Genomic DNA, 55864 nt, shown 5'->3' on the forward strand with positions numbered 1-55864 from the left:
GAGAACGGCCTCAACTCCACCTACATGAGCCAGGCCCTCAAGTCGCTCGCGTCGAAGTCGGGCGGCCACCCGGTCATCACCATGGCGCCGCAGACGGTGGACATGCAGTCGCCGCAGAACGAGTACTTCAAGACGGCGCTCGCCGTCAAGGACATCCTGACCGTCGTCAATATGCAGTACTACAACAGCGGTTCGATGAACGGCTGCGACGGCAAGGTCTACGCCGCGGGCACGGTGGACTTCCTCACCTCGCTCGCCTGCGTCCAGCTCGAAGGCGGCCTCGCCCCCTCCCAGGTGGGCATCGGCGTCCCGTCCACCGCCAAGGCCGCGGGCTCCGGCTATGTGGCCCCGAGCGTGGTCAACGCCGCCCTCGACTGCCTGACCAAGGGCGCGAGCTGTGGTTCGTTCAAGCCGTCGAAGACGTACCCGGGGCTGCGCGGCGCGATGGCGTGGTCGACCAACTGGGACGCGGCGGCCGGTGACGAGTTCGCGGGCCAGGTCGGCAAGCACGTGCACGAGCTGCCGTAACCCGGCGCCACCGGCAGACCAAGGGCGTCCCCGGACCGTACGCGCACACGGTCCGGGGACGCCCCTATGCCGTCACATCAGTGCTGACGCGCCCGCTCGGCGGCGGGCTTGGGGAGGGAGCAGCCGGGCAGACCGAGGTCCACCTTGTTGCCGGTGCCGACGCACTTGGCGAGGATGTACGTCTCCTGGGCGTAGCCGATGCCCTTGCGGACCGTGACCTTGCCGTTCTCATCGACCTCGCACGGGTTGTTCAGCGTGCAGCGCTGACCGTCCTCGTTGGTCGTGTTGTTGACGGCCACGACGTTGCCGGTGGCGGTGTCCACGACGGGCGAGCCCGACGTGCCGCCTATGACCTGGCAGGCGGACGTGTAGCGGAGCGAGTCCTTCCAGGTCCAGTCGCCCTCGCGCAGCCGGTAGGCGAAGCCGTCCGTGTTGCAGGAGTAGGTCTTCTTCCAGTATCCGGAGACGACCGCTATGGAGGCGCCCTTGACAGGGTGGTCGGCGTTCAGCTTGAGGGCGTCGATCCGGTACTTCTGCTTGATCTGGGCGTAGGTGGTGTTCAGTTCGTAGAGCGTGACGTCGGTGTCGGTCATCGTCGCGTACGAGACCTTGGTGGCCTTGAGCGTGGCGACCTTGCCGGCGGAGGCGTTGAGCAGGCTGAAGGTGCGGCTGGACGGCCGGTCCACGATCACCTCGCCCGCGCCGGGCATTCCGGTTTCCAGGCAGTGGCCGTTGGTCAGGATGAGGCCGGGGTCGTTGTCCTTCGAGTTGGGCAGCCGCACCAGCGATCCGGAGCAGTTGCTGAGCGCGACGGTGCCGGCGAAGTTGACGGCCTTGGTCTTGGCCTTCGCGGCGACCTGGGCGGCGGCCGTGGCCTGAGTTCTGGCCTGAGCCTTCGCCTCGGCGGTAGCGGGCTGGGCCGAGGCCGCGCCGGTGGAGGCGAGCGTCGCTCCGGTCAGGAGGAGCGTCGCGAGCGCACCGACGAGAGGCTTCTTCATGGGGGGTCCCCTCCGTACATGAGTTCTTCCGCTTTTGACGTGTGCATTGTTGGGGCAGGGGATGCCGCCCGGCAATCGAGTCGACGGAAGTGCCGGGGAAGTTGGCCTGTTTTCTCCCTACGCACACCCTTGACCGGTCCATGACACCGCTCGAATCTGGCGGCACCCGCACGCCCAGGAGACCTCCCAGGAGACCCCTCATGAGACTCCGATCACGCGGACGTTGGGCCGGCGCCCTCGCCGCCCTGCTCACCGTCGCCCTCGCCACCCCCGCCGCGAGCGGCGCGACGCAGCACTCCCCGACCGACCCTGCGCCCGACCCCGCCTCCGCGGCCTCGGAGGCGACGCACAGCTACGAGGTCACCGGACCGGCGACCCCCGCGCAGCGCACCGCCGTCGCCGCGACCGGCGCCGCCGTCGACGCGGTGCGCGAGCACGCCGTCACCATCACCGCCACCGCCGCCCAGGCCGAGCGCGTACGCGGACTCGGCTACCGGGTACGGGAATCCGCCGCGCCCCCGGACCGTACGGACGGCAAGCGCCCGCAGCCCTTCGACTTCCCGCCGCGCGACTCGAACTACCACAACTACGCCGAGGCGACGACGGAGATCAACGCGGACCTCGCCAAGTACCCCGGCATCATGTCGAAGCGGGTCATCGGCAAGTCCTACGAGGGCCGCGACATCGTCGCCGTCAAGATCAGCGACAACGTCGGCACGGACGAGGCCGAGCCCGAGGTGCTCTTCACCCACCACCAGCACGCCCGCGAACACCTCACCGTGGAGATGGCGCTCTACCTGATCAAGGAGTTCGGCGCCAAGTACGGCAGCGACCCGCGCGTCACCAAGCTCGTCGACAGCCGCGAGATCTGGATCGTGCCCGACGTGAACCCGGACGGCGGCGAGTACGACATCGCCACCGGCTCGTACCGCAGCTGGCGCAAGAACCGCCAGCCCAACGCCGGCACCTCGCGCGGCACCGACCTCAACCGCAACTGGAACTTCAAGTGGGGCTGCTGCGGCGGCTCCTCCGGCAGTACGGGCTCCGAGACCTACCGCGGCTCCGCCCCCGAGTCGGGGCCCGAGGTCAAGGTCGTGGCGGACTTCGTACGCGGCCGCGTCGTCGGCGGCAAGCAGCAGATCAAGGCCGCGATCGACTTCCACACCTACAGCGAACTGGTGCTCTGGCCCTACGGCTACACCTACAACGACACCGCCCCCGGCATGACCCAGGACGACCGGGACGCCTTCGCGACCCTCGGCAAGTCCATGGCCGCGAGCAACGGCTACAAGCCGGAGCAGTCCAGCGACCTCTACATCACCGACGGGACCATCGACGACTGGCTGTGGGGCAGCCAGAAGATCTTCGGCTACACCTTCGAGATGTATCCGAACGAGAGCGGCGCGGGCGGCGGCTTCTACCCGCCGGACGAGGTGATCGGCCGGGAGACCAGCCGCAACCGCGACGCGGTGCTGCAACTCCTGGAGAACGCCGACTGCGTGTACCGGGTGATCGGCAAGCAGCAGCAGTACTGCCCGGGCGCCCCCTGACCCGGTGCGACGCCGGTGAACGGCCGCCCGGCGGCACGTACGCGGTGACGTCGTACGCGCCGCCGGGCCGGCTGACGGACGCTCGAAAAGTCAGACGAAGACGCTGAGCACCGCCGCGACGGCGAAGCCCGCCACCGACAGCACCGACTCCAGGACCGTCCAGGACTTGAGGGTGTCGCGCTCGGAGATGCCGAAGTACTTCGCCACCATCCAGAACCCGCCGTCGTTCACGTGCGAGGCGAAGATCGAACCCGCCGAGATCGCCATGATCACGAGGGCCAGGTGGGCCTGGGAGAAGTCGCCCGCGGAGAGCATCGGGGCGACGATGCCCGCCGTGGTGACGATCGCGACGGTGGCCGAGCCCTGGGCCACGCGCAGGACCACCGAGATCAGCCAGGCCAGCACGATGACCGGCAGGCCCGCGCTGTCGAAGGTGTCGGCGAGCGCCTGGGCCACGCCGCTGCCCTTGAGGACCGCGCCGAAGACCCCGCCCGCGCCGACCACCAGCAGGATGTTGCCGACCGGCTTGAGGGAGGCGGTGGAGACGGTCTCCAGCGACTTGCGGGACCAGCCGCGGCGGATGCCCAGCAGGTAGTAGGCGAGGAAGAGGGCGATGGTCAGGGCGACGAAGGGGTTGCCGAAGAACTCCAGGACCGAGCGGCCGGTGCTGGGGTCGAAGGCGATGGAGGAGAACGTCGCCAGCAGGATGAGGACCAGCGGAGTGCCGATGATCGCGGCGAGCGCGCCCATGGAGACGGGCTTCTCACCGCGGCCCTCGCCCCCGGCCGCGCCCTGTTCCGCCCGGACGGCGGCCTTGGCCTCCTCGGCCGCCTCGACCATGTCGGCGGGCACGGGCACGTAGACGCGCTTGCCGATCCAGGCGGCGAACGCCCAGCCGGCCAGCACCGCCGGAATTCCGGTGGCGATGCCCATCAGGATGACCCAGCCCAGGTCCACGTGGAGCAGCCCGGCCGCGGCCACCGGCCCCGGGTGCGGCGGCAGGAACGCGTGGGTCATGGACAGGCCCGCCAGGAGCGGCATGGCGAAGAGGACGATCGACTTGCCGCTGCGCTTGGTCGCCGCGTACACGATCGGCGCGAGGACGAAGATGCCGACGTCGAAGAAGACCGGGATGCCGAAGATGAGTCCGGTCAGGCCCATCGCGAGGGGGGCGCGCTTCTCGCCGAAGAGGCCCAGCAGGCGGGAGCTGAGCGCCTCGGCGCCGCCGGAGACCTCCAGGATGGAGCCGAGCATGGTGCCCAGGCCGATGATGATCGCGATATGGCCGAGGGTGCCGCCCATGCCGGATTCGATGAGCGATTTGGCGTCGGACTTCTGGACCGTGCCGAAGAGTTCGGTGACGGAGAGGCCGGCGGCGAGGCCGACGGCTATGGAGACGGCGAGCAGCGCGACGAACGGCTGCAACCGGACCTTGATGATCAGTACGAGCAGGAGCACGATGCCGAGGGCCGCGACGGTCAGCAGCCCGCCGGTCCCTCCGATGAGGGCGAGCAGTCCGCCGGTGTGCGGCGGCGGCGGTGGATCGGCGGCGGTCGCGGCGAGCAGCATGTGACGACTCCGTTGTCAGTCAGGGGTTTTCCAGGCAGGGGGGATCGCGGCACGGCGCCCCGCGGGTACGGGGCGCCGTGCCGTGACACGGTCGGTGAGGCTTGTGACGCGGCGATGGCCGGGCCGTTCGGGGACGGGGTCAGCCGAGGACGGCGAGCGCGTCGATCTCGATGAGGAGGCCGGCGGGCAGGCCCACGTACACCGTCGTACGGGCGGCCGGCGCCTCCCCCAGGCCCTCGGCCTCGAAGTAGGCGTTGTAGATCTCGTTCATCTCGGCGAAGTGGTCGACGTCGGTGAGGTAGACGCGCATCATCATGACGTCGTCCCAGCTCGCGCCGCCCTCTTCGAGGATCGCCTTGACGTTGGCGAAGGTCTGGAGCGTCTGCTCGCGCAGGGTGGGGCCGGCCGGGGTGGGGGCCTGGCCCTCGACGGCGGGCTTGAACCCGACCTGGCCGGCGACCTGGAGGATGTTCCCCTTGCGCACGCCGTGCGAGAACTTGGCGGGCGGGGTGGTGTGGGTGGCCGGGGTGATGGCGGTCTTGTCACTCATGGTCGGGCTTCCTTCTCGCGGTTTCTTTCGGGGGCGTGGGTCTTGTCGGGGAGCTGACTCTTGACGGGGGCGGGGCTCTTGACGGGGGCGGGGCTCTTGTCGGGGGTGCGGGTCGTTCCCGAGTACTCGGCGCTGATGGCGTCGGCGGTGCGGCGCAGCAGCGGGAGCAGTGCGAGGAGTTCGTCGGCGGTGACGACGACGTTCGGGGCGGAGACCGAGCACGCGGCGACGGCCCGCCCGTCCGCGCCGCGGATGGGCGCCCCGATGCAGTTGATGGACTCCTCGTGGCCGCCGAGGTCGGTGGCCCAGCCCTGTTCGCGCACGGTCGCCAGCTCCTTGAGGAAGGCGGCGGCGTTGGGGATCGAACGGGACGTGTACATGGGGTAGTCGAGCCGCTCGGCGACGGCGCGCCGCTCGGGCTCGGGCAGGTCGGCGAGGAGCAGCTTGGCGACGGCGGCCACGGTGATCGCGACGGGCTTGCCGATGCGCGAGTACATCCGCACCGGGTAGCGGCTCTCGACCTTGTCGATGTAGAGCACCTCGTTCTCCTCGTACACGGCGAGGTGGACGGTGTGCCCGCACTTCTCGTTGAGCTCGGCGAGGTGGGGGTGGGCGATCTCGCGTACGTCGAGGTTCTCGACGGCTTCCTGGGCGAGGGCGAAGAGCCGGGCGCCGAGGCGGTAGCGCTGGTCCTGCTGGCGGTAGACGATGCCGTGCTCGTGCAGGGTGCGCAGCAGGCGCAGCGCGGTGGACTTGTGGACGCCGAGGCGGCTCGCGACCTGTTCGAGGTTGGCGGGGCCCTCCGCCAGCAGCGGCAGGATGGACAGGGCGCGGTCGACGGTCTGGCTCATGTCGCCCCCAGGGCGCTGCGCCGGGCCCAGGGGGCGCGGTCGCGGAGGACAGGGCTCCGGTCCGCGCGCCGCCTTGAGGCCGTGTGCCCGGTCCGGTGCGTGGTCCTGTGCGTTCTCGTGCGTTGGTTCATGCGGTGCGCTCCTCCACCCGTACGGTCTCGGCCTCGGCCGCCGCTGGCTGACTCGCCCAGCCGGGGCCGAGTCGCAGTCTCCCCCAGGCGTCGGGGTCGAGCGCGGCCAGCCGGTCGGCGAGGCGGCGGGCGGGCGGTGCGGCGAGGTCGCCGGGGACGGTGAGGGCGGCGGCAGCCATCAGATGCCCGTGCCGCAGCCGCTCGGCGACGGTCAGTCCGCGCAGCGTCCCGGAGAGGAAGCCGGCGGCGAAGGCGTCGCCGGCGCCGACGGAGGCGACGACGTCGACGGAGAGGGCGGGGACGGAGACCACGGCGTCATCGGCAGCGGAGGGGGCGCTGGAGGAGACGCCGGGAGCGGTACGGGCGTACGCCGTCGCGCCCGTGGCGCCCTGCTTGACGATCAGGATCTCCGGTTCGGGCAGCGCGGCCCGGATGGCGTCTGCGCCGCGCAGTCCCCAGGCCGCCTCCGCCTCGTCCTCGCCGACGAAGACGAGGTCGCAGCCGCGCGCGAGGTCCAGCAGGACGGCGGGGCCTTCGGCGGCGCCGTGCCACAGGCCGACGCGGTAGTTGACGTCGAAGGAGACGAGGGGGCGGCCGGGCGTGCGGGCCGTGAGCGTACGGAGCAGGGCGCGGCAGTCGTCGGAGAGGGCGGCGGTGATGCCGGTGAGGTGCAGGACGCGCCCGGACCACGCCTGTTCGCGCGCGATGAGCTCCGGGGACATGGCCGACGCGGCAGAGCCGGCGCGGTAGTAGACGACTTCGGAGACGGGTTCGGCGGCGGGGGCCGGGGCGGCCGGGTCCGCCGATACGGCCCGCTCCCCCGCCGTGCGGAAGTAGATTCCGGTGGGCCGGTGCGGGTCGTGCTGAACAGAGGCGGTGTCGACGCCCGTGGCGGCGATGGCGGTGACGAGGTGTTCGCCGAAGCCGTCGGTGCCGACGCGGCTGATCCAGCGGGCGGTGTGGCCGGTGCGGGCGAGGGAGCAGGCGACGTTGGACTCGGCGCCGCCGATGCCGCGGTCGAAGGAGGGTACGTCGGCGAGCGGGCCGGGGATCGCGGGGCGGAAGGTGACCATGGATTCGCCGAGGCATACGACGTCGGCGTCCGGACTGCTCGGGGCTGCGGTCACGATCTGTCTCGCTCCTCGGGTCCTGTGGCGTCGGATGCCGGCGGGCCGGCGGGCCGAAGTCGTCCGCGCGTGCGCACCGTTGGTGTGACGCGCACCGTTGACCTCGTGCTTGCCGGGATGTTAGACAGCAGTAAGCGTTATACGCAATGGCTGTTGCACATCATGCAACACAACTTTCCACGGGAGGCTCCATGGCCGCCGACAACGCCGTCGCTCGTCTGGCCCAGGACCGCGTCGACCACCGCTTCAAGGCCCTGCCCCCGGACGCCGAGGGCACGACCGTCGAAGCCCTCGCCGCCGAGCGCCGGTCGCTGTTCGACGGCGGGTTCACCACCCCGGTGCTGGCCCTGTCCGCCGAGGCCGTGGAGCACAACCTCGCCCTGATGGAGCGCTACTCCGAGCGGCACGGCCTGGTCTTCGCCCCGCACGGCAAGACCTCCATGGCCCCCCAGCTCTTCGAGCGCCAGCTCGCGCACGGCGCGTGGGGCATCACCGTCGCCGTGCCCGCCCAGGTCCGCGTCTGCCGCGCCTTCGGCATGCGGCGGATCTTCCTCGCCAACGAGCTGGTGGACGCCGCCGCGCTGCGCTGGATCGCGGGCGAACTCGACGCCGACCCGGACTTCCGCCTCATCTGCTACGTCGACTCGCCGCGCGGCGTCGAGCTGATGGACCAGGCACTGACCGAGGCCGGGGCCGCCCGCCGCCTCGACGTCGTGATCGAGCTCGGCGCGGGCGACGGCGCGCGCACCGGGGTCCGCACGGAGGCCGAGTGCGCCGCCCTCGCCGACGCCGTCGCCGCCACCGCGACCCTGCGCCTGGTCGGCGTCGCCGGTTACGAGGGCGAGGTCCCCGCGGCGGACGGCGAGACCGTACGGGCGTGGCTGCGCCGCCTCACCGCGCTGGCCGTCGAGTTCGACAAGGCGGGCCGCTTCGCCGGCCTGGACGAGATCGTCGTGAGCGCGGGCGGCAGCGCCTGGTTCGACGCGGTCGCCGACGTCTTCGCCGAGCTGCCGGAGCTGTCCGCGCCCGCGCTCAAGGTGCTGCGCTCGGGCGCGTACGTCTCCCACGACGACGGCCGCTACCGCACTGTCACGCCCTTCAACCGGGTGCCCGAGGAGGGCGCGCTGCACGCCGCGTTCCGGCTGTGGGCACAGGTCGTCTCGCGCCCCGAGCCCGGCCAGGCGTTCGCCAACGCGGGCAAGCGGGACGCGGCGTACGACCTCGACCTGCCCGAGCCGCAGGTCGTACGGTCCGCGCGGGACGGCTCGCGGCGGCCCGCGACCGGCATCGAGGTCACCGCCCTGTCCGACCAGCACGGCTGGCTGCGCGTGGCGGACGGCGTGGAGCTGGAGGTGGGCGACTGGATCGGCATGGGCCTGTCCCACCCCTGCACCTCCTTCGACAAATGGCAGATGATCCCGCTGGTCGAGGCGGACGGCACGGTCGTCGACTACGTCCGCACCTTCTTCTGAGAGGCACGGCCATGGACCTGGTCATCCGCGACGTACGCGTCGTCGACGGCTCCGGCGGCGCCTCCTACCGGGCCGATGTGGCGGTGGACGGCGGCCGGATCGCCGCCGTCGTGCGCGAGGGCGGGGGCGACCGCCCCACCGCCCGCCGCGCCCTGGACGCCGGGGGCCTGGCGCTGTCCCCCGGTTTCATCGACATGCACGCGCACAGCGACCTGGCGCTGCTGCGCGACCCGGGGCACGAGGCGAAGGCCGCGCAGGGCGTCACCCTCGAAGTCATCGGGCAGGACGGGCTGTCGTACGCGCCCGTGGACGACCGCACCCTCGGCGAGGTGCGCGCGCAGATCACCGGCTGGAACGGCGACGGCTCCGACATCGACTTCTCCTGGCGGAGCGTCGGCGAGTACCTGGACCGCCTCGACCACGGCTTCGGCGGGGAGGGCATCGCCGTCAACGCCGCGTACCTGATTCCGCAGGGCACGGTGCGGATGCTCGCGGTCGGCTGGGACGCCCGGCCCGCCACCCGCGCCGAGACGGAGCGGATGAAGGAGCTGGTCGCCCAGGGCCTGGCCGAGGGCGCGGTCGGGATGTCGTCCGGCCTGACGTACACGCCGGGCATGTACGCCTCCGACGCCGAGCTGACCGAGCTGTGCCGGGTGGTGGGCGAGTACGGCGGCTACTACTGCCCGCACCACCGCTCGTACGGGGCCGCGGCGCTCCAGGCGTACGAGGAGATGGTGGCCCTCACCCGCGAGGCCCGCTGCCCCCTGCACCTGGCCCACGCCACCATGAACTTCGGCGTGAACGAGGGCCGCGCCCCCGAGCTGCTGGCGCTGCTGGACGCGGCGCTGGAGGGCGGCGCCGACATCTCGCTCGACACCTACCCGTACACCCCCGGCTGCACGACGCTGGTCGCGATGCTGCCGAGCTGGGCGAGCGAGGGCGGCCCGGAGGCGATCCTGGCCCGGCTGCGGGACGAGTCGGCGGCCGAGCGCATCCGGCACGCCATGGAGGTCGAGGGCGCGGACGGCTGCCACGGCGTGCCGATCGAGTGGGACACCATCGAGATCTCCGGGGTCTCCGATCCGGGGCTCGCGCACTTCGTGGGCAAGACCGTGGCGCGCGCCGCCGCCGAGCGCGGCGAGGAGCCGTGGGAGACCGCGCGCCGGCTGCTGACCGAGGACCGGCTCGGGTCGACGATCCTCCAGCACGTGGGCCATGAGGAGAACGTCCGGCAGATCATGCGGCACCGGGTGCACACCGGCGGCAGCGACGGAATCCTCCAGGGCCACAAGCCGCATCCGCGCGCGTACGGCACCTTCCCGCAGTACCTGGGCCGGTACGTGCGGGAGCTGGGTGTGCTCTCACTGGAGGAGTGCGTGGCGCATCTCACGTCGCGCCCCGCGGCCCGGCTGAAACTCGCCGACCGGGGGCTGGTACGGACCGGATACCGCGCCGATCTTGTCCTCTTCGATCCGGCGACGGTCGCCGCCGGCTCCACTTTCGAAGCCCCGAAGACCCTTCCGACCGGTATTCCGTATGTGTTGGTCGATGGGCGCTTTGTGATGGAAGACGGGCGGCGTACGGACGTTCTGGCGGGCCGCACGGTCCGGCGGGCGCCCGCCGCCTGAGGACGCCACGGGGGCCCCGGCCCCCGTGGTCCTGCTCACCGGCAAAACGAGAAGCGGCCCCCGTTACCCGGCCGTATGGTGGCCGACATGCAGGTGATCCAGTCAACGAAACTCGCCAATGTCTGCTACGAGATCCGCGGTCCGGTCCTTGAGGAGGCAATGCGGCTGGAGGCGGCAGGACACCGCATCCTCAAGCTCAACACCGGCAACCCCGCGGTCTTCGGCTTCGAGTGCCCGCCCGAGATCCTTGAGGACATGCTGCGCTCGCTCGGCGACGCGCACGGCTACGGCGACGCGAAGGGGCTGCTGTCCGCGCGCCGCGCCGTGATGCAGCACTACCAGACCAAGGGCATCGAGCTGTCCGTCGACGACGTCTACCTCGGCAACGGCGCCTCCGAGCTGATCCAGATGTCGATGCAGGCGCTGCTGGACGACGGCGACGAGGTGCTGGTGCCCGCGCCCGACTACCCGCTGTGGACCGCGTCGGTCTCGCTGGCGGGCGGCACGGCCGTGCACTACCGCTGCGACGAGCAGGCGGACTGGATGCCGGACCTCGCGGACATCGAGCGTAAGGTCACCGACCGCACCAAGGCCATCGTCGTCATCAACCCGAACAACCCGACGGGCGCGGTCTACGACGACGAGCTGCTGCGCGGCATCACCGAGATCGCCCGCCGCCACAACCTGATCGTCTGCTCGGACGAGATCTACGACCGGATCGTCTACGACGGCGTCACGCACACCCCGACCGCCGCCATCGCCCCGGACCTGCTGACCCTGACGTTCAACGGGCTGTCGAAGAACTACCGGGTCGCCGGGTACCGCGCGGGCTGGATGGCCGTCTGCGGCCCGAAGGCGCACGCGTCCAGCTATATCGAGGGCCTGACGATCCTCGCCAATATGCGGCTGTGCGCCAATATGCCCGTACAGCACGCGGTGGCGACCGCGCTCAACGGACGGCAGTCGATCAACGAGCTGGTACAGCCGGGCGGCCGGCTGCTGGAGCAGCGCGACACGGCATACGAGCTGCTGACCCAGATCCCCGGCGTGACCTGCGTGAAGCCGAAGGGCGCGCTCTACGCGTTCCCCCGGCTCGACCCCAAGGTCTACAAGATCAAGGACGACCGGCAGATGGTCCTCGACCTGCTCCGGGCCGAGAAGATCATGATCGTGCACGGCACGGGGTTCAACTGGTCGGAGCCGGACCACTTCCGGCTGGTGACGCTGCCCGCCAAGGAGGAGCTGACGGACGCGGTGACGCGGATCGGCGAGTTCCTGGACGGCTACGGGCAGTACTGAGCCGCACTGACGGCAGCCGTCTGTGTAAGCGGGTCAACTTTAGACTGCGTCTAAGTTAGGATGGTCTCCTGAAACATCGCCAGGAGGCCATCCCATGTACGAACCGATCCGCACCAAGTCGGTCCACTCCATGGCCGAGCCCGCCGACACACCCGGCCGCGGCCCCCACCGCTCCCGCGAGCAGGAACTGGACATCCGGCTCGCCGGACACCTCACCGCCCTGCTGACCGTGACGGACGAGCTGCGCGCCGAGTCCGACGGGCCCGCGGCCGCGGAGCTGGACGACGCGGCCCGCCGCATCGCCGGCACGGCCGCCCGGCTGCGCGACGGCCGCGCCCCGCTGCGGGCCGCCCCGACGGCGGGCGGAAAGCCCGGCCCCGGAGCCCGTACGGCCGCGCTGCACCAGCGGGCGCACATGCTCGCCGGACAGGCGCTGGTCGTCGCGACCTCCCGCGCCGACGACGCGGGCACGGCGCTGGCCGCCGAGCGGCTGGCCGTACACGCCGAAGCGCTCGGCCTCGCCGAAGCGGTCTGAGTCCGAAGCCGTCTGAGTCCGAAGCGGTCTGAATCCGAAGCAGTCTGAATCCGAAGCCGTCGCCTGAAGACGGCGGCTGAGGACGTCGCCTGAGGGCGTTGCCCGAAGACGTCATCCGAGGCATTGTCCGCAGACATCTCCCGAAGACGTTTGAATTCCGGAGGCGTCTTAATAGATCGCCCCATCGAACCACTGCCGCACCACCCGGCCGGGGCGGGACCGCGTCCCCCGCGTGGTCCCGGCCCGGCCCCTCTTTACGACGGCCCGCTCAGCCCAGGCGGCGCACCAGCGCGCGGTACTCGTCCCACAGCTCCCTGGGCGTGTGGTCGCCGAAAGTGTTGAGGTGCTCGGGGATGAGCGCGGCCTCCTCGCGCCAGACGTCCTTGTCGACGCTGAGCAGGAAGTCGAGGTCGCCCGCGCTGAGGCCGAGGCCCTCGGTGTCGAGCGCGGCCGGGGTCGGCAGCACGCCGATCGGGGTCTCGACGCCCTCGGCCTTGCCCTCCAGGCGCTCCACGATCCACTTCAGGACGCGGCCGTTCTCACCGAAGCCGGGCCAGACGAACTTGCCCGCCTCGTTCTTGCGGAACCAGTTCACGTAGTAGATCTTCGGGAGCTTCGACGCGTCCGGCTTGTCGGCGCCGACCTTGAGCCAGTGGCCCATGTAGTCGCCCATGTTGTAGCCGCAGAACGGCAGCATCGCGAACGGGTCCCGGCGCAGCTCGCCGACCTTGCCCTCGGCCGCGGCGGTCTTCTCGCTCGCCACGTTGGCGCCGAGGAAGACGCCGTGCTGCCAGTCGAAGGACTCGGTGACCAGCGGCACGGCCGAGGCGCGGCGGCCGCCGAAGAGGATCGCCGAGATCGGCACGCCCTTGGGGTCCTCCCACTCGGGCGCGATGATCGGACACTGGCCGGCCGGGACGGTGAACCGGGCGTTGGGGTGCGCCGCCGGGGTCCCCGACTCGGGGGTCCAGTCGTTGCCCTTCCAGTCGGTGAGGTGGGCGGGCCGCTCCTCGGTCATGCCCTCCCACCACACGTCGCCGTCGTCGGTGAGCGCGACGTTGGTGAAGACGGAGTTGCCCCACATGGTCTTCATGGCGTTGGCGTTGGTGTGCTCGCCGGTGCCGGGCGCGACGCCGAAGAACCCGGCCTCGGGGTTGATCGCGTAGAGCCGGCCGTCCTCGCCGAACCGCATCCAGGCGATGTCGTCGCCGATGGTCTCCACGGTCCAGCCGGAGATCGTCGGCTCCAGCATGGCGAGGTTGGTCTTGCCGCAGGCGCTCGGGAACGCCGCCGCGACGTACTTCGGCTCGCCCTGCGGCGGGGTGAGCTTGAGGATCAGCATGTGCTCGGCGAGCCAGCCCTCGTCGCGCGCCATGACGGAGGCGATGCGCAGCGCGTAGCACTTCTTGCCGAGCAGGGCGTTGCCGCCGTAGCCGGAGCCGTACGACCAGATCTCGCGGGCCTCGGGGAAGTGCGAGATGTACTTGGTGGAGTTGCACGGCCACGGGACGTCGGCCTCGCCCTCGGCGAGCGGGGCGCCGAGGGTGTGGACGGCCTTCACGAAGAAGCCGTCGTCGCCCAGTTCGTCCAGGACCGCCTGGCCCATCCGGGTCATGGTGCGCATGGAGACGGCCACGTACGCGGAGTCGGTGATCTCCACGCCGAGCGCCGAGAGCGGCGAGCCGAGCGGGCCCATGCAGAACGGGACGACGTACATGGTCCGGCCGCGCATCGAGCCGCGGAAGACACCCCGCTCCCCCGTGAAGATGTCGCGCATCTCCGCCGGGGCCTTCCAGTGGTTGGTCGGCCCCGCGTCTTCCTCCTTCTCGGAGCAGATGAACGTGCGGTCCTCGACGCGGGCGACGTCCGAGGGGTCGGAGGCGGCGTAGTACGAGTTCGGGCGCTTGATCGGGTCGAGCTTCTTGAACGTGCCCCTCGCGACGAGCTCCTCGCACAGGCGCTCGTACTCGGCCTCGGAGCCGTCGCACCAGACGATCCGGTCCGGCTCGGTGAGGTCGGCGATCTCATGGACCCAGGAGAGGAGCTCCTGGTGGTTGGTGGGGGTGCTGGGAGCCGCATTGCTGCGCGCCACGATCGCTCCGTCCCGCCGGAAACCGCGCTGCTCCGGCGTCAGAAGTTGAGGGTTGAGCGGACCCTTGCCGCACATGTCTGCAAGATGTCCGCATTTGGCGTTAGTTGCCCCGTGGGGGCCGCGACCCGGACGCTTCGTGACCGCTCATCCGGTGCCGACCGCACTCATTTGATCATCCGACCAGGATTGCCGTCTGTCCAGGGGGCGCACTCGTGACCATCGCCACGCGGAACTGACCCGTAACCTACGGTGCCGTAGCTAGCATTGGCCGCATGACCTCCGCTGCTCCCGACGCCGCCGCCGTCCCCTTTCCGGGAGAACCCGCGGCCCCGCTGTCCCCCGTCAAGCCGAGGCTGCGAGGCTGGCTGCACGCTGGCATGTTCCCGGCGGTGCTCTTCGCCGGGGTCGCGCTGACCGCCCTGGCCGACAGCACGCGCGGCCGCGTCGCGTGCGCGATCTTCACGCTCACCGCCTGCCTGCTGTTCGGCGTGAGCGCCCTCTACCACCGCGGGAACTGGAGCCCGCGAACCGACGCGATGCTCCGCCGGCTGGATCACGCCAACATCTTCCTGATCATCGCGGGCACCTATACGCCGCTGACCATGCTGCTGGTCCCCGGCACCCGCGGCCAGGCGCTGCTCTGGGCCGTCTGGGGGGCAGCGCTGGCGGGCATCGCCTTCCGCGTCTTCTGGATCGGCGCCCCGCGCTGGCTCTACACCCCCTGCTACATCGCGATGGGCTGGGCCGCCGTCTTCTTCCTGCCGGACTTCCTACAGGCGGGCGGAATCGCGGTGCTCGTCTGCGTGATCGTCGGCGGGCTGCTCTACAGCGCGGGCGGCGTGATCTACGGGATCAAGCGCCCCAACCCGTCGCCGCGCTGGTTCGGCTTCCACGAGGTCTTCCACTCGCTGACGCTGGCCGCGTTCGTCGTGCACTACGTCGGCATCTCGCTGGTGGCCTATACGCACGCGTAGCACCTGTCCCCCCTTCAGTGGCCGCGACCCGATCCGGGTCGCGGCCACTCGGCTGTTCGGGCGCGGACGCAGGCACACCCGACGACGAACAGGGGACAGAAATTGACAGGGAGCACCTTTTGGGAGTTACTGTCATTTGACATAGAAACTCAAAACTTCGGAGGCTTCCCATGGGCGCGCCAACGCAGCACCGCCCCGACCCCCGGCGCTGGTGGGCGCTGGGCGCCATCGTCGCCTGCATGCTCGTCCTCGGCTTCGACGGCACGATCCTCAACGTCGCGCTGCCGACCATGGCCTCCCAGCTCGGCGCCGGCACCGGCGAGCAGCAGTGGATCGCCGACTCCTACCTCGTCGTCCTCGCCGCCCTGATGCTCCCGGCCGGGCTCCTCGGCGACCGCTTCGGCCGCCGCCGGATGCTCATCACCGGCCTCGCGATCTTCCTCGTCGGCTCGCTGCTGGGCACCGTCGTCGACGCGCCGGGCCTGGTCATCGCCGCCCGTACGGTCATGGGGGCCGGCGCCGCGCTGATCATGCCGCTGGCCATGTCCGTACTGCCGTCGCTCTTCGGCCCCGACGAGCGCGCCAAGGCCGTCGGCGCGATCTCCGCCGCCTCCGCGCTCGGCCTGCCGCTCGGCCCGATCATCGGCGGCTGGCTGCTCGACCACTTCTGGTGGGGCTCGGTCTTCCTGATCAACGTGCCGCTGGTCGCCATCGGCATCGCCGCCTGCGTCTTCCTGCTCCCCGAGACCAAGGACCCCGCCTCCCCCAGGGTCGACACGGTCTCCAGCGCCCTCACCGCCCTCGGCCTCGGCCTCCTCGTCTTCGGCGTCATCGAGGGCCCGCAGCGCGGCTGGGGCTCCGCGGTCGTCCTGGGCTCGTTCGCCGGGGCCGTGGTGCTGCTCCTCGCGCTCGTCCTGCGCGAACGGCGCATGGTCCGGCCCATGCTCGACCTGACGCTGCTGGGCGACCGCGGCTTCCGGTGGAACGCCATCGCCGCGACCCTGGTGACCTTCACCCTGATGGGCCTGCTCTTCGTGCTGCCGCAGTACCTCCAGGTGATCCAGGGGCACGACGCCTTCGGCACCGGGCTGCGGATGCTGCCGATGATGGCCGGGCTGCTCGTCGCCTCGCGCGGCGCCCCGCCACTGGTGGCGCGCTTCGGGCCGCGGAGCGTCATCTCCGCCGGGCTGTTCGCCCTCGCCTTCGCCGCGCTGCTGGCCAGCGACACCCATCTGGGCGACGGCTACGGCACGGTGGTGGTGTGGCTGGTGATCGCCGGGTTCGGGTTCGGCTTCGCGCTCATCCCCGCCATGAGCAACGCCCTCGGCGCGCTCCCCCGCGACCGCGCGGGCAGCGGCTCCGGGCTCCTGATGACGCTGCGTCAGGTCGGCGGGGCCATCGGCGTCGCGATCCTCGGCAGCCTGGTCGCCGGCGCGTACCGCGCCCACCTCGACACCGGCGGGCTGCCGCACGACGCCGCGCACGCCGCGGGCGAATCGGTCGTCGGCGGGCACCTCGTCGCGGCCAGGCTCGGCGACGCGGCGCTGCGGCACTCGGCGGACGCCGCGTTCGTCGACGGCATGAACCTGGCGCTGCTCGTCACCGGCATCGCCGCGCTGGCCGCCGCCCTGCTCACCGCGGTCTTCCTGCCCAACCCGCGACGAGCCGGCCGCACCGCCGTCACGTCCGCGCCGGCCGGGCCGACCACTCCGTCCGTCTCGGCCACGACCGCCACACCGACCACCCCGCCCGTCTCGACCACAACCGCCGCACCCACCACCCCGTCCCTCTCGACCACGACCGCCACCAGCGACGATGTGGCCCCCGCCGCTGCGGATGCCGGACAATGAGCGCCATGGCCGCCGTACGCACGACACCCGAGGCACACCCCGAGCCCAGGCTCGGGCTGCGCGAGCGGAAGAAGATCCAGACCCGCCAGGCGATCCGCCGGGCCGCCTACCGGCTCTTCAAGGAGCAGGGCTACGACGCGACGCCCGTCGACCAGATCGCCGCCGCCGCCGACGTCTCCCCCAGCACCGTCTTCCGCTACTTCCCCACCAAGGAAGACATCGTCCTCACCGACGAGTACGACGCCTTGATGGAGACGGCGCTGCGGGCCCGGCCGCCGGGCGAAGCCCCGCTGGAGTCCATCCGGCAGAGCATCCTGACCCCGCTGCGCCAGGCCTTCGAGGGCGAGTGGGAGGAGATGATCGAGCGCACCAGGCTCCTCCAGGAGGTGCCCGCCATCCGGTCCCGCTCCAACGAGAGCATGGCCGAGTCCGGGCGGGTCCTGGCCGACGTGCTCTGCGAGCGCACCGGTCGGCCCGCCGGCGATATGGAGGTGGAGGTCCTGGTGGGCGCGGTGTTCGGCGCCTTCGAGGCGGCGCTGATGCACTGGGCCCGCAACGGCCACCAGGAGGATCTGATCGCGCTCATGGATCAGACCCTCGACGTACTCGGGCGCGGGCTCACTCTCTGAGCGCCCCCGCGTGGGGGGCCACCCGCCCCGGCTCCCAGGGCCCCTCCCCCACCTGGTCCGCGAGCCGCCGGCGCAGCTCCATCAGCCGCTCGATACGGGCGTCCAGGTCGGCCAGTCGGCGCCTGATCACCACCTCCACGGCGGAACAGGCGCCGGCCTCGCTCGTGGCGAAGAGCCGCGGGCCGGGGTCGGTGGGCGCCCTGTCCAGCCCCTCGGCGGGCACCCCGTCCAGGCCCTCGGCGAAGGACCGTACGTCCCCCACGGTCAGCCCCGCCTCCAGCAGCCCCCGTACGATCCGCAGCCGCCGCACGTCGGCGGGCCCGTACACCCGGTGGCCCGACGGTGTCCGCCGGGCCACCAGCAGCCCCTGCTGCTCGTAGTAGCGCACGGCTCGCGGCGTGAGCCCCGCGGCGGCCGCCGCCTCGCCGATCCGCATCCAGTCCCCCTCCGCCGCGGACTACAACTCCACCAGCACCGCGCCGATGTGGCGTCCCTCGGTCAACTCCCGCAACGCGCGAGGGGCCGACTCAATGCCCGAAAGCCGCGCGTGCGGGAAGGTCAGTGTGCCGTCCCGCAGGCCCTGGCCGAACACCCGGTGCCACTCGGGGATCACGTCCAGGTTGTCGTAGAGCGCCGCCCCGCGCAGCGTGATGCCCTTCGTGACCAGCGCGAGCGTGTCGAACGTGGCGAGCGCGCCCTCCCCCAACTGGCCGGAGAGCGCGCCGACCAGGGCGATCCGGGCGCCCCGGTTGGCGAGGGCCGCGGCCGCCTGCACCTGCTCGCCGCCGACGTTGTCGAAGACCGCGTCGATGCCGTCCGGGGCCGCCGCGCGCAGCTGCTTCTCGAACGGCCCGGCGCCGCGGAGGACGACCGCGTCGTAACCCAGCTCCTTGGTCAATACGTCCGCCTTGGCCTGCGAACTCGTCGAGCCGATGACCCGCGCGGCGCCGCGCAGCCGGGCGATCTGCCCGGCGAGCGTGCCGACCCCGCCGGCCGCGCCGGACACGAACACCGTGTCGCCGGGCCGGACTTCGGCGGTGCGCACGATGCCCATGTAGGCGGTGGGGCCCTGGGAGAGGTACGCGCCCGGGTCGGGCAGCAGGTCCGGACCGACGCGCTGCGCCTCGCCTCCGGGGACGATCGCGTACTCGCGCCAGCCCGCGGACTGCGTCGTGACGAGGTCGCCGACCGCGAACCCGGTGCCGGACTCGGCGACCACCTCGGCGACGGACGGCCCCGTCAGCGCCTCCCCCAGCTTGAAGGGCGGCATCGGGAGAGGGCTGTCCACAGCCATCAGGGTCCGCATCACAGCGGCCACGGCCATGGTCTTGTTGCGTACGAGCAGTTCTCCGGGCCCCGGCTCGGGGACCGGTACCTCGGCTATCTCGAAGTGTTCGTCGGTCAGCTCCCCTTCGGGGTGCGCGGCGAGGCGGACCTCGCGGTGGGCAGCGGGAATGGACGCGGTGGCCATGTACGGACTCCTCGCGAAACGACGACGTACGGATCGCCATGACGCTAAAACTTGACGCGCACGTCAAGTTCAAGTGGATTCGGGGCCCGATCCCCCAACAACCGGCAGCCGGCGCTCAGTCACCCACCGGCTGCTCGTCCCCGACGGTCCGCAGCAGACCGGCCAGCGCCCGCGGATCGGCGGTGGGCGCGTCGCAGGCGAAGCGCCGGCAGACGTACGCGGCCGGTCGACCGTCCAGCAGCGGCCGGTCGGCGAGCAGCGGCACTTCGGGGGCGCCCGGCTCACCGAGGGCGACGACCGCGCCGGGGGCGGTGGACAGCAGCGCGGTGCGGTGCAGTTCCCGGGTGGCCGCGTCGTCGTACGGGCCGACGACGGCGATCTCGCGGGGCCCGTCCAGGAGCGCCTCGGCGGCCGCGAGACCCCACCCGATGAACCGGGGGGCGCGGGGACCGAGCGCCTTGACGACGCCCAGCGCCCGTTCCGCCGCCTCCCGGTGCGGGGCGCTGCCGGTCACGGCGGCGTACGACAGAAGCGCCCCGGCGGCGGCGCTCCACCCGGAGGGCGCCGCGTTGTCGGTGGGGTCCTGGGGCCGCCGGATCAGCGCCTCGGCGTCGGCGGCGGTGTCGTAGAGGGCGCCGTTCTCGGCCGTGAACTGGATGAGGACGGTGTCCAGGAGAAGCCCCGCGAAGTCGACCCACACGCCTTCGCCGGTGACGGAGGAGAGCGCGAGGAAGCCCTCCGCGACATCTGCGTAGTCCTCCAGGACACCGGCATGGGAGCCCGCGACACCGTCCAGGGAGGTGCGGAAGAGCCGCGCGTGCCAGTCCATGTGGGTGCGTACGAGCAGGTCGGCGGCGTCGGTGGCGGCCTGGACGAGATCCGGGCGGTCGAAGTACGCGCCGGTCTCGGCGAGAGCCGCGATGGCCAGCCCGTTCCAGGCGGCGACGATCTTGTCATCGCGCCCGGGCCGCAACCGCTCCTCCCGCGCCGCCAGCAGCCGCTCCCGTACGGACGCCAGCCACCCTGCGTCGACCAGCCGCTCGGTGTCGGGAAGCTGCAGAACGGACGCCCCCTCCTCGAACGTGCCCTCCTCCGTCACCCCGAAGTGCTCCGCCGCGAGCCGCCCGTCATCCTCCCCGAGCACCTCGCTCAACTGCTCCGGCGTCCACACGTAGTACGCGCCCTCGACGTGCCGGCCGCTCCCGTCATCACTGTCGGCGTCCAGCGCGGAGGCGAACCCGCCCTGCTCGGTACGCAGCTCCCGGACGAGAAAATCAGCGGTCTCCAGAGCGACCCGCCGAGCAAGATCCGACCCGGTAGCCCGCCACAGATGCGCGTACACCCGACACAGCAGCGCATTGTCGTAAAGCATCTTCTCGAAGTGCGGAACCACCCACTCCGCATCCACCGAATACCGCGCGAACCCGCCCCCCAACTGGTCATAAATGCCCCCGCGAGCCATCGCCTCACAGGTCGCCCCGGCCATCTGCAAAGCGGCCACGGACCCCGTCCGCGCATGATGCCGCAGCAGAAACTCAAGAACCATGGACGGCGGAAACTTAGGCGCCCCGGCAAACCCGCCCCGCACGGAATCGAACTCCCGCGTCAGCCCCATAAGCGCGGCATGCATATCCTCGGCACCGGGCGCCGACGCCCCACCAACAGCCAGCGTCCGCTCCGCCAGATCCCGCACAATCCGCCCGGCGACCTGCCCAACCTCATCCCGCCGCTCCGCCCACGCGACCCGCACCCCTTCCAGCACCTGCCGGAAGGACGGCATACCGTGCCGGGCCTCCGGCGGGAAGTACGTACCGAAGTAGAACGGCTCCGCATCCCCCGTCAGAAACACGGTCATGGGCCACCCGCCCTGCCCGGTGGCGGCCTGAACGGCCTCCATATAGACCGCGTCGATATCGGGCCGCTCCTCGCGATCGACCTTGATGGAGACGAAGTGCTCGTTGAGGAACGCGGCGGTGGTCTCGTCCTCGAAGGATTCATGGGCCATTACGTGGCACCAGTGGCACGAGCTGTACCCGACACTGAGCAGCACAGGCACCCCCCGCTCCCGCGCCTCGACGAAGGCCGCTTCGGACCACGGCCGCCAGTCGACCGGATTGTCGGCGTGCTGGAGGAGGTAGGGGGACGTCTCATGGGCCAGGCGGTTCGGCATGCCCCCATCCTGCCGGACGCCGTACTGAGGAGGTGGCAGGGCGGCACGGACCATTAGCCTGAGACCGACGGCGCCGCAACCGTCGAGGCTCCTCGAAGGAGGTACACCATGACCGCCGAGATGGTGGCGCCCGCGTAAATGCGTCAGCAGGTCAGCGCGGAGCAGTACGACTCCTGGCCCGAAGAGCGGTGCGCCGGCGTCGAGATCGTGGACGGGATGGCCGTCGTGAGCCCGGGCGCGCCCAAGCGGCACAGCCGACTGGCCCGAATCCTGGCCAATGCCCTGGACGCCGCCGCAGGCCCGGACTGGAACGCCGACACGGACTTCGACATCCGCCTACAGGACGTTCCCCTGACCAACCGCCGTCCTGATGTCACCGTCTACCGGGCAGAGACCATTGACCTCACACCCACGCGCCCCGAACACGTACTCCTGGTCGTCGAGGTCGTCTCGCCCGGCTCGGAGACCACCGATCGGATCGTGAAGGTCGACCAGTACGCCAAGTCCGGCATCCCCTTCTACTGGCGGGTCGAGCAGGCCGCCACCGGCGTCCCGATCGTCTACACCTACGTCCTCGATCCCGCCACCAAGGCTTACCGGGACGGCGAGATGTACACCGGCACGGTGAAGGCCACCGCACCCTTCTCTTTCATGGTCGATCTTGGGGCCCTGTAGGGGGCACCGAGAGGCCGTCCTGCTATCGGCGCTTGACCGTTAGCACACGCATCATGATTCTTCGCAGCCCGATCGAGGCATCCTCGGCCCCCGGCCCAGGCACACCTCCTACCACGCCAACTCGTCAGGTAGGTGATGGAGCCCTCGTCGGCGGCGCCAGCAGTGCGGCCGCTGCTCAGCGTCACGGGCACGTTGCGCCGCCGCGCCTCCTCGAAAGCCTCCGGCGTCCAAGGCCGCCCGACTTCCGGCGAAGAGGTACCGAGAGAACGCTCGGGCCTGGCCAGTCAGTGAGGCGCGTCTCCAACGATTCCGCCCTACCCTGTGGAAACAGCTAGCTGGAACCGGTCAGGCGGGGGGCGATCCGCGTGGCCGTACCGTACTTCGGTCGCACCAAGGGCCCCGCTGACACGGGGAGAAGGGAGCCGGAAATCTCGGTATGTCCGGCCCATCCCTGCGGTGGGTGGGAGCAGGGACGGGCAGCGTACCGCTCAGGTCTTGCGAACAACGTGCAGGCCTCGTGCGGAGTCGTAGGCGATGGGCCGCTGTCTCGGCCCGCCTACGCATCTGCCCCCATCGTCGAAGACGATCACATGCCTGTTCCGCAGCGCCCGGCCCTCGGAGAACGGGGACCATTCGGATACCGGCGAGATGTGCCTGAACCAACTGGCCGGAATACCGACGGTGTTGAGAAGCAAATCGCGCTGCTGGGCCCTGTGAGCCTCGATGCCTTCTTGATCGCTTTGAGCGCTGTGGTCATCGAGGCCGGCGGGGATATCGCCATCGATGTCATAGCTGTGGGACGAGCTCCCGTCGTCGGCGTAGCGGCGAAAGAGGACGATCACGCTCGTGGTGGGCTCCCCCATGCGCGACCGCGCCGCCAGTTCACGGGTGCCGTCGTTGCCCCGGCCGTGTGATTCGCCGCTCTTGAGGGCCTCGACGCCGGTCGGCTCTCCGTCGAGGCCGTAGGGGTGCAGGGCGCGAACGTAGGCGGTGTTGTCCTGGTCGCCGAGATCGTCCGTCCACCGCTCGTGGGTCGCGCGGAGCAATGAGCCGATGGGCGTCGACGGAAAGGGCGCCGGGTTGTAAGCACGTTCGATCAGAGAGGCGCCGTCACGCGTGGCGTCGAAGCAGGCGGTTCCGAGCTTCCGTTCCGGGTTCGGTTCGTCCGCGTGGAGTGGGCATGACGACGGGGCGGTGACGAGACCGTGGAGGAGGTACCAGGACATCGCCAGCGCGTAGGGCGCATACACATGGGCGTCCTTGTTGCCCGGAGCCGCCGGGGTGCCCAGGGCGCTATCGGCGGGGACCCGCACGAGGGGGAGACCGTCCGGACCGGGCAGATGGAGGACGGTCATCCGGGCATCGCGCATTGAGGCCGGGCGACCTGCCTGGTTGGGGGCGTGACGGTGAAGACGCCCTCGGCGCTGGATGAGCAGATCGACGGGGGCCAGGTCGGTATAGAGGCGGTCGAAGTCCAGGTCCAGGGACTGTTCCAGCAACTGAGTGGCGATGACGAGAAGGCGCTGTGGTCGGGCGGGGTTGCGCTCGCTGCGGTCCTTGCCCGGCCCCAGCGTTTCCCGCAGCGATACCTCCCGGTCGAGGCGGTTGCGGGGCAGCATCTGCCCGTGCAGGAGAACGATCTCCTCGCGCCGCCAGCCGTACTTCCTGGCCAGCGCGAGTGCCTCGGTCCAGAGGTCGTGGGCGGAGTCGACCCGATTGCGGATCACCGCGGTGATCCCTCCGCCTGTGGCTTCGCGGAGAATGAGGTCGGCAAGTTCGGCGGGGCCTGGGTCGGGGACGAGTTCCACACGGGTGTGCTGCGCTGCGGGCTCCTCGTCCGGTCGCACGCAGGTGACCCGCCCGTCCTCGTCGACCAGGGTGACGGGCCCGTCCGTCCGGAGTGCACGTGGCTGGGCGCGGTGGCCGCGGCACCAGGCATCGACAAGAGCCTGCCGGGTGACGGTGGGCAGCGTGGCGGAGAGCACCACCACCGAGGCTCCGGCGTCGGCGAGCCAGGAGATCGCCGCCTCCAGCAGCCGCTCCTGGAACAGTTCGTACGCGTGGGCCTCGTCGATGATCACCGTCTTGTTGGCCAGGCCGAAGAGCCGCAGGAACCAATGCTGTGACGCCTGGGCGGCCAAGGTGACCTGGTCCACGGTCCCGATGCCGAACGGGGAGAGCAAGCCGCGGCATCTGCGGAGGTACCACGGGTCGAGGACCGGCCGTCCGCGCGTCTCCGAATCCTGCGCGCAGAACAGGGTGTCCTCGATGAACGGCAGGGTGTCGGCGACGTGTTCGTGTCCGCCCCAGCCCCTCCGTTCTCCGGCATCGAGCAATTGGTGAACGGTCGGGGACGCTTCCGCCGTGCCGTGGACGATCGCCAGGTTGGCGTCCGTAGGAGTTCCGAAGGCGTGGGTGAGAAAGGAGATGTAGTCGGCAGCGGCCTGATCGGTCGCTGAGCGGGTGGGCATCGCGACGTACAACCCGTGATAGCCGTTGACGCGGGCGAGATGGTGGGCGTACCAGAGGGCGAGGCTGGTCTTTCCCGACCCGGTGGCCCCTTCCACGATGACCAGCGCAGGACCGTCGACGGGCGCGGCCTTCATGGCGGTCGCCTGGAAAGGACGCGGTCGAGGGGTATCGGGGAAAAGCCCTGCCCACTGCGGAGGCCCGGGGTCCCAGGAGTGCAGCCGCAGTTTCCGCACAGCGGCGTCCGCCTCCTTCCGCGACGCGTTCCACCACTGCTCGACGGGCTGGACGGGAAGCCGGTAATGGAAAAGCGTCTCGTCGGAGGCGATCCAGTCGGCCATGACGACCAGCCCGGCGAACAGGGGAAGACTCACGGGACGTTCGAGGCAGGTTTGCTCCGGCAAGCGCTCCAGATCGACACCGAACAGGCGCGCGAGGGTGTCGATCATGTGCCGGTAGTAAGGGTCCCAGTCGTCAGCCCGGGCCGCACGCGCCGCCCGGTGGACGGTGTCGAGGTGGGGGATATGGCCGTGATGGCCGCCCAGCAGCAACGCCACGGTGTGGAGCCCGGGAAACGTGGGCCGTCCCGCACCTCCGCAGTGCCCGCACCGGCAGCCGAGCAGGCGCGGCAGATGATGGGCTGTGACGTGCTGATGTCCAGCCCAGGGGGCCGACCCCGACTCCGCCGGAAGCGGCAGCCCCGCCCGGCGCGCCATCGCACGCCAGGCCCTTCCCTCCTGTCGCAGTTGCCCGCGATCCCACCTGCTCGCGCCGAACCGGACGAGGAAGCAGGCGGACGCCTTGCCCAGGTCGTGCAGGGCGGCGTAGAACATCGCGTTCCGCCGGGCCGCCGCCTCCTCCCCGGCCCCCAGGGCCATGGCCAGCCGGTCGCGTACCGGCCGCGCGAGATGGTTGTCCCACAACTCACCTGCGATGGCACCGACGTCGAGCATGTGCGCGAGCAGCGGGTTCCAACTGGCCCCACCACGAGAGCCACTGACACCGTGCCGATCTGTTTTGCCCCAGATCAGCAACCACTCGGGACCGACTTCTCGAAAATCCCTCATCCGATCACCCCGCCGCTGCTAGCGTCCGACTCATGCACTCCGCCCAACCCACAAGGACATACCGAGTTTTAGGAAATTCGTCTGATCCGGCATGGCGGTGGGATCCACGCACACAAGCGTGCCAGCCGGCACTGACACTGGACGAAACCTCCGGCAGGACCGCGGTCCGGCCGATGAGCTTGGTAGAGCTCCTGCGCAACGCGGACCGGATTCCCGCACTGGCGGGCTCGACCCAAGGCGAGGACGTCGCCGTCTTCGAGTACCTGACGGCGATCCTCTACGCGTCGGAGCACGTCCCCGCATCGCCCGGGGAGTGGCGCCGCTGGGTCGAGGACCGGGAATCACTGGAACCGGCGGCAGACTGGCTGGCCGGTGAGCCGGACGACCGCTGGGATCTCTTCCACCCTGACCGGCCGCTGGGTCAGAACGCACAACTTGCACCGTTCCTGGACGAGTACGGGGTGGGACACGCGCAAATCGTCATCGAACGCGCAGCCGACTACAACCAGTTCTTCGACAAGTCCCATCTGCACGACCCCGATCCGATGCGGCCGGACATCGCGTTCAGGGCGATGCTCACCCAGCACACCTACGGCCTCGGTGGCCGGGCGATGGCCAAGGCGAACTGGCTGGGACCGCAGTTGACCTATCAGGCCGTCGCGCGGCTCGGCAGCCGCATCCGCGTGATCGCAACGGGGCAGACGCTCGGCGACACGCTCCGGCTGAACCTCGTTCCCGGCAGGGACCGGCGGCCGACCTTCAACTACTCCTGGACGGACGGGCGGCGGCCCCGGCGTACCTTCCGCTCCGGGAAGGAGCCCCGTCTCCCCGATGGCCGGGCGGACCTGCACTCCTTCCTCGGACGGTCAGTCCTGTTGCGCCCCGTCCTCGTCGACGGCCGGGTGATGGTCGACCGGGTGCTCCTGGCCGCGGGAGAGCTGCTCGCCCCGCTGCCCCCGACCTACCTGCAGGACGCGGCGCTGACGCGGACGACGGGTTACGAGGGGCCTCTGCGCCCGAACGCCGACCGGGCCATCTGGCAGGAGGCGCACGCGCTCTACGCGGCGGCCGCCGACCGGACCAAGGGAGCCGACCTGTACGACCGCCTCGCGGACCTGCCCGACAGGACGGTGAACCTCTGGGCGGTCGGGCTCATCTTCCGGAAGTCCGCCCCCAGCAGATGGGTGTCGGACGCATTCCCGTACACACCGGGCCTGCGGGTCGACCTGAAGTTGGCGTCCGACGAAGGATCGGCGATCTGCGAGTACGCGGCGAAGGCGCTGTGGGCGGCAGCGGCGACCGCTCGCGAGGCGGCGTACCCGAGCGCCAAGCCTAAAGACCGGGCCTCGCAGATCGCCCGGTTCAACGGGGCACGGGACATGTGGGCCGGAGCCGCCGCCTCCTTCCAAGCGCTGCTCGACTCCGTGAACGCCGGCCGGCGCCCCGACGCGGGACCGCTGGAAACGTTCGCACGGGAGATCAGAGCGTCGACGCGCAAGGCTCTGCGCTCCCGCCTGGCCTCGCTGCCTCCCGGCGAGCGCGGAATGCGGGCACGGATCCTGTCCGAGGCGAAGCTCAAGACCATGCTGACGGCTGCGAAGTGCCCCGACCATCTCAGGGGAGACCCCGATGACTGATGCCCTACCCCCGGAGCTGCAGGCCCTCATCGGCGAGGGTTCCGACAGCGCGGCCATGACGTCCGAGGGCCCGCCCCCTGTGGAGCAATCTTCGTCCGAGCGGCTCAGCCGCTATCTGTGCCGCCTGGTGTGGACGCACGACACCGGTGCGCTCGCCGATCTGAGACGGCCGGAAGCCCTGACCGAGCCGAGGCTGATCGCCGCGAACTACGCCGCGGAGGAGGAGCAACGGCTCGTCTACGAGAAGGTGGCGTTCCTGTTCGCGCGCTTCCATGCCGGCCGGAGCAGACCGCTTCCGGGCTCGGGCTCCATGGGCGGCTCGCTCCGCCGTATCGGCGGTCCGGGCGGCCGGGGCCCCAAAGACTCCGGGGCGACCCGTCTCCTCGACAGGCTGGTGGCCTCGCACGAGCTCCCCCTGCGGCACCTGCAGCACGCGATCGAGCGCGCCCGTGCCTGCGACGTGACACCCCCGTCCTGGGCGCGGCTGGCGGACGACCTCACAGAGTGGCGGTCGCCCGGCAGGTCGGTCGCCTACGACTGGGCCCGCGACTTCTACACCCCCATTTTCCCTTCGAAGAGGAACGACTGACGACGTGACGATCATCCGCAGCAACGCCGTGTACGAACAGCTCGGTTGCCACCAGTTCCTCTCCCTCCACGCGCTCGAAAGCCTGGTGGCAGTGCTGCCGGTCCGCGACGAGAACTCAATGGCGAAGATCATCCCGTTCGGTGGCGAGACACGGAATCTGATCACGTCGCAGGCGCGACGACGGGCGGAACGGACGCTCGGCCGCGACCGTGCGAATGCGGGCGAGGGAGCGCTGGCCGGCTACACGATGGGCATGCGCACCCGCGAGTGGGCGCTACTCGCCGCGGACGCACTCTGCGCCCTGGGCTGGGAGCGGGCCGAGGCCCTCCCTACCGCCAAGGCCGTCCTGGAAGGCGTGGGGCTCAAGTTCGGGGACAAGGAACGCACCCGCGACCTGACCAAGGTGCTGGTCTTCGCTCCCGAGGACGCCGGAGAGAAGCTGGGCGCTTCCATCGACGACAAGCGCGACGTCGTGGCCGGGTGGATCAAGGAGTTCCAAGCGGCACGTGAGGCGGCGAACAGCGGCTCCCGAGGCAAGAAACGAAAGGCTGCGGATACAGAGCCGACGGCCGACGGCGAGGAGGGCGCGAGCGAGTCGCACATCCCTACTCTGCCGAGGGAGGTACGAGCCGGGGTGCTCACGGCGCTCGCCCCCAGGGACGCCATCGACATCGCGCTGTACGGGCGCTTCCTCGCCGAGATCGCGGACTCGCCGAACGTGGACGGCGCTGTGATGACCGGGCCCGCCTTCACCGTGCACAAGGCCAACCAGATCGACGACTTCTACAGCGCCGCAGACGATGCCAAGATCCGGCGCAAAGCGAACGCCCTGGACTTCCTCGACGCGGCGGACGATGCGGGCGCGGGGATGACCGGCTACCAGTCCCTGATCTCGGGGACGTTCTACCGGCACGCCGCGCTGGACCGGGTGCAGCTGCGGAACAACCTGGCGGCCGGTGGGATGCCGCCCGAGGAAGTGGACAAGGCCGCCCGCGCGGCGGAGCGCCAGTTCGTCGAGGCCTTCGTCGACGCCATGCCCCACGCGAAGAAGAACACCACCGCCTCCACGGGCTCCCTGCCCAAGCTGGTCCTCGCCTTCGAGGGGGCGCGTCCGTTCAACTACTCCGCGGCCTTCGAGTCGCCGATCGACGAGCGGGCGGGTGGCGGAGTCGCTCTTGCGGCCGCCCGCAGGCTCCTCGCACAGCACCGTCTGGTCACGCGTAAGCGCTCCGACATCGACGGGGGACGTGTCCTCACCTACGACCTGGACATCCAAGAGCTGCTGACCGAGCTCGCGGGCCAGGACGGGGCGCTCGTCGCCACCGAGGCGGGTTCCGTCGAGGAAATGACCGCCCCGTGAGCCCGTACGTACTCCTGGCCCGATTGGCTGGCCCTCTCCAGTCCTGGGGACTGAGCTCGCGGTTCGACCAGCGGGACACTCACCTCAGGCCGACCAAGTCCGGCTTCGTCGGTCTGCTCGCCGCCGCCGCAGGTTTCAGCCGGGAGGATCCGATCACTCCGCTCGACGAACTGCGGTTCGCAGTGCGTGCCGACCGCCCCGGCACACCGGTGGAGGACTACCACACCGTCGGCGGTGGACGGTATCCGCTTCGCCCCCGTGACCTGATCACCGACCACCGGCTGAGCCGGACGACGGCTCCCCTCTTTGACGACGTGTCCGGCCGGGCGTTCGGTGTCATGCCCGGTCCCTCCGTCGGCGGCTGGTACGGGGCGCCCAAAGGCATCGCCCCCGATCCGAACAGTGGTCAACTCCTAGCCCGCACCGGGCAGCGCAATCCGATCATCACCAACCGCTCCTACCTCGCAGATGCCCAGTTCGTCGTGGCGGTAGAACATGAGGACAAGCAGATGCTGGACGAGTTGGCCGTGGCTCTGGAACAGCCTCGGCGCTTCCTGTGGCTCGGGCGGAAATCCTGCCCGCCCGCAGGAGAGATCTCCGGTGGGGTGTACCCCGGATGCATCGAGGAGGTCCTCGCCGCCGCCCGCCTGCTTCCGCAGGCCACCTCCGAACAGCCGTGGACCTGGGTCGAGGTGGCGCCCGGCACCACTGGCGCCTCAAGCATCAACGACCAGCCGGTCAGTTTTCACCCCACCCACCGCAGCTACGCACCCCGCTGGGAACGGCGCGTGTGCATCGAACCGGGTCAGTCCATCGGATGGGAGCACCTGCTGTGACCACGGCCTCCACTACCGTCGCGCGCTTCGTGGCCTGCCACAGCGTTCTTCACCTCGACGCCCGTCATGTTCTGGCGCAGAAGGCCATTCTCGACCCGCACATCATGCATCGCCTCGTGATGTCGGGATTCAACGGATGGATCACGCCGGGCGAGCCGGATCCGCGGGCCCAGATGGGCATCCTGCACGCCTGGACACTGGACCTGAGGAACAACAGGCTGGTCCTTGTCGTCCAGTCCCGCGTCCAGTCGGACTGGTCGTTCATTCCCCGAGCGGCCCTGGTCGACGGCATCACCACCCTGCCGATCGACATGGAGGTCCGCACCGGAGAGACATATGCCTTCCGGATCGTGGTGAACCCCACGCGCCAGCGTGGGGCGCGCGAGCACGATCACGCACCCCGCAAGCGGTTGTCGGACACGACCCCCGGTCATGTCCGACAGTGGTTCGCCGATCGTCTCCAGGCCGACGGCGAGGAACGCGTAGGTCCCCTCGGTGTCCGCCGCATCGGGGCGCACGGGGTGACGGACAGCATGGCCGTGCGCATGCTGCCCAAGCTGAGCCTGACAGCCAAGCACCAGGGTGCCAAGATCGGCCGTGCGGAGCTGAAGGGAGAGCTGACCGTCACCAACCCGGAGACCTTCGTCGAGGCCCTTGCCAACGGCGTCGGCCGGGCCCGCTCCTACGGTGCGGGACTGCTCCTGGTTCGTTCCCCGGACAGTAGTTGACCGAGCAAGATCTGCCGGATCACGGCCGGGTCGCGGCGCTCGGAACGGGGTGCACCAAGGGGACTCTGCCCCCGAAGCCCCACCTGAGCCGCCGCGATCCGGCCTCCGCGTCCCGGCTCCCGTGATCGTTCTGACCTCGGAGCGCGACGACTGGTCGAAGCTCTGCGGGGACCGCGTGCTCATCAGAGAGGTGTGAGCACCACCGACTACGGCGGCTGTGAATACAGCGGCACCAGTGGCACGAGCTGTACCCGACACTGAGCAGCACAGGCGCCCCCGCTCTCGCGCCTCGACGAAGGCCGCTTCGGACCACGGCCGCCAGTCGACCGGATTGTCGGCGTGCTGGAGGAGGTAGGGGGACGTCTCATGGGCCAGGCGGTTCGGCATGCCCCCCATAGCCGCGCCGCGGAGACGGCAGGGCGACACAGGCCAGTAGCCTGAGACCGAGGGCGCCGCAACCGTCGAGGCTCCTCGAAGGAGATACACCATGACCGCCGAGACGGTGGCGCCCGCGTAAATGCGTCAGCAGGTCAGCGCGGAGCAGTACGGCTCCTGGCCCGAGGAGCGGTGCGCCGGCGTCGAGATCGTGGACGGGATGGCCCCTACCGTTCGCGCATCTGGCGGGTGTGATCCCGGCTGACCGTGCCGGGACGATGGTTCCAGCCGTTCACCGCGACGCGTCCCGAGAGCGTCTCCACCCCCTCGCCACGTTGAGTTATCCACAGGGCTGCCGTATTTCCCGTGGAGACGGAAGACTTGAGGGAAGGAAACCGAAGATCTGAACGGTCACCTTCGGGAGGAGAGCGTATGCCGGGCTCAGTGGTAGCCCTGCGGGACAGCCATCGGGCAGAGGTCGACGGCCTGTTGACGCGGGCGGTCGAGGAGGAGGTGCGCCGGTCGGGCGGGCGTACCGATGCGGCGGTGTTGCTCGCGCGGGGGCGTGCCGAGTTGGCGGACATGGCGGCGAAGGCCGCCGAGGAGTACGGCGCGTATGTGCGCGCCCTGGATGAGGCGGAGGCCACGCAGCGGCCGTTGTCCGCGCGACTGTCGCGGGGGGCGCTGGCCACGCCGGGGCTGGTGACGATCGTGGCCGCGGCGGCGGCCTTCGGCGCCGATCTCGGGTACGGGACCTCGGCGGGCACGGCGTTCGGCGCGGGGGCGACCGTCGCGGTGGCCGGGGCGGCGGCGACGCTCGTCAAGCTGACGGCGGGGCACTGGCCGGCGGCTCATCGGCGGGCGGGGATGCGCGGGCAGCCCGGCGGCACCGAGCAGTTGCGGCTGCAGTGGCTGACCGCAGTCGAGGTGCGGGGCATCCGGCCGTTCCTGGACCAGCACCGGATGGTGTCCGCGGCGACGCGGCGCAGCGCCGGCACCGCGCCGCAGCCGGCGGCAGCACCGCCGCGCGTGCCGAAGCTGCGCGGCAACGACCGCAGCGCGGCGGCCCGACGGCGCAACGTGCTGGAGCAGTCATTCCAGCAGCTGCCGGAATCCGACGGGCCGTTCGCGGGGCGCAGGGCCCAACTCACGCAGATCTCGCAGTGGGTGCACCAGGCGCGGGCCAGTACGGAGACCAAGCCCACGGTCGTGTTGCTGCACGGGCCGCCGGGCAGCGGCCGGACCGCGCTCGCGGTGCGGGCGGCGCACCATCTGCGGGACCAGTTCCGCGGCGCGTGCGTGGTGGATCTGCGCGGCGAGACCGCGACGGAGGCGGGCGGCGCGCCGGGCGAGCCGCCGGTGCCGACCCGCGACGCGCTGATGCATCTCCTCAACCGGCTCGGCGCCCCCCGCGACCAGCTGCTGTTCCGGGAGCGGTCCTCGCAGGACCAGCACGTCAAGCGGTTGACGGAGCTCTACGACCAGCACCTGACGGGGCTGCCCGTCACCGTGGTCCTGGACGACGCCTCGGACGTCGACCAGGTCCGTACGCTCATCCCCGAGCGTTCCGACAGCCTGGTCCTGGTCACCTCGACCACCCTGCTGGCGCTCCCGCCGGACCTGGTCGCCTGGGTGCACGAGCTGCCGGTCGGGGCGCTGGACGAGGCGGGGGCCGAGGAGTTGCTGGGCGCGGCGGCCCAGGAGCCGCTGCCGGGCCCGTACGACGAGAAGTCGATGGAGCGGATACGGGAGCTGTGCGGGGGCCTGCCGCTGGCGCTGCGGATCGCGGGCTCCTCGCTCGGGCCGCGCTCCCCGCAGACGCTGGCCGCCGAGCTGGACGCGTACGGGCCGGTCGGCACGGTGGAGCGGGCCCTGTGGCTGCGCTACACCGATCAGCCGGAGGACGCGCAGCGGCTGCTGCGCCGGCTGGCGCTGGCCGGGCGGGCGTCGCTGGGGCCCGCCGCCGCGGCGGCGCTGCTCGGCGCCGGGGAGCAGGAGGCGGGCCGGCAGCTGACGGCGCTGGCCCGGACGGGGCTGATCGAGCATGTCCGCGGCGGCCGGTACCGGGTGCACGACCTGGTGCGGGACTTCGCGCTCGCCCGGCTGCGCGACGACGAGGAGGAGGGCGAGCGCATCGCCGCGCAGGAGCGGCTGATCCGCAGCTACGCGGAGCTGGCGGACTCCGTCATACGGCTGGTCGACGGCAAGACGTCGACGCGCGCGGACCAGTTCGGTTCGCACGGCTTCACGTCGCTGGACGCGGCGCTGCGCTGGCTGGACGACGAGTCCAGCTTCATCACGGCCGCGCTGCGGCACGCGGAGGGCGTGGACCAGTCGGTGGTGCTGCATCTGCTGGGCGCGCTGTGCGACTACTGCCTGCTGCGCGGCGATCTGTACCGGCTGGGCGAGCTGAGCGAGCTGACCCAGGCCACGGACCGCGGGCTGCTGGTGCGTTCGGTGCAGTGGCGCACGGGTGTCGCCGCCCGTCAGCTCGGTGAGCTGGACAAGTCCCGGACCACGCTGTCCTCGGTGGTGGACCTGTACTTCGACGCCCACCACCCGGCGGGCGCGGCCCGCGCGCTGCGCGATCTGGGCATCACCCTTCAGCACCAGGGCAATCTGGAGGAGGCCGCGGCGAAGCTGCGCGAGGCCCTCGACCTCCAGACCACCCAGGAGCTGCGCGGCGACCGGGCGTGGACGCTGCACGCGCTGGCGGCCGTCGAGCGCGACCGGGCCCGGATAGCCGAGGCCCTGGGGATGCTGCACGAGGCGCTGGAGCTGCACCAGGAGAGCGAGAGCGTGCACGGGCAGGCGTGGGCGCACTTCCAGCTCGGCCAGGTGCGGCTGCGCATGGGCGAGGTGGGTCCGGCGGAGGAGGAGTTCCGCGAGGCGCTCGACCAGTACGGGCGGACGCAGGACGGCCGGGGCGCCTCGTGGGCGCTGACGCAGCTGGGCCGGGCCCGGCTGGTGGCGGGCGACTTCGCCGCGGCCGTCGATCAGCTGCGGCAGGCTCAGTCGCGGCACCGGGACAACGAGGACGCGCGCGGCGAGGCGTGGACGCTGTACTACCTGGGGCAGTCGCTGGAGGAGCGGGGCGACCAGGACGCGGCGGTGCGGGCCCTGGAGCGGGCACGCAACATGTTCAGCCGGATGCGGGATGTGTACGGGCTCGCGTGCGCGCGGCACCACTGTGCGCGGGTGACCCGTGATCAGCGGGCGGCGAAGACGGGTTCGCTGCGCAACAGCGGGTTCGCCCGACAGCTGCTGCAGGACGCCCGGCAGGACTTCCACCGGCTGGGGGTGCCGCACGGCGAGGCGTGGTCGTGTCTGGAGCTCGCGGTGATCGACGGGGGCAATGGCCGGGCGTCGCAGGCGCTGGAGCTGGTGGAGGAGGCGACAGGGCTCTTCGCGGGTTACGGGGACCGGCGCGGGGAGAGCTGGGCGCGGTTCCTGCGCTGCACGCTGCTGCCGTTCGCGTCGCCGGGCGGTTCCGTAGTGGGCGTGGCGGTGGCGCAGGAGGAGCTGGCGCGGTTGCGTGAACAGCTGCGCGGCGCTGACTGGGCCGGCGATCCGTCGCTGGAGGACTGCGCGGAATCGTTCACGCTGGTGCTGCAGCGCGGCGTCGAGCCGGAGACGGGGTGGCAGGCATGGCGACTCGGCATGGTGCCGAGCCGCCGGGCCCGCGAGGTGATGGCGGTGCTGCCCCGCTAGGGGCAGGCGGTCCGCTCGCCGCCTCCGTCAGGCGGTGGCACCCTTCGCGCCCTTGACGCCCTTGGCGTTCTGCGCGCCCTTGGAGGCCGCGGCGGGTGCCGCGGCACCGCTCTGCGCGGCCTCGCGCTGGGCGGTGCCGCCCTTCGTCGCGCCGCCCTTGGGGGCGCCGTCCTTCGTGGCCCCGTTCTCGGCGGGCGTCGCGGTCCCGCTCTCGCCGGGCTCGTCGAAGTCCACCTTCCTCATGTGCTTGTTCATGCTCTTCATCAGCAGCCATACGGCTCCGCCGATGAGGGCGAAGACGATGAAGCCGAGGACGCCGGGGGTGACCTTGTTCTTGTCCAGGTCACTCGCGGCGAGCGGCACCAAGTGGGTGACGGCCAGGGAAGCTGTCGCACTCATCATGAGCTCAATTGTTGCGGATGCCCGCGAAGAGGTCGTGCTCGGGGAGGGAAGTCGGCACTCGCGACTGCGCGAGCTCGTACTCCTCGGTGGGCCAGACCTCCTTCTGGAGGTCCATGGGGACCCGGAACCAGCCGCCGTCGGGGTCGATCTGGGTGGCGTGCGCGATCAGCGCCTTGTCCCGGATCTCGAAGAAGTCGGCGCACGGGATGTAGGTGGTCAGGGTCCGCTCGCGCTGGCCGAACTCCTTCCACCGCTCCAGCCACTGCCCGTACGGCGAGTCGAGGCCGCGGGCGAGGAGCGCCTCGTGCAGGGCGACCGTGCGCTCCCGGTTGAAGCCCTGGTTGTAGTAGATCTTCAGCGGCTGCCAGGGCGCGCCGGCCTCGGGGTAGTAGGAGGGGTCGCCGGCCCGCTCGAACGCCACCATCGAGATCTTGTGGGTCATGATGTGGTCGGGGTGCGGGTAGCCGCCGTTCTCGTCGTACGTGGTGACCACGTGCGGCTTGAACGTACGGATCAGGCGGACCAGCTCGCCGGCGGCCTCGTCGACGTCCTGGAGCGCGAAGCAGCCGTCGGGCAGCGGCGGCAGCGGGTCGCCCTCGGGCAGACCGGAGTCGACGAAGCCCAGCCACTCCTGCTTGACGCCGAGGATGTCGCGCGCCTCGTCCATCTCCTTGGCGCGCACCTCGTGGATGTGCTCCTCGATGTACGGGTCCCCCTGGAGCTTGGGGTTGAGAATGGAGCCGCGTTCTCCGCCCGTGCAGGTGGCGACCAGCACATCCACCCCCTCGGACACATACTTGGCCATGGTGGCCGCGCCCTTGCTCGACTCGTCGTCGGGGTGGGCGTGCACGGCCATCAATCGAAGCTGCTCAGTCAAGGCTCGATCCTCAGTCACTGGTCAAAAGAGATGCCTCCTATAGTGACCGAAGCGGGGCCCGATTCATTCCGGGTTCCACAACCAGGAGGACGATCATGAGTGCGGTGCGCGAGGAGCTGCCCGCCGGGCGCTACGGCCGGTCGGCCGACCAGCGCGCCGACCGGAAGCTGAAGGTGATCGGCGCCGTACTGGGCGCGGCCCTGATCGGCGTGATCGTCTGGTTCGGCGTCCACCACATCTCCGCGGCCGGCGTCAGCGGCGAGCTGATCCGCTCCAAGGTGGTCTCCGACGACTCCGCGCAGGCGGTGCTGGAGGTCCGCAAGGACCGGGACGAGACGGCCGTGTGCACGGTGCGCGCGCTCGATACGCAGCAGGCCGAGGTCGGCCGCAAGGACGTCACGCTCAACGAGCGCGAGGACCATCTGACGGCGCTCGTCAAGATCCGCACCACCGGCCGCGCGACCGCCTCGGAGCTGGTCGGCTGCACGTCCGCCACGAGCGGGTGACGTTCCGCAGCCCCGGCGCTGACCTGCGCTGACGCGTTTCGTACGGCTTCCCTCCTCCCCCTTTCCGCCCGTAATTGTTAGGCTCGTGGTTTCGCCCACCTTTGAAGGCGCACCCTTCTGAGTAGGGCGTTCATTTGTATTCCCAGCACCGACGAGGAGCACCTGTGACCCAGACCAGCGACAACGTCACCTGGCTGACTCAGGAGGCGTACGACCAGCTCAGGGCCGAGCTGGAGTACCTGTCTGGTCCCGCTCGCACCGAGGTCACCGCGAAGATCGCGGCGGCCCGTGAAGAGGGTGACCTGCGCGAGAACGGCGGGTACCACGCGGCCAAGGAGGAGCAGGGCAAGCAGGAGCTCCGGGTCCGCCAGTTGACCCAGCTCCTCCAGCAGGCGAAGGTCGGCGAGGCCCCCGCGGACGACGGCATCGTCGAGCCCGGGATGACCGTCACCATCGCCTTCGACGGCGACCCCGACGACACCCTGACCTTCCTGCTGGCGTCGCGCGAATACGCGAGCGCCGACATCGAGACCTACTCGCCGCAGTCCCCGCTGGGCACCGGGGTCAACGGCAAGAAGGTCGGCGACGACGCCGAGTACGAGCTGCCGAACGGTCGCACGGCCACGGTGAAGATCCTCGCCGCCAAGCCCTACCAGGGCTGAGACGACAGGCCGGGCAGCGCTCGGGCCCCGGACCGCAGAGGTCCGGGGCCCGAGCGCTTGTGCGCGGTCGGAGTGCCGGCCGGGGCCGGGCCGGGCTCCCGTATCCGGCCCAACGCCGTATGCGGCCCCAACGCCATACGCGATCCGATCCCAACGTCGTACGCCGTCCCAACGCCGTACGCAGCCGGGTCGGGGCGGGCGAGGGGTCAGGCCGTCGCGGAGCGGTATTTGCGCACCGCGAGCGTCCGGAAGACCACGATGATCACGACCGACCAGATCAGCGACGCCCAGACGGGGTGCTGCATCGGCCAGGCGTCGGCCACCGGGTAGTCCGCCGGCAGGTTCCCGAACAGGTGGCGGGCCGCCTGCACGGTGGCGCTGAACGGGTTCCATTCCGCGATGTTCCGCAGCACCATCGGCATGTTGTCGGCGGGCACGAAGGCGTTCGAGATGAACGTCAGCGGGAAGAGCCAGATCAGCCCGCCCGAGGTGGCGGCCTCCGGGGTCCGTACGGACAGCCCGATCAGCGCGCCGATCCACGAGAAGGCGTAGCCGAGCAGGAGCAGCAGGGCGAAGCCGGCCACCGCCTTGGGGAAGCCGGCGTGGATGCGCCAGCCGACGATCACCGCGACGATCGCCAGCACCACCAGGGTCAGCGCGGTCTGCACGAGGTCCGCGAGCGTACGGCCGGTGAGGACCGCGCCGCGGGCCATGGGCAGTGAGCGGAACCGGTCGATGAGTCCCTTGTGCATGTCGTCGGCGATGCCCGCGCCGGCGCCCGCCGTGGCGAAGGTGACGGTCTGCGCGAAGATGCCGGCCATCAGGAACTGGCGGTACATGGTCGGGTCCGTGTTGCCGCCGAGGCTGATCGAGCCGCCGAAGACGTAACTGAACAGCACCACGAACATGATCGGCTGGATCAGCCCGAATATCACCATCTCCGGGATGCGCAGCATCCGGATCAGATTGCGCTTGGCGACGACCAGGGAGTCGCGGACGGACTGCGTGAGGCCGCCGCGGGGCTGGGGGATCGCGCTGCGGGTCGAGACGTCACTGGCGGTGCTCACTTGACGTCCTCCTTCACGTCCGCGCCCTCGGCGCTTCCGGTCCCTTTGGCGCCTTTGGCTCCCTTGGCGCCTTTGGCCCTTTTGGCGTCCGGGCCGCCGCCCCCGTCGGCCGACGCCGCGCCGTCCGCGTCGCCCGTGCCGTCCGCGCCGTCTGTACCGTCCGCGCCGTCTGTACCGTCCGTGTCGTCCGTCTCCGCGGCGTGGCCGGTGAGGGAGATGAACACGTCGTCCAGGGTCGGGCGGCGCAGCCCGATGTCGTCGATCTCGATGCCGCGCGAGTCCAGTTCCCGGATCACCTCGGCGAGCAGCTTGGCGCCGCCGGTGACCGGCACGGTGACCTTGCGGATGTGCTCCTCGACCGTGGCCTCGCCCTTGCCGAAGCCCCGCAGGACCTCCTGGGCGGCGGCGATGCGCTCGCGCTCGTGCACCACCAGCTCGACGCGCTCGCCGCCCGTACGGGCCTTGAGCTGGTCGGAGGTGCCGCGGGCGATGACCCGGCCGTGGTCGATGACGGCGATGTCGTGGGCGAGGTGGTCGGCCTCCTCCAGGTACTGCGTGGTGAGCAGCAGGGTCGTGCCGCCCGCCACCAGCTCCCGGATGACCTCCCACAGCTGCTGCCGGTTGCGCGGGTCCAGGCCGGTGGTCGGCTCGTCCATGAACATCACGGGCGGGCTGACGACCAGGGCGGCCGCGAGGTCGAGCCGGCGGCGCATGCCGCCCGAGTACGTCTTGGCGGGCCGGTCGGCGGCGTCGGTGAGGTGGAAGCGCTCCAGCAGCTCCACCGCGCGCGCCTTCGAGGCGCGTCCGCTCATCTGGTAGAGCTGGCCGACCATTTGGAGGTTCTCGCGGCCGGTCAGATACTCGTCGACCGCCGCGAACTGGCCGGAGAGCCCGATCGAGCGGCGGACCTCGTTGGGTTTCCGCAGGACGTCGATGCCGGCCACCACGGCCTTGCCGCGGTCGGGCTTGAGCAGGGTGGTGAGCACCCGCACCGCCGTGGTCTTCCCGGCCCCGTTCGGGCCGAGCATTCCGAGCACCGTTCCTTCCGGGACGTCGAGATCGACGCCGTCCAGTGCCCTCACGTCGCCGAAGGTCTTCACGAGACCCTCGGCGTAAATGGCGCCTGGCATGGATGTACCCCCGTTTTTGGGATGGTTCCACGATGAATTTATGGTTCGCCGGAATTGGCGCACCTCACGGCTTCTGTCCACCGTAAGGCCGCCAACAGGCCGACACCTCCCGGACCATACCCCAGACGCGATACATCGCGATATACCTATGTCGCGTTACCGCGACCGTCACGCCCGGACGCTGTAGCCCGCCTCTCGCAGGGCCGTGCCCACCTCGACGCAGTGCTCCGGCCCCTTGGTCTCCAGGTGCAGCTCCACCTCCGCCTCCGCGAGCCCGAGCCTCGGATCGGTCCGTACGTGGCTCACATCGAGGACGTTAGCGTCCACCACTGACAACACGTCCAGAAGCGCGGCCAGCGCGCCCGGACGGTCCGTCAGGCGCAGCCGCAGCGAGAGGTACCGGCCGGCGGCGGCCATGCCGTGCCGCAGCGTCCGCTGCATCAGCAACGGGTCCACATTGCCCCCCGACAACACGGCGACCACGGGCCCCTCGAAGTCCCCCGGCGCCGACAGCAGCGCCGCCACCGGACTCGCCCCGGCCGGCTCCACGACGAGCTTCGCCCGCTCCAGGCACAGCAGCAGCGCACTGGACAGCTCGTCCTCGGAAACGGTACGGACCTCGTCCACGAGATCGCCAATGATTTTGAACGGGACGTCGCCCGGACGCCCCACCTTTATCCCGTCGGCCATCGTCGTCGGCTCCTCGATCGACACCGGGCGCCCGGCCGCCAGCGACGGCGGATAGGCGGCGGCGCCCGCCGCCTGCACCCCGACGATCCGTACGTCCGGTCGCAGCGCCTTGACGGCCACCGCGATGCCCGCCGCGAGCCCGCCGCCGCCGACGCCCACCACGATGGTGCGCACCTCGGGGCACTGCTCCAGGATCTCCAGTCCCACCGTGCCCTGCCCCGCGATGATGTCGGGGTGGTCGAAGGGGTGGATGAAGACGGCCCCCGTCTTCCGCGCGTACTCCTGCGCGGCCTCCAGCGTCTCGTCCACCACCTGCCCCTGCAACCGCACTTCGGCCCCGTACTCACGGGTCGCGGCGACCTTCGGCAGCGGCGCGCCCTGCGGCATGAAGACCGTCGAGCCCACCCCCAGCAGGGACGCGGCCAGCGCCACCCCCTGCGCGTGGTTGCCCGCGCTCGCCGCGACGACGCCCGCCGCCCGCTCCGCCGAGTTCAGCCCGGCGATCCGCACATACGCGCCGCGCACCTTGAAGGACCCGGTCCGCTGCAGGTTCTCGCACTTGAAGTGCACGGGGGCGCCGACCAGACCGGACAGGAAGCGGCTCCCCTCCAGGGCGGTGGACCGCGACACCCCGGAGAGCATCTTCTGTGCGCTGCGCACATCGTCCAGGGAGATCGCGGGCAGCTGGGCCCCCTCGGGGCCGTCCTCGTCACCAAGTTCTAGGGCCATGGCCGCAAGTCTCGCAGCTCGCTCCTCCTGCGACCGCTGCGGCCCGTGCGTAACCATTGGTTTGCGCAGCGCAGGTACGGGCGGCCCGTGGGCCGCGTACTGTGTCCCCCATCCTCAGCCCACCGCACGAAGTGAGCCTCCGGCCATGCCCATCCCTTCGGACATGACGACAACCGCTGCGACCCGGGGCGCGGACCCCGAGTCAGAGACCACCGCGGCCATCGACCCCGTTGTCCTCGACGCGCTCCAGCACCAAGTGGCCGTCTTCGCGCGCCGGGCGGAACAGACCCGCCTGGGCGGCGTCGGCCAGGCCCGCAACTCCATGGACCGCGCCGCCTATCTGCTGCTCAACCGCCTCGACCAGGAAGGCCCGATGGGCGTCAAGGCGCTCGCCGCGGGCATGGGCATCGACTCCTCGACGGTCACCCGCCAGGTGGCGCCGCTCGTCGACTCCGGCCTGGTCAAGCGCACATCGCACCCCGAGGACGGCCGCGCCGTCGTCCTCCAGCTCTCGCCGCGCGGCAGCGCGCGGCTGGAGGAGGTGCGCACCTCCCGGCGCGAGCTGATGTCGATCGTGACGGACGAGTGGACCGAGGAGGAGCGGAACGCCTTCACCACGCTGCTCACCCGGTTCAACGCTTCCCTGTCCGTCATCCACAACGCGCTCCCCCAGGAGCCGCCGGCCTCCTGACCCGACCGCCGGACCGCCCCGTCCGGCCTCTTGACCCGGTGCGCGGCCTGCCGTGTGCTTGAGGGCACGGGAGGCACGGTGGGAGAGCGGCAAGCGGCGCGGGAACGCCGCCGCGCCCGGGAGTTCGAGGCATTCGTCGGGGGCGCGGGCGGCCGGCTGCTGCACGCCGCCGCGCTGCTGACCGGCGAGGAGGAGCCGGACCGCGAGGCCGCCGAGCGCCTCCTGACCGCCGCGCTGGCCTGTACGTACGCGGACTGGGACCGGCTGCGCGGCGAGGACCCGTACGACCGCACCCGCCAGGAGCTGGCCGCCCGCTTCGCGCACGCCGCCTGGCACCGCCGGCCCGCCCGTACCGGCCGGCTGGGGCGGCTCTCCCGGCAGGAGCGCCTGGTCCTCGTCCTGCGCCTGTACGAGGGCGTGGCCGAGGAGCAGACCGCCGCCCAGCTGGGCCTCCCCGTGGAGCGCGTACGCGCCCTGTGCACCCGCGCCGTCGCCACGATGCGCAGCCGGGCCCCCGCCACCGGCCCGCGCGCCGAGATGGCCACCCCGTGAGCGTCCACGACCGCAAGGAGGACGAGGTCCGCCGGATGCTGGACACCCCGCATCCGGTGGTCCGCCCGGAGCTGGCCCAACGGGCCGCCGAACGCGGCCGCAGGCTGCTGCGCCGCCGCCGGGCGCTGCGGCGGCTGGGGTGGGTGCTGCTGGTGGTGGCCGTGACGGCGTTCTGCGTGTGGGCGGCGCTCGTACAGCCGTGGGTGGCGCCGCCGTCGGACACCGCCCCTCCCCTGGAGGGGTGGTGAGCGCGTCCGTACGGGCCGGGGCCCCGGTTCGTAGCGCCGAGGCCCCTTCGTATGCCGTACGTTCCCAGGTCAGCCCAGCGCGCGCGTGAGGTCCGCGAGCAGGTCGTCGGCGGCCTCGATGCCCACGGAGAGGCGCACCAGGTCGGCGGGGACCTCCAGGGCGGAGCCCGCCGTGGAGGCGTGCGTCATCCGGCCGGGGTGCTCGATCAGCGACTCGACGCCGCCGAGCGACTCCCCGAGGGTGAACAGCTCGGCGCGGTTGCACACCTCGACGGCCGCCTCCTCGCCGCCCACGACCCGGAAGGACACCATGCCGCCGAAGGCGCGCATCTGCTTGGCGGCGATCTCGTGGCCCGGGTGCTCCGGCAGCCCCGGGTAGTAGACCTGGGTGACCTTGGGGTGCGAGACCAGGAGTTCGGCGATGCGCGAGGCGTTGGCGCTGTGCCGGTCCATGCGGACGGCCAGGGTCTTGATGCCGCGCAGGGTCAGCCAGGAGTCGAAGGGGCCGGAGATGGCGCCCATGGCGTTCTGGTGGAAGACCAGCTCGTCGGCGAGCGCGGCGTCGGAGGTGATCAGGGCGCCGCCGACGACGTCCGAGTGGCCGCCCACGTACTTCGTCGTGGAGTGCACGACGATGTCCGCGCCGAGCGCGAGGGGCTGCTGGAGGTAGGGGCTGGCGAAGGTGTTGTCGACGACGAGGCGGGCCCCCGCCGTGCGGGCGACGTCGGCGACGGCGGCGATGTCGGTGATGCCGAGCAGCGGGTTGGAGGGCGTCTCGACCCAGACGACCTTCGTCCGGGGCTGGATCGCGGCCCGCACGGCGGCCGGGTCCGAGGTGTCGGCGACGGACCACTGGACGCCCCAGCGCTCGACGACCTTGGAGAAGAGGCGGAACGTGCCGCCGTACGCGTCGTTCGGGATGACCACGTGGTCGCCGGGGGCCAGCAGGGTGCGCAGCAGGCAGTCCTCGGCCGCCAGCCCGGAGGCGAAGGCGATGCCGCGGCTGCCGCCTTCCAGCGCCGCCAGGTTCTCCTCCAGCGCGGTACGGGTGGGGTTGCCGCTGCGGCTGTACTCATAGCCGCCGCGCAGTCCCCCCACACCGTCCTGCTTGTAGGTGGAGACTTGGTAGATGGGCGGAACGACCGCGCCGGTCAGCGGGTCGGCCGCCTGCCCGGCGTGGATCGCGAGGGTCTCGAAGCTCTGGGCCGGGTGCGGCTGTGAGTGCTTGTCGCTCATTGACCCGAGGGTAGTACCCCGTATCCCGGAACTCTGCTGTTCACTTGTCACCAGGGGATGAACGATCCGCCGCCCTCGTCCGTTGAACGATTCCGTTGAACGATTCCGCCCCCACGTACCAGCTTGTCCTTACGTACCAGCTCGTCCTCCCATGACGACTTCTCCGCCTACGACCACCCAACGGGACGCACCATGGAGTTTCTGTTCATCCTGATCGCCCTCGTCATGATCTGCGGGGTCGCCGCGGTCCCCGCGATGCGCCGCAGGCGCGCCGGGCAGCAGGCCGCTCAGGGCGCACGGCTCGCCACCGATCCCGAAGGGGCGTACGGATTCGTGCCGGCGCCCCAGCTCGACGTGCGGCTGCCCGGCCCCGACCCGGAGCTGCTCGCCGCCCTCGACGAGGCCCGCCGCACCCAGGACTGGCAGCCGGCGGCACGGCTCCTGGCCGGCACGGACGCCGGGAGCGAGCTGCGCTGGCAGCGGGTGCAGACGCTCGCGGGCGCGGCGGCGATGGAACTGGCCGAGGCCCCCGGCACGGGCGGCATGTGGCTGCGCCACTGGCGGGTGGTGGCGCCGAAGGACCCGGGCGGCGCGGCCGTGCAGGCGCAGTTCCTGCTCCAGCAGGCGCTGCGGGACCCGTCCTCGCAGGACTACCGCATGATCCTGGAGGAGGCCCGTACGGTCTGCGGCGAGGCCGCGCTGCTGGCCCCCGGGGACCCGGTCCCGTACATCGTCGAGCTGGGCGTCGCGCGGGGCATGGGGGCGACCGAGGCCGAGTTCCAGTCCGTGTGGGAGACGGTCGTGGGGCGCGCGCCGCACCACATGGGGGCGCATCTGGTGGCGCTGCGCTACTGGAGCGCGGCGTGGCACGGCTCGGCGGAACAGGCCGACGCCTTCGCGGAGCGGGCCGCCGGGGCCGCGCCGGAGAAGACCCTGCTGCCCGCGCTGCCGCTGTTCGCGGTCCACGACCACCTCTCGGACGTCAACCTGGTGCGCGGCCTGTACCGCAGCGCGGTGGTCACGCGGGCGATCGACGGTGCGCTCTACGCCGTTCAGCAGGTCCCCGCCGACCATCCGGTACTACCTCACGTACGTCATTTGCTGGTGTGGTTCCTCGTACGTGCGGAGCGTTACGCGGAGGCGATGGAGCAGCTGCGGCGGGTGGACGGGCATGTGGGCGCCGTCCCGTGGTCGTACGGGGCCAGCCCGGCGGCGGAGTACGCGACGTACCGGGCGCTGGCGGTCGCGGGCTGGGAATCGCAGGGCGGCAGCCCGGCGACGCTGCCGCCGCGCAACTGATCCCTGCGGGGGCTCCGGAATGCCTCTCCCCGATCGAACGTTGTCCGAATAGAGCCCGCCCTGCCCGGTCCCGAGGAGCCTCCATGCTGTTCCACCGCAACAAGAACCACCTCCCCACCCCGGAGGAGGCGCTCCCGGGCCGCCCCGAACCGGCCTTCACCCTCGCCGCCGACCGGCACACCGTCCTCGGCAACCCGCTGACGGGCCCGTACCCGGAGGGCTTGGAGACGGCCGACTTCGGCCTCGGCTGCTTCTGGGGCGCGGAACGCAAGTTCTGGCAGGCGCCGGGGGTGTGGACGACGCTGGTCGGCTACCAGGGCGGGCACACGCCGAACCCCTCGTACTACGAGGTGTGCAGCGGCATGACGGGCCACACGGAGGCGGTGCGCGTGCTCTACGACCCGGCCGTCACGTCGTACGCCGCGCTCCTCAAGATCTTCTGGGAGTCCCACGACCCCACCCAGGGCTTCCGCCAGGGCAACGACTCCGGCACCCAGTACCGCTCGGCGATCTACACCCACACCCCGGCCCAGGCCGCCGAGGCCGAGTCCTCCCGCACGGCCTACCAGTCCGCCCTCACCGCCTCGGGCCACCCCGCCCCCATCACCACCGAAATCCTCCCGTCCGACACCCGCCCCTTCTACCCGGCGGAACCGGAACACCAGCAGTACCTGGACAAGAACCCGGCGGGGTACTGCGGGATCGGGGGGACGGGCGTCGAGCTGAGCGACGCGTCTGACGGCGGATCGTGCCCGACGGGTATCGCGCCTGCGAAGGAGTAACGGGGCCGCGCGGGCGGGACGCGCGTTCTGGCGTTGTGCCGCTGCCGCTGCCGCTGCCGCTGCGAGGCTGCCCGAAGAGGGTGAGTTCGCGGAGCCCCCAGAGTTATCAGGGCGTGCGCGACGACGCGGGAGCCCGCGTGATCTGCCCCCGCATGTGCGGCCGACGGATCGCCGGCGAGTCTGACGGGCCGCTGATCAAGTGGGAGTGCGACTGCGGGTACCGCATTCGCCGAATCCCGGCCCGCGGTACCTGGGCCGGGATTCTCTGCGTTGCGCGAGCTTTCGAGGGCGGCCCAAGGAACCAGGACCCTTTCCCGTTACGGAAAGATCAGGTGCTTGACCGCGCTGTGACCGGCTCGGGAGCATCGGAGGCGACGGTGTACGCGCGTATGCCGAGATGTGGGGGCGACGATGCTGCGAAAGCTGTCCGGTGACCCGGATTGCAGGAATGGGACGTGCCCGACGCTTTGGGGCACTGAAGACGCCGAGGACTACGTGGTCCAGGGCTACGTCGTCACCGACCCCGCACGACTGGCTCAGCTCGACCTGCCGGAGGGTGAGACCGCCGTGCTGGTTCCGGCGGCGGTGCTGGAGGGCTACTTCCGTGCTGAGCGGTGAGGAGTTCGGCCGGCTCTTCGAGACCTTCGAGCGGACCGCTTTCCGGCTGGAGACGCTCCCCGTCTACAGCGTGGCGGAGGAGCGCGAGGAGTTCGAACGCTTCCTGGCCGGCGAGGACATGGGCCCCGACTGGGGCGACAACCCGTGGGTGCGGTCGATGACGGACAAGGGCAAGCACGTCTCACGCGTCCACGTGCTCAGGTCTCCGCTGACCGACTACCTGCGGTACGAACTGGCCGCCTACCCGGGGAACATCACGGCCGGCGAGGCCATCGGCATCATCGACCTGGCGGACCACGACGTGCACGGCCTGCCGGATCACGACTTCTGGCTGTTCGACGACCGGGACGTGTACCGGATGCACTACACGCAGGAGGGCGCGTTCATCGGCGCCGAACCCCAACCTGCCCGCACCCTCGCCGAGTACCAGGGCTACCGGGACCGCGCCCTGGCAGGAGCGGTGCCGTTCGCCACGTACTGGGAGCGGCGCCGCTGACCGCCGAGTCGATCGGGAGAGCCCTGCGGGCGCTGCGTGACGCCTCCGGACTGACGGGGGACGCGGTGGCTCGTAGGGCCGCCATGTCCGCCGGCAAGCTCTCGAAGATCGAGAACGGCAAGGTGCGTCCAACCGTCCAAGATGTGGACCTGGTCCTCACCGCGATAGGCGTGAGCCGGCAGATCAAGGAAGAGTCTCTGGCGTCGGCCCGCGCGACGGCCGCCCCCGTGGCCGGTGCCCCCGCGGCTCGCGCGGTCGCGGGGGCACCGGGGCGTTCAGGTCAGAATTCGAAAGGGCCCGGGGACTGGGCCGACGTGGCGTTGCAGGTGGCTGTGACGCCGAGGACCACTACCTTCAGGGTCTTGGCGGCCAGGCTGTCGCCGGCCGCGACCTTGCCTTTCAGGGGGCCGGTGGAGACTTGGGCGCCGGCGGGGATGGCCGGGTTGGAGTTGCCGGTGAAGGTCTTGGCGCCGGAGCCGTGGTTGGTCATGGTGAGGGTGGACTTCACCGAGTTCGCGGCGAGGTCGATGGGCGAGGTGATGGCCGAGGTGGAGAGGCTGATGGTCGCGGACGTTCCGCTGTGGTCGGCCGTGAGGGTCGCCGAGCCGGAGCCGAATAATCCGCACTCGAACGTGATCGTGGCCGTGTCCGTCGTCACCGCGTTCGCGACGGGAGCTGTCGCCAGGGCGCCTATGGCGAGTGCGCTGACGCCGAGTGCTGTGCCGATGCCGTATCTGACGTGCTTGCCGCGTGTGGTGTGTCTCATGGGGTCCCGCCTCCATGTGGGGTGTACGGGCTGACGTCGCCGGCCGCCGCCGTGCGGGCGCACCGCATGAGTGGGCATGTGGACGCCTTGGGGAGCAGGTCTCCCCGTACAGCGCAGTAGATCTGACGGTCAGTCAGCGACGATGGCCCATTGCGACACGCACCCCTGGAGAAAACAAGGCCGATCCCATGATTTTTGGCATGCTACGACCAATAGCGCAGTGGGCCTCCCCCGTCGGGCCCACTGCGCCTGGCCCCCGCCGCTCAGACCCGGCGAGCGCGGAAGCGGAAGCTCCCGGTGCCCGTCGTGATCTCCGGTTCGGCGAAGCCCGCCCGCCGGAGCCTGGCGGACAGGGTGTCCACCGGGACGACCACACACGTGTCCCGGACGTGGATCAGGCGGAAGCGCCACCCGCCCAGCGCGTCGCAGCCCGCGAAGACCCCGCCCGGCCGCAGCACCCGCCGGGCCTCCGCGAAGAGGCGGTCCTGGAGCTCCGGCGACGGCACGTGGTGGAGCATCGTGAAGCAGACGACCGAGTCGAAGCGCTCGTCGGGCAGCGGCATATCGGCCCCGTCGCCGTGGACCACCTCGGCCCGGTCCCCATACCGGTCGGCCAGCCGCTTCGCCGACTCCCGGTCGACTTCGAGGATGGTCAGGCGCTCGGCGAGGCCCAGGAGAACATGGGTGGTGGCGCCGTATCCCGGTCCGATCTCCAGAGTGTCGGAGCCGAACTCGACGCCGTCCAGGGCCCAGGGCAGCAACTGGTCCTCCACGGCCCGGGCCCACCTGTCGGAGTTGCATACGCGGCGGTGAATGAGGTTCATGGGCATACGGCCAGGCTAGGCAGCCGGCGCGGAGCCGAACACGGGGTGGAGTGACAACTCATGTCGCCAGAAGGACAGTTGATTTCGCCGGGCGGTAACGCCATCGTCGTCGGCAGTTTCGCGCTGAGCGACGGCCAGTGGTTCGAGCGCCATCAGCACGGCGCGCACCAGCTCGCCTGGGCGCGCAGCGGCGTCCTCGCCGTACGGACCACCGACGCGACCTGGGTGCTGCCGGCCTCGATGGCGCTGTGGATACCGGCCGGCATCGCGCACTCCACCGGCGCGATCAGCGCCGCCCTGCTGCGCAGCCTGTACTTCTGGCCCGACCACTGCCCGGTCCGCTGGGAGTCGCCGCAGGTCGTGGCCGTATCGGCGCTGCTGCGCGAACTGATCTGCCACCTCGCCGAAGACGGCCTCGACGCCACCGCCCGCGGCCGCGCGGAACGCGTCCTGCTCGACCAGCTCAGGCCGGTGTCCGTGACGACCGTACGGGCCCCGATGCCCGACGAACCCCGGGCCCGGCGCGTCGCCCGGGCGCTGCTCGACGACCCCGCCGACGGGCGGTCGCTGGCCGAGTGGGGGAAGGTCGTGGGAGCGAGCGGGCGGACCCTGGCGCGGGCCTTCGTGTCCGGTACGGACATGACGTACGGGCAGTGGCGCACCCAGCTCCGGTTGCAGGCGGCGATGCCGCTGCTCGCGGCGGGCGCGACGGTCTCCTCCGTCGCGCACCGCGTCGGATACGGGTCGCCGAGCGCCTTCGTCGCCGCCTTCCGGCGCAGCGTGGGCGTACCGCCGGGGCAGTACTTCGCACCCGGCGCCCCGCCCTCCGGCGCCTCCGCTTGACCCTCACCCCACGTCAGGCCGCAGCCTGGACCGCGACGAAAGGCGATCCCATGAGTTATTCGGTCGGGCAGACAGCCGGCTTCGCGGGGGTGACGGTCCGCACCCTGCACCACTACGACAAGGCCGGGCTGCTGACCCCGAGCGACCGCAGCGCCGCCGGGTACCGGCTCTACAGCGACGCGGACCTGGCGCGGCTCCAGCAGATCCTCTTCTACCGGGAGCTGGGCTTCTCCCTGGAGGAGACCGGCGCCGTCCTGGCCGGACCGCAGGACGACGTCCTCGACCGGCTGCGCTCCCGGCACCGGCTGCTGAACGAGCAGATCGCCGGGCTCCAGCGGCTCGTCAAGATCGCCGAGCGCGCCATGGAGGTCCGGCGCACGGGTGTCGAGCTGACGCCCGAGGAGCGGTTCGAGGTGTTCGGCGAGGTCGCGCCCGACCTCAGCTACGCCACGGACGCGCACCTCAAGTGGGGGCACAGCGCGGGCCACCAGGAGTCGATCGCCCGCGCCGCCGCGCACACCAAGGAGGACTGGCGGCAGCTGATGGCCGAGGCCGCCGCGTGGCGCGAGCGGCTGCTCGCCGCCTTCGACGCGGGCGCGGCGCCCGACAGCGACTCGGTCATGGAACTCGCCGAGGAGCACCGCCTGCACATCGGCCGGTGGTTCACGCCCTGCCCGCCCGAGATGCACTGCCGCATCGCCGACGACTACGTGGCGGACGCCCGCGCCTTCGCCCTCGTCGTGCCGGCCTCCGAACAGCGCCCCGGCCTGGACCGGTTCCTGCGCGCGGCCGTCCACGCCAACGCCGGACGGGGGGCCTGAACCATGAAGGTGCTCATATTGGCCGCCGGATCGCGGGGCGACGTCGCGCCGTACACGGGCGTCGGGGCGCGCCTGCGCGAGGCCGGATACGAGGTCGCGCTCGCGACGCACGGCACGTACGAGCCGCTGGTACGGGCGAGCGGGCTGGAGTTCCGGTCGCTGCCCGCCGATCCGAACGGCGGGGGTTCGGAGGACGGTGGGGGTTCGGAGGACGGTGGGGGTTCGGCAGGCGGGTCCAAATCCTTGCTGCGCAAGGCGTCCGCCTTCATCCAGGAACTGGGCCGAGGCATCGCGGACGCCACCGCGCAGGGCGCTGATCTGCTGCTCCTGTCCACCACGACGGCCCCGCTGGGATGGCACGCGGCGGAGGCGTCGGGAATCCCCTCCCTGGGTGTGTATCTGCAACCGGTGGCGCCCACCGGCTGCTTCCCCCCTGTCGTCGGCGGAACCCGTTCCCTGGGCCGCTGGGGCAACCGGGCCGCCGGCCGGGTCTCCTTGCGCGTGGTCGACCGCCTGCACGCGGCGGCGGCACGCGACCTCCGCGACCGCCTGAGCCTGCCCGCCCTCCCGCCGGGCGCGATGCGCCGCCGCCAAGAGGCGGCGGGGTGGCGGATTCTGCACGGTTTCAGCGAGACCCTCGTGCCGCGCCCGGCGGACTGGCGGGAGGGCTTGGAGGTCGTCGGCAACTGGTGGCCCCACCACCCGGCCGGGGCCCGGCTCCCGGCGGAAGTCGCCGACTTCATCGGGTCGGGCCCGCCGCCGGTGTTCATCGGCTTCGGCAGCATGGCGGGCGGCGACGGCGAACGGCTGTCCGGCCTGGCCGTACGGGCGCTGCGCGCGGCCGGGCTCCGGGGCATCCTCCAGGCGGGCGCGGCGGGCCTCTCCGCGTCGTCCGCCGCCGCCCACGGCGACGACGTGCTGACGGTCGGGGACGTGCCGCACGCCCTGCTCTTCCCGCGGATGGCGGCGGTCGTGCACCACAGCGGCGCGGGCACGGCGGCCGCGGGGCTACGGGCCGGGGTGCCGGCGGTTCCCGTGCCGGTCATGGCCGACCAGCCGTTCTGGGCGCAACGCTTGACGTCACTGGGCGCCGCCACTGCGCCGATCCCCTTCACGGAGCTGACCGCGGACCGCCTCGCGGACGCCTTGCGTTCGGCGGTGACGGACGCCTCGTACCGGGCCGGGGCCGCCCAGGCGGCGCTCGCGGTCGAAGCCGAGGACGGGGCGGGGCGGGTGGCGGCGGCGGTGAAGGCCGCAGTGGGCGCGTAGCGCGGGGCGAACAGGAGCGAACGAACGGGGGGCCGGCCCGTCAGCGGGCCAAGCAGCCGCGAGCGGACATCCACGGGGCAGCGAGGATCTTCCTCGGGCTCCCCCGCCCAGCCTGGCGGTTCCCCTCCTCCGCCGCCGACGGATCGGGCGAACCGGCGGCGGCCACGGGCTGAGCGCCACGCGGTGCCCCGCCCGTGGCCTACCTCCGGTGCAGCACCGCCGCGTCCGCCGCCGCCCTGCCGTGCGCCCACCCCTCGGCGTCACGGCCCTTGAGGCGGTGGGCGGTCGTGGCCGGGAAGAGGCGCTCGGCGCTCTCGCCCACGGCCACGTCGCGAGCGGCCAGGACCGGGAGGACCTCGCTCGGCTCCTCCGCGGCCACCTCGTCGGCGGCGGTGACCAGCCGGTCGCGGATGCGGCCCGCGTACGCGATGAGGAACGACTCCCGGAAGTCGCGCGTGCGGCGGGAGCGGCCCCGCGCGTGGTGCTCGTCGCCCGCGCGCCGCATGGCGGCGGTGGCCTGGACGAGCAGCGAGGTGTACATCAGCTCGACGAGTTCCAGGTCCGACGCGAAGCCGACGACCGTGGAGAAGTCGAACTCGGCCGACCAGACCGCCCGGCAGTGGTTGGCCTCGGCGACCGCGTCGAGCAGCAGCGCCTTCGCCGGTTCGTACGGGCCCTCGACCCCGATCCGGCAGGCGTCCGGCCCGTCCTCCGAGGCTCCGGGCCCGCCCAGGCCCGCCGCCTCCGCGGCCAGCAGCGCCGCGTCGATCGAGTGCCGCGCCATCAGCTCCTGGGCCTTCGCGGAGAGCGCCTCCGCCTCCTCCGCGAACTCCGTCGACTCCGCCTTCGCCAGCAGCGCCCTGATCCGGCCGAGCAGCCGCGGCCCGGCGGCGGACCGGCCTCCCGCCCCTCCGGCCCGTACGGACCCTCCGGCCCGTACGGACTCTTCGGGCCGCGCCCGCGCGGTCCCCGGCAGCGGGCCGATCGCGGTGATCCGCGGCAGCCGGCCGAGCAGCCGCAGTGCGCCGAGCACGCCCGAGGCCGTCTCGAAGCGGCTCAGCCGCTCGCGCCCCGCGAGGCTCTCCAGATAACTCTCGTCACCGTCCCACCAGACCGACGCCCCGCCCACCGCCGCCAGCTGCGCCGCCCAGCGCGCGTCGAGCGCTTCCGGCGGATAGCGGCGCGCCTCGGCGGCGATGGCGTCGGCGACGTACCGCGACACGGCGGTACCCGGCTCGCGCCGCGTCAGCCGGGCGACGTCGGCGGGCTGCCAGCCGTACTCCCAGGTGCGGCGTACGAGCTCCTCGGCGGCTCGCAGCAGCGCCCGGCTCACGGCGCGCGGCCCGGCGGGCGCGGCGGCGAGGGTGGACGCGGCGGCATCGAGCGCGTCGTCGAGGCCGTCCTCGGGGACGGCGGCGAGGCCGCGCAGCGTGTCCCGTACGGTCTCCAGCAGCTCGGCCGCCTCCTGCCGCTCGCGTTCGCCGCCACCGCGCTTGCCCACGTGCCCTGCCTCACTCGTCGTCCCTGGGGTACGCACCCATTCTCCCGTGCGGGCGGAGTGCGGGCCGGACGCGGGTTCGCGCGTACGAGTCCGGGGCCCGGGGCCCAAAAAGCCGAGGAGCCCGGCGGCGGCCCGCGACGTCCGCGAGAACCCGGACTTCGGCCGTCCGCTCGTAGGCTGACCGCATGCCGACCACACATCCCGTCGCCGACAGCGACGCCCCGCGGATAGCCGCGGTCCTCTCCAGGGCCTTCGCCGCCGATCCGGTCATGGGCTGGTTCTTCCCGGAAGCCGCGTTCCCGGACGAGCGGGCCCGTATCGATCACCTCGCCGCGTTCTTCGGGGCGCTGCTGGAGTTCCAGTACGGGCCCCACGGCGGCTGCGAGCTGGCGCGGCCGGACGCAGGGGAGCGGGACCAGGCGGCGGTGGGCGCCGCCGCCCTGTGGAAGCCGCCGGGCGCGCCCGCGCTGTCGGAGCAGGACGAGCAGGTGATGGGGGTGCGGATGGCGGAGCTGGCCGGCGACCGCCTGGACCGGCTGGTCGGCGCCTACCGGCTGCTGAGCGGGCACGTCCCGGCCACGCCTCACTGGTACCTGGGCGTGCTGGGCGCCGATCCGGCCGTGAAGGGCAGCGGGTACGGCGGGGCGCTGTTGCGCTCGCGGCTGGCGAGGTGCGACGCGGACGGCGTTCCGGCGTATCTGGAGGCGTCCCAGCGGGCCAACATCGGCTACTACGAGCGGTTCGGCTTCGCCGTGCGCGGCGACGCGGCCGGAGTCCGGCTGCCGGACGGCGGCCCGGTGGTGTGGCCGATGTGGCGCGAGCCGCGCTGACGGCCGGGCCCGCCCTCAGCACGTACGAAAGCGGCGGCCCGCACGATGTCTTCGTGCGGGCCGCCGCCATGCGGAGGACTCAGCGGGAGGAGGGGCGAGGGGTCAGGCGCCCGTGGCGCTGCCCGCCACCCAGTTGTCCCAGCTCATGTTCCAGCCGTTGAGGCCGTTGTCGGGCTGGACCAGCTTGTCGTCGGAGCCCTTGACCGTCACGACGTCGCCGACGATGGAGTTCGAGAAGAACCAGGAACCGGAGGTCGAGGAGTCGTTGCCGCCCTGGGCGTCCTGGAGGCCGACGCAGCCGTGGCTGGTGTTGGCCGTGCCGAAGATGCCGTGGCCCCAGTAGTTGCCGTGGATGAACGTGCCCGAGTTGGACAGGCGCATCGCGTGCGGCACGTCCTTGATGTCGTACTCACCGCCGAAGCCGACCGTGTCGCCGTTCATCCGGGTCTCCTTGAACTTCTCGGAGATCACCATCTGGCCGTTGTACGTGGTGTGGTCGGGCGAGCCCGCCGAGATCGGGATGGTCTTGATGGTCTTGCCGTCCCGGACCACCGTCATCTGGTGCGACCGCGCGTCGACCGTGGAGACCTGCGAGCGGCCGATCTTGAAGGAGACCGTCTTCTGCTGGACGCCCTGGACGCCCGGCGCGGACTCGACCTTGTCGAGGTCCATCTTCATGGTGACGGTCGAACCGGCCTTCCAGTACTCCTGCGGCCGGAAATCGAGCCGCTGGTTGCCGAACCAGTGGCCGACGACCTTCTGGCCGCTGGTGGAGTTGACCGTGATGTGCGACTGGACGGCCTTCTTGTCCTTGATCGGCTTGTCGAAGTTGATCGACACGGGCATGCCGACGCCGACGGTGGACCCTGCGTCCGGGGTGTACGTGCCGATGAAGCTGTTCGACGGGGCGACCGTCGTGAAGGACGAGTTCTCGGTGGCGTTGCGGCCGTCGGAGTCCTTGGCCTCGGCGGCGATCTTGTACGTGGTCTGCCGCTCCAGCGCCTTCTTGGGCGCCCAGGAGGTGCCGTCGGAGGATATGGCCCCCTCGACCGGGGCGCCCTTCTCCGTGGTCATGGTGACCTTGGTCAGCTTGCCCTCGGAGACGGTGACCTTGCCGCCGGTGTTGATGCTCGCGCTGGAGGAGCCGTTCTTCGACGCGATCTTGATCTTCGCCTTGGAGGCGTCCTTGGCCGCGGCCTCGTCGACCTTGCTCTGCGACTTGCCGTGACCCGAGTCACCGCCCTTGTCGTCTCCCCCGCCACAAGCGGCGAGGGCCAGTACGCCGCCGAGCACAGCGGCCGCGGCCACGAGGCCCTTACGGCGCTTGCCGTACGTCATCACACGCTTCTCCATTACTGCTCATCCCCAACGTCCCCGATCCGCATCAATGGGCACGCCCATGTCGCGGTCACCCATGTGAGAACGCCTTCACCGATTCGGCGGTTCCACTCGTCACAAAAGTGTGGGGAAGCCCACTCAAAGCGAAGACCCCGGCTCCGCAACCAGCGGCGCCGGGGTCCTGATATAGGCGATATACCGATAATGACAGGGGATTTCTCCCCGAATAATCCCCTGTCTCCGGATCTCATCACCACACCGTCGCGCTTGGACGGCGCATGAGCGCTTCTTGGATGCCGCATGAGCGTTTCAAGATGGCGCATGGGCGTTTCAAGGGGCGCGGAGAACCGCGCGACCGGCCCCGACGTGCTCGCGGGCAGCCTGCCGGGGCCTCCCCGGCGGAGCGCTCAGTCGTCGTCCTCGTCGCCGTCGCCGTCGAGGGCCCACTCCCGCGATTCGGGGTCGTAGTCGATCTGTTCGCTGCTCCACGACGCCTGGGTCAGTTCGACCCCCGGCACCTCCCTGACCACGTCGACCGGGTCGACGAGATAGGCCAGCGCCTCCGCCGCGTCGGAGGAGACCGAGGTACGGGCGTGCCCGCGCTCGTCGTCGTGGAGTGATCCGTCGCCGTCGATGCGGTCGAGGGCGGCCGAGGTCAGCTTGCCGGAGTCGTTGATCTCCAGCACCAGCTCGACTCGAAGTCGTACAAACCGTGATGACTCATCTGTGCTCATGTCCGGAGCGTAAGGGTCAGCGGAACCGCGACTTCCAAACGACCCGCGGGTATCACTACCATCGGAGGCTCGCCTCCCCAAT

49 protein-coding genes and 5 pseudogenes (1 of these 54 running past the window's edge) are annotated in these 55864 nt (G+C 71.3%); 32 read left to right on the top strand and 22 right to left on the bottom strand.

Translation table 11 applies throughout. From position 1 onward, the window contains the following. Positions 1 to 528 carry the 3' portion of a chitinase gene (locus AB0I22_RS04050; RefSeq protein ID WP_363129021.1) on the top strand. 486 nt of this gene lie to the left of the window's left edge, so 528 of the gene's 1014 nt are visible here — the last part of the coding sequence; the start codon falls outside the window, past its left edge; it ends in the stop codon at positions 526 to 528. Positions 529 to 605: 77 nt separating this feature from the next. Here AB0I22_RS04050 and AB0I22_RS04055 read toward each other — a convergent pair whose 3' ends face one another. Beyond that, positions 606 to 1526, bottom strand: coding sequence for a serine protease (locus tag AB0I22_RS04055; RefSeq protein ID WP_363129022.1), 921 nt, complete (start codon positions 1524 to 1526; stop codon positions 606 to 608). Between the two features lie 200 nt (positions 1527 to 1726). Here AB0I22_RS04055 and AB0I22_RS04060 point away from each other — a divergent pair, with 200 nt between their 5' ends. Continuing rightward, the gene (locus AB0I22_RS04060; RefSeq protein WP_363129023.1) at positions 1727 to 3076 is read left to right on the top strand and encodes a M14 family metallopeptidase; all 1350 of its coding nucleotides are present in this window, start codon (positions 1727 to 1729) and stop codon (positions 3074 to 3076) included. A 90-nt stretch (positions 3077 to 3166) separates the two neighbouring features. Here the strand turns inward: AB0I22_RS04060 and AB0I22_RS04065 are convergent, their stop codons facing one another. The 4 genes from AB0I22_RS04065 to AB0I22_RS04080 all read right to left on the bottom strand — a co-directional run bounded on the left by AB0I22_RS04065 (position 3167) and on the right by AB0I22_RS04080 (position 7307). Then, on the bottom strand, positions 3167 to 4645 hold the full coding sequence (locus AB0I22_RS04065) for a gluconate:H+ symporter (RefSeq protein WP_363129024.1): 1479 nt from the start codon (positions 4643 to 4645) through the stop codon (positions 3167 to 3169). 139 nt (positions 4646 to 4784) lie between these two features. Then, a complete protein-coding gene (locus AB0I22_RS04070; protein WP_363129025.1) occupies positions 4785 to 5195 on the bottom strand; it encodes a RidA family protein in 411 nt (136 codons plus the stop codon). Continuing rightward, positions 5192 to 6046, bottom strand: a complete 855-nt coding sequence (locus AB0I22_RS04075) for an IclR family transcriptional regulator (protein WP_363129026.1) — start codon at positions 6044 to 6046, stop codon at positions 5192 to 5194. The genes AB0I22_RS04070 and AB0I22_RS04075 overlap by 4 nt, the downstream gene beginning before the upstream one ends. Before the next feature lie 127 nt (positions 6047 to 6173). After that, entirely contained in the window at positions 6174 to 7307 is a 1134-nt protein-coding gene (locus tag AB0I22_RS04080) for a sugar kinase (protein WP_363129105.1), read from the bottom strand. A 188-nt stretch (positions 7308 to 7495) separates the two neighbouring features. Between AB0I22_RS04080 and AB0I22_RS04085 the strand changes: the two genes are divergently transcribed. From AB0I22_RS04085 to AB0I22_RS04100, 4 genes are all read left to right on the top strand, one after another. After that, the gene (locus AB0I22_RS04085) at positions 7496 to 8776 is read left to right on the top strand and encodes an amino acid deaminase (protein ID WP_363129027.1); all 1281 of its coding nucleotides are present in this window, start codon (positions 7496 to 7498) and stop codon (positions 8774 to 8776) included. A gap of 11 nt (positions 8777 to 8787) precedes the next feature. Continuing rightward, positions 8788 to 10404 carry a D-aminoacylase gene (locus AB0I22_RS04090; protein ID WP_363129028.1) on the top strand — a complete coding sequence of 539 codons (1617 nt, stop codon included), beginning with the start codon at positions 8788 to 8790 and terminating at the stop codon, positions 10402 to 10404. 87 nt (positions 10405 to 10491) lie between these two features. Beyond that, on the top strand, positions 10492 to 11703 hold the full coding sequence (locus AB0I22_RS04095; protein WP_363129029.1) for a pyridoxal phosphate-dependent aminotransferase: 1212 nt from the start codon (positions 10492 to 10494) through the stop codon (positions 11701 to 11703). 94 nt (positions 11704 to 11797) lie between these two features. Next, the gene (locus AB0I22_RS04100; protein WP_363129030.1) at positions 11798 to 12238 is read left to right on the top strand and encodes a hypothetical protein; all 441 of its coding nucleotides are present in this window, start codon (positions 11798 to 11800) and stop codon (positions 12236 to 12238) included. 268 nt (positions 12239 to 12506) lie between these two features. Here the strand turns inward: AB0I22_RS04100 and AB0I22_RS04105 are convergent, their stop codons facing one another. Further along, the gene (locus tag AB0I22_RS04105; protein ID WP_363129031.1) at positions 12507 to 14330 is read right to left on the bottom strand and encodes a phosphoenolpyruvate carboxykinase (GTP); all 1824 of its coding nucleotides are present in this window, start codon (positions 14328 to 14330) and stop codon (positions 12507 to 12509) included. A 272-nt stretch (positions 14331 to 14602) separates the two neighbouring features. On the opposite strand from AB0I22_RS04105, the gene AB0I22_RS04110 reads away from it, so the two are divergent. From AB0I22_RS04110 to AB0I22_RS04120, 3 genes are all read left to right on the top strand, one after another. After that, positions 14603 to 15304, top strand: a complete 702-nt coding sequence (locus AB0I22_RS04110) for a hemolysin III family protein (protein ID WP_363129032.1) — start codon at positions 14603 to 14605, stop codon at positions 15302 to 15304. A gap of 170 nt (positions 15305 to 15474) precedes the next feature. Then, positions 15475 to 17154: an MFS transporter gene (locus AB0I22_RS04115; protein WP_363129033.1), complete on the top strand. Its 1680-nt coding sequence runs from the start codon at positions 15475 to 15477 to the stop codon at positions 17152 to 17154. Positions 17155 to 17159: 5 nt separating this feature from the next. Then, positions 17160 to 17783, top strand: coding sequence for a TetR family transcriptional regulator (locus tag AB0I22_RS04120; protein ID WP_363129034.1), 624 nt, complete (start codon positions 17160 to 17162; stop codon positions 17781 to 17783). On the opposite strand, the gene AB0I22_RS04125 is transcribed toward AB0I22_RS04120, so the two are convergent. The 3 genes from AB0I22_RS04125 to AB0I22_RS04135 form a co-directional block, all read right to left on the bottom strand. Then, on the bottom strand, positions 17773 to 18219 hold the full coding sequence (locus tag AB0I22_RS04125; RefSeq protein WP_363129035.1) for a MerR family transcriptional regulator: 447 nt from the start codon (positions 18217 to 18219) through the stop codon (positions 17773 to 17775). The two genes, AB0I22_RS04120 and AB0I22_RS04125, sit on opposite strands and share 11 nt — an antisense overlap. Before the next feature lie 21 nt (positions 18220 to 18240). Beyond that, positions 18241 to 19254, bottom strand: coding sequence for an NADP-dependent oxidoreductase (locus AB0I22_RS04130; protein WP_363129036.1), 1014 nt, complete (start codon positions 19252 to 19254; stop codon positions 18241 to 18243). Between the two features lie 115 nt (positions 19255 to 19369). Continuing rightward, a complete protein-coding gene (locus AB0I22_RS04135) occupies positions 19370 to 21424 on the bottom strand; it encodes a thioredoxin domain-containing protein (protein ID WP_363129037.1) in 2055 nt (684 codons plus the stop codon). A 138-nt stretch (positions 21425 to 21562) separates the two neighbouring features. Here AB0I22_RS04135 and AB0I22_RS04140 point away from each other — a divergent pair, with 138 nt between their 5' ends. After that, positions 21563 to 22099, top strand: coding sequence for a Uma2 family endonuclease (locus AB0I22_RS04140; protein WP_363129038.1), 537 nt, complete (start codon positions 21563 to 21565; stop codon positions 22097 to 22099). A gap of 488 nt (positions 22100 to 22587) precedes the next feature. Here the strand turns inward: AB0I22_RS04140 and cas3 are convergent, their stop codons facing one another. Next, positions 22588 to 25602, bottom strand: coding sequence for a CRISPR-associated helicase Cas3' (gene cas3 / locus AB0I22_RS04145; RefSeq protein ID WP_363129039.1), 3015 nt, complete (start codon positions 25600 to 25602; stop codon positions 22588 to 22590). Positions 25603 to 25808: 206 nt separating this feature from the next. Between cas3 and AB0I22_RS04150 the strand changes: the two genes are divergently transcribed. From AB0I22_RS04150 to AB0I22_RS04175, 6 genes and pseudogenes are all read left to right on the top strand, one after another. After that, entirely contained in the window at positions 25809 to 27272 is a 1464-nt protein-coding gene (locus AB0I22_RS04150; protein WP_363129040.1) for a type I-E CRISPR-associated protein Cse1/CasA, read from the top strand. Then, a complete protein-coding gene (gene casB, locus AB0I22_RS04155; protein ID WP_363129041.1) occupies positions 27265 to 27861 on the top strand; it encodes a type I-E CRISPR-associated protein Cse2/CasB in 597 nt (198 codons plus the stop codon). Before AB0I22_RS04150 ends, casB begins: the two co-directional genes overlap by 8 nt. Positions 27862 to 27865: 4 nt before the next feature. Further along, positions 27866 to 29221 (top strand): type I-E CRISPR-associated protein Cas7/Cse4/CasC, encoded by a 1356-nt coding sequence (locus AB0I22_RS04160; protein ID WP_363129042.1) that lies wholly within the window; start codon positions 27866 to 27868, stop codon positions 29219 to 29221. Continuing rightward, positions 29218 to 30057, top strand: a complete 840-nt coding sequence (gene cas5e, locus AB0I22_RS04165) for a type I-E CRISPR-associated protein Cas5/CasD (RefSeq protein WP_363129043.1) — start codon at positions 29218 to 29220, stop codon at positions 30055 to 30057. The genes AB0I22_RS04160 and cas5e overlap by 4 nt, the downstream gene beginning before the upstream one ends. Beyond that, complete coding sequence (gene cas6e / locus AB0I22_RS04170; RefSeq protein ID WP_363129044.1) at positions 30054 to 30785, top strand: type I-E CRISPR-associated protein Cas6/Cse3/CasE; 732 nt, start codon at positions 30054 to 30056, stop codon at positions 30783 to 30785. Before cas5e ends, cas6e begins: the two co-directional genes overlap by 4 nt. A 103-nt stretch (positions 30786 to 30888) precedes the next feature. Then, a pseudogene (locus AB0I22_RS04175) lies at positions 30889 to 30981 on the top strand (DNA-binding protein); the annotation flags it as partial. A gap of 33 nt (positions 30982 to 31014) precedes the next feature. Here the strand turns inward: AB0I22_RS04175 and AB0I22_RS04180 are convergent. Beyond that, positions 31015 to 31172, bottom strand: a pseudogene (locus AB0I22_RS04180) (DUF255 domain-containing protein); the annotation flags it as partial. A 130-nt stretch (positions 31173 to 31302) separates the two neighbouring features. On the opposite strand from AB0I22_RS04180, the pseudogene AB0I22_RS04185 reads away from it, so the two are divergent. Both AB0I22_RS04185 and AB0I22_RS04190 read left to right on the top strand, forming a co-directional pair. Continuing rightward, a pseudogene (locus AB0I22_RS04185) lies at positions 31303 to 31383 on the top strand (Uma2 family endonuclease); the annotation flags it as partial. 209 nt (positions 31384 to 31592) lie between these two features. Next, positions 31593 to 34871 (top strand): tetratricopeptide repeat protein, encoded by a 3279-nt coding sequence (locus tag AB0I22_RS04190; RefSeq protein ID WP_363129045.1) that lies wholly within the window; start codon positions 31593 to 31595, stop codon positions 34869 to 34871. A gap of 219 nt (positions 34872 to 35090) precedes the next feature. Here AB0I22_RS04190 and AB0I22_RS04195 read toward each other — a convergent pair. Next, a pseudogene (locus tag AB0I22_RS04195) lies at positions 35091 to 35273 on the bottom strand (hypothetical protein); the annotation flags it as partial. Between the two features lie 4 nt (positions 35274 to 35277). Beyond that, positions 35278 to 36150, bottom strand: coding sequence for a mycothiol conjugate amidase Mca (gene mca / locus AB0I22_RS04200; protein ID WP_363129046.1), 873 nt, complete (start codon positions 36148 to 36150; stop codon positions 35278 to 35280). 95 nt (positions 36151 to 36245) lie between these two features. On the opposite strand from mca, the gene AB0I22_RS04205 reads away from it, so the two are divergent. Beyond that, positions 36246 to 36656, top strand: a complete 411-nt coding sequence (locus AB0I22_RS04205) for a DUF4307 domain-containing protein (protein ID WP_363129047.1) — start codon at positions 36246 to 36248, stop codon at positions 36654 to 36656. A 164-nt stretch (positions 36657 to 36820) separates the two neighbouring features. After that, complete coding sequence (greA, locus tag AB0I22_RS04210; protein ID WP_363129048.1) at positions 36821 to 37318, top strand: transcription elongation factor GreA; 498 nt, start codon at positions 36821 to 36823, stop codon at positions 37316 to 37318. A gap of 206 nt (positions 37319 to 37524) precedes the next feature. Here the strand turns inward: greA and AB0I22_RS04215 are convergent, their stop codons facing one another. The 3 genes from AB0I22_RS04215 to ilvA all read right to left on the bottom strand — a co-directional run bounded on the left by AB0I22_RS04215 (position 37525) and on the right by ilvA (position 40934). After that, entirely contained in the window at positions 37525 to 38385 is an 861-nt protein-coding gene (locus tag AB0I22_RS04215; RefSeq protein WP_363129049.1) for an ABC transporter permease, read from the bottom strand. Then, positions 38382 to 39515, bottom strand: coding sequence for an ATP-binding cassette domain-containing protein (locus AB0I22_RS04220; RefSeq protein WP_363129050.1), 1134 nt, complete (start codon positions 39513 to 39515; stop codon positions 38382 to 38384). The genes AB0I22_RS04215 and AB0I22_RS04220 overlap by 4 nt, the downstream gene beginning before the upstream one ends. Positions 39516 to 39683: 168 nt before the next feature. Beyond that, positions 39684 to 40934, bottom strand: a complete 1251-nt coding sequence (ilvA, locus tag AB0I22_RS04225; RefSeq protein ID WP_363129051.1) for a threonine ammonia-lyase — start codon at positions 40932 to 40934, stop codon at positions 39684 to 39686. 163 nt (positions 40935 to 41097) lie between these two features. On the opposite strand from ilvA, the gene AB0I22_RS04230 reads away from it, so the two are divergent. From AB0I22_RS04230 to AB0I22_RS04240, 3 genes are all read left to right on the top strand, one after another. Further along, the gene (locus AB0I22_RS04230; protein ID WP_363129052.1) at positions 41098 to 41625 is read left to right on the top strand and encodes a MarR family transcriptional regulator; all 528 of its coding nucleotides are present in this window, start codon (positions 41098 to 41100) and stop codon (positions 41623 to 41625) included. Between the two features lie 78 nt (positions 41626 to 41703). Beyond that, the gene (locus AB0I22_RS04235; protein WP_363129053.1) at positions 41704 to 42177 is read left to right on the top strand and encodes a sigma factor-like helix-turn-helix DNA-binding protein; all 474 of its coding nucleotides are present in this window, start codon (positions 41704 to 41706) and stop codon (positions 42175 to 42177) included. Further along, entirely contained in the window at positions 42174 to 42425 is a 252-nt protein-coding gene (locus tag AB0I22_RS04240; protein WP_363129054.1) for a hypothetical protein, read from the top strand. The genes AB0I22_RS04235 and AB0I22_RS04240 overlap by 4 nt, the downstream gene beginning before the upstream one ends. A 69-nt stretch (positions 42426 to 42494) precedes the next feature. Here AB0I22_RS04240 and AB0I22_RS04245 read toward each other — a convergent pair whose 3' ends face one another. Next, positions 42495 to 43661: a cystathionine gamma-synthase gene (locus tag AB0I22_RS04245; protein WP_363129055.1), complete on the bottom strand. Its 1167-nt coding sequence runs from the start codon at positions 43659 to 43661 to the stop codon at positions 42495 to 42497. Between the two features lie 192 nt (positions 43662 to 43853). Between AB0I22_RS04245 and AB0I22_RS04250 the strand changes: the two genes are divergently transcribed. The 5 genes and pseudogenes from AB0I22_RS04250 to AB0I22_RS04270 all read left to right on the top strand — a co-directional run. Continuing rightward, positions 43854 to 44960 carry a hypothetical protein gene (locus AB0I22_RS04250; RefSeq protein WP_363129056.1) on the top strand — a complete coding sequence of 369 codons (1107 nt, stop codon included), beginning with the start codon at positions 43854 to 43856 and terminating at the stop codon, positions 44958 to 44960. Between the two features lie 83 nt (positions 44961 to 45043). After that, positions 45044 to 45742: a peptide-methionine (S)-S-oxide reductase MsrA gene (gene msrA / locus AB0I22_RS04255; RefSeq protein WP_363129057.1), complete on the top strand. Its 699-nt coding sequence runs from the start codon at positions 45044 to 45046 to the stop codon at positions 45740 to 45742. A 411-nt stretch (positions 45743 to 46153) separates the two neighbouring features. Further along, the gene (locus AB0I22_RS04260; protein WP_363129058.1) at positions 46154 to 46360 is read left to right on the top strand and encodes a hypothetical protein; all 207 of its coding nucleotides are present in this window, start codon (positions 46154 to 46156) and stop codon (positions 46358 to 46360) included. Beyond that, positions 46347 to 46856 carry a DUF6879 family protein gene (locus AB0I22_RS04265; RefSeq protein WP_363129059.1) on the top strand — a complete coding sequence of 170 codons (510 nt, stop codon included), beginning with the start codon at positions 46347 to 46349 and terminating at the stop codon, positions 46854 to 46856. Before AB0I22_RS04260 ends, AB0I22_RS04265 begins: the two co-directional genes overlap by 14 nt. 23 nt (positions 46857 to 46879) lie before the next feature. Further along, positions 46880 to 47026: pseudogene (locus tag AB0I22_RS04270) on the top strand (helix-turn-helix transcriptional regulator); the annotation flags it as partial. A 110-nt stretch (positions 47027 to 47136) separates the two neighbouring features. On the opposite strand, the gene AB0I22_RS04275 reads toward AB0I22_RS04270, so the two are convergent. Then, positions 47137 to 47622 (bottom strand): hypothetical protein, encoded by a 486-nt coding sequence (locus AB0I22_RS04275; RefSeq protein WP_363129060.1) that lies wholly within the window; start codon positions 47620 to 47622, stop codon positions 47137 to 47139. A 263-nt stretch (positions 47623 to 47885) separates the two neighbouring features. Further along, positions 47886 to 48452 (bottom strand): class I SAM-dependent methyltransferase, encoded by a 567-nt coding sequence (locus AB0I22_RS04280; protein ID WP_363129061.1) that lies wholly within the window; start codon positions 48450 to 48452, stop codon positions 47886 to 47888. A gap of 54 nt (positions 48453 to 48506) precedes the next feature. Between AB0I22_RS04280 and AB0I22_RS04285 the strand changes: the two genes are divergently transcribed. Genes AB0I22_RS04285 through AB0I22_RS04295 form a run of 3 tightly spaced genes read left to right on the top strand, consistent with a single transcriptional unit; the run spans position 48507 to position 51379 of the window. Beyond that, positions 48507 to 49289, top strand: coding sequence for a helix-turn-helix transcriptional regulator (locus tag AB0I22_RS04285; RefSeq protein WP_363129062.1), 783 nt, complete (start codon positions 48507 to 48509; stop codon positions 49287 to 49289). Positions 49290 to 49339: 50 nt separating this feature from the next. Further along, the gene (locus AB0I22_RS04290; RefSeq protein ID WP_363129063.1) at positions 49340 to 50110 is read left to right on the top strand and encodes a MerR family transcriptional regulator; all 771 of its coding nucleotides are present in this window, start codon (positions 49340 to 49342) and stop codon (positions 50108 to 50110) included. A 3-nt stretch (positions 50111 to 50113) separates the two neighbouring features. Further along, positions 50114 to 51379, top strand: a complete 1266-nt coding sequence (locus AB0I22_RS04295; protein WP_363129064.1) for a glycosyltransferase — start codon at positions 50114 to 50116, stop codon at positions 51377 to 51379. Positions 51380 to 51578: 199 nt separating this feature from the next. Here AB0I22_RS04295 and AB0I22_RS04300 read toward each other — a convergent pair whose 3' ends face one another. Further along, entirely contained in the window at positions 51579 to 52880 is a 1302-nt protein-coding gene (locus AB0I22_RS04300; protein WP_363129065.1) for a DUF2786 domain-containing protein, read from the bottom strand. Positions 52881 to 53065: 185 nt separating this feature from the next. Between AB0I22_RS04300 and AB0I22_RS04305 the strand changes: the two genes are divergently transcribed. Continuing rightward, positions 53066 to 53710, top strand: coding sequence for a GNAT family N-acetyltransferase (locus AB0I22_RS04305; protein ID WP_363129066.1), 645 nt, complete (start codon positions 53066 to 53068; stop codon positions 53708 to 53710). 102 nt (positions 53711 to 53812) lie between these two features. Here AB0I22_RS04305 and AB0I22_RS04310 read toward each other — a convergent pair whose 3' ends face one another. Then, positions 53813 to 55063: an Ig-like domain-containing protein gene (locus tag AB0I22_RS04310; RefSeq protein ID WP_363129067.1), complete on the bottom strand. Its 1251-nt coding sequence runs from the start codon at positions 55061 to 55063 to the stop codon at positions 53813 to 53815. Between the two features lie 392 nt (positions 55064 to 55455). Further along, positions 55456 to 55782: a hypothetical protein gene (locus tag AB0I22_RS04315; RefSeq protein ID WP_363129068.1), complete on the bottom strand. Its 327-nt coding sequence runs from the start codon at positions 55780 to 55782 to the stop codon at positions 55456 to 55458. Positions 55783 to 55864: the final 82 nt, after the last annotated feature.

Origin of the sequence: Streptomyces sp. NPDC050610 (assembly GCF_040654875.1) — a bacterium.
Classification (GTDB): Bacteria; Actinomycetota; Actinomycetes; order Streptomycetales; family Streptomycetaceae; genus Streptomyces.

Excerpts from the sequence above, each read along its gene's own strand:
- AB0I22_RS04055 (WP_363129022.1), bottom strand. The coding sequence starts at position 1,526 with ATGAAGAAGCCTCTCGTCGGTGCGCTCGCGACGCTCCTCCTGACCGGA.
- AB0I22_RS04060 (WP_363129023.1), top strand. The coding sequence starts at position 1,727 with ATGAGACTCCGATCACGCGGACGTTGGGCCGGCGCCCTCGCCGCCCTG.
- AB0I22_RS04065 (WP_363129024.1), bottom strand. The coding sequence starts at position 4,645 with ATGCTGCTCGCCGCGACCGCCGCCGATCCACCGCCGCCGCCGCACACC.
- AB0I22_RS04070 (WP_363129025.1), bottom strand. The coding sequence starts at position 5,195 with ATGAGTGACAAGACCGCCATCACCCCGGCCACCCACACCACCCCGCCC.
- AB0I22_RS04075 (WP_363129026.1), bottom strand. The coding sequence starts at position 6,046 with ATGAGCCAGACCGTCGACCGCGCCCTGTCCATCCTGCCGCTGCTGGCG.
- AB0I22_RS04085 (WP_363129027.1), top strand. The coding sequence starts at position 7,496 with ATGGCCGCCGACAACGCCGTCGCTCGTCTGGCCCAGGACCGCGTCGAC.
- AB0I22_RS04090 (WP_363129028.1), top strand. The coding sequence starts at position 8,788 with ATGGACCTGGTCATCCGCGACGTACGCGTCGTCGACGGCTCCGGCGGC.
- AB0I22_RS04095 (WP_363129029.1), top strand. The coding sequence starts at position 10,492 with ATGCAGGTGATCCAGTCAACGAAACTCGCCAATGTCTGCTACGAGATC.
- AB0I22_RS04100 (WP_363129030.1), top strand. The coding sequence starts at position 11,798 with ATGTACGAACCGATCCGCACCAAGTCGGTCCACTCCATGGCCGAGCCC.
- AB0I22_RS04110 (WP_363129032.1), top strand. The coding sequence starts at position 14,603 with ATGACCTCCGCTGCTCCCGACGCCGCCGCCGTCCCCTTTCCGGGAGAA.
- AB0I22_RS04115 (WP_363129033.1), top strand. The coding sequence starts at position 15,475 with ATGGGCGCGCCAACGCAGCACCGCCCCGACCCCCGGCGCTGGTGGGCG.
- AB0I22_RS04120 (WP_363129034.1), top strand. The coding sequence starts at position 17,160 with ATGGCCGCCGTACGCACGACACCCGAGGCACACCCCGAGCCCAGGCTC.
- AB0I22_RS04125 (WP_363129035.1), bottom strand. The coding sequence starts at position 18,219 with ATGCGGATCGGCGAGGCGGCGGCCGCCGCGGGGCTCACGCCGCGAGCC.
- AB0I22_RS04130 (WP_363129036.1), bottom strand. The coding sequence starts at position 19,254 with ATGGCCACCGCGTCCATTCCCGCTGCCCACCGCGAGGTCCGCCTCGCC.
- AB0I22_RS04135 (WP_363129037.1), bottom strand. The coding sequence starts at position 21,424 with ATGCCGAACCGCCTGGCCCATGAGACGTCCCCCTACCTCCTCCAGCAC.
- AB0I22_RS04140 (WP_363129038.1), top strand. The coding sequence starts at position 21,563 with ATGCGTCAGCAGGTCAGCGCGGAGCAGTACGACTCCTGGCCCGAAGAG.
- AB0I22_RS04150 (WP_363129040.1), top strand. The coding sequence starts at position 25,809 with ATGAGCTTGGTAGAGCTCCTGCGCAACGCGGACCGGATTCCCGCACTG.
- casB (WP_363129041.1), top strand. The coding sequence starts at position 27,265 with ATGACTGATGCCCTACCCCCGGAGCTGCAGGCCCTCATCGGCGAGGGT.
- AB0I22_RS04190 (WP_363129045.1), top strand. The coding sequence starts at position 31,593 with ATGCCGGGCTCAGTGGTAGCCCTGCGGGACAGCCATCGGGCAGAGGTC.
- AB0I22_RS04205 (WP_363129047.1), top strand. The coding sequence starts at position 36,246 with ATGAGTGCGGTGCGCGAGGAGCTGCCCGCCGGGCGCTACGGCCGGTCG.
- AB0I22_RS04220 (WP_363129050.1), bottom strand. The coding sequence starts at position 39,515 with ATGCCAGGCGCCATTTACGCCGAGGGTCTCGTGAAGACCTTCGGCGAC.
- ilvA (WP_363129051.1), bottom strand. The coding sequence starts at position 40,934 with ATGGCCCTAGAACTTGGTGACGAGGACGGCCCCGAGGGGGCCCAGCTG.
- AB0I22_RS04230 (WP_363129052.1), top strand. The coding sequence starts at position 41,098 with ATGACGACAACCGCTGCGACCCGGGGCGCGGACCCCGAGTCAGAGACC.
- AB0I22_RS04245 (WP_363129055.1), bottom strand. The coding sequence starts at position 43,661 with ATGAGCGACAAGCACTCACAGCCGCACCCGGCCCAGAGCTTCGAGACC.
- AB0I22_RS04250 (WP_363129056.1), top strand. The coding sequence starts at position 43,854 with ATGGAGTTTCTGTTCATCCTGATCGCCCTCGTCATGATCTGCGGGGTC.
- msrA (WP_363129057.1), top strand. The coding sequence starts at position 45,044 with ATGCTGTTCCACCGCAACAAGAACCACCTCCCCACCCCGGAGGAGGCG.
- AB0I22_RS04260 (WP_363129058.1), top strand. The coding sequence starts at position 46,154 with ATGCTGCGAAAGCTGTCCGGTGACCCGGATTGCAGGAATGGGACGTGC.
- AB0I22_RS04275 (WP_363129060.1), bottom strand. The coding sequence starts at position 47,622 with ATGAGACACACCACACGCGGCAAGCACGTCAGATACGGCATCGGCACA.
- AB0I22_RS04280 (WP_363129061.1), bottom strand. The coding sequence starts at position 48,452 with ATGCCCATGAACCTCATTCACCGCCGCGTATGCAACTCCGACAGGTGG.
- AB0I22_RS04285 (WP_363129062.1), top strand. The coding sequence starts at position 48,507 with ATGTCGCCAGAAGGACAGTTGATTTCGCCGGGCGGTAACGCCATCGTC.
- AB0I22_RS04290 (WP_363129063.1), top strand. The coding sequence starts at position 49,340 with ATGAGTTATTCGGTCGGGCAGACAGCCGGCTTCGCGGGGGTGACGGTC.
- AB0I22_RS04295 (WP_363129064.1), top strand. The coding sequence starts at position 50,114 with ATGAAGGTGCTCATATTGGCCGCCGGATCGCGGGGCGACGTCGCGCCG.
- AB0I22_RS04305 (WP_363129066.1), top strand. The coding sequence starts at position 53,066 with ATGCCGACCACACATCCCGTCGCCGACAGCGACGCCCCGCGGATAGCC.
- AB0I22_RS04310 (WP_363129067.1), bottom strand. The coding sequence starts at position 55,063 with ATGGAGAAGCGTGTGATGACGTACGGCAAGCGCCGTAAGGGCCTCGTG.
- AB0I22_RS04315 (WP_363129068.1), bottom strand. The coding sequence starts at position 55,782 with ATGAGCACAGATGAGTCATCACGGTTTGTACGACTTCGAGTCGAGCTG.